This window comes from Enterobacter sp. PL1 (genome assembly GCF_945957325.1).
In the GTDB taxonomy this organism is placed as follows: Bacteria; Pseudomonadota; Gammaproteobacteria; order Enterobacterales; family Enterobacteriaceae; genus Enterobacter; species Enterobacter roggenkampii.
This window is the reverse complement of record NZ_CAMFKT010000026.1, coordinates 1-57,671: the sequence shown is the minus strand read 5'-3', so window position 1 is coordinate 57,671 and position 57,671 is coordinate 1. Positions and strand designations below refer to the sequence as shown.

At 57.2% G+C, this 57,671-nt stretch carries 45 protein-coding genes and 1 riboswitch (1 of these 46 running past the window's edge); of the genes, 15 read left to right on the top strand and 30 right to left on the bottom strand.

Annotated elements, in window-relative coordinates:
* The 21 genes from galF to N6P30_RS19970 all read right to left on the bottom strand — a co-directional run.
* Nucleotides 1-224 carry the 5' portion of a GalU regulator GalF gene (gene galF / locus N6P30_RS20070; protein ID WP_032663231.1) on the bottom strand. It extends 670 nt beyond the left edge of the window, so 224 of the gene's 894 nt are visible here — the first part of the coding sequence; the start codon lies at nt 222-224; its stop codon lies off the left edge, out of view.
* Nucleotides 225-400: 176 nt separating this feature from the next.
* Nucleotides 401-1,792: a colanic acid biosynthesis protein WcaM gene (gene wcaM, locus N6P30_RS20065; protein WP_154827337.1), complete on the bottom strand. Its 1,392-nt coding sequence runs from the start codon at nt 1,790-1,792 to the stop codon at nt 401-403.
* A 12-nt stretch (nt 1,793-1,804) separates the two neighbouring features.
* Complete coding sequence (gene wcaL, locus N6P30_RS20060; RefSeq protein WP_032663229.1) at nt 1,805-3,025, bottom strand: colanic acid biosynthesis glycosyltransferase WcaL; 1,221 nt, start codon at nt 3,023-3,025, stop codon at nt 1,805-1,807.
* Nucleotides 3,022-4,302, bottom strand: coding sequence for a colanic acid biosynthesis pyruvyl transferase WcaK (wcaK, locus tag N6P30_RS20055; protein ID WP_008499431.1), 1,281 nt, complete (start codon nt 4,300-4,302; stop codon nt 3,022-3,024). Before wcaK ends, wcaL begins: the two co-directional genes overlap by 4 nt.
* Before the next feature lie 17 nt (nt 4,303-4,319).
* The gene (gene wzxC / locus N6P30_RS20050) at nt 4,320-5,798 is read right to left on the bottom strand and encodes a colanic acid undecaprenyl disphosphate flippase WzxC (RefSeq protein ID WP_032652667.1); all 1,479 of its coding nucleotides are present in this window, start codon (nt 5,796-5,798) and stop codon (nt 4,320-4,322) included.
* 1 nt (nt 5,799) lies between these two features.
* Nucleotides 5,800-7,194 carry an undecaprenyl-phosphate glucose phosphotransferase gene (gene wcaJ / locus N6P30_RS20045; protein ID WP_008499429.1) on the bottom strand — a complete coding sequence of 465 codons (1,395 nt, stop codon included), beginning with the start codon at nt 7,192-7,194 and terminating at the stop codon, nt 5,800-5,802.
* Nucleotides 7,195-7,240: 46 nt separating this feature from the next.
* Nucleotides 7,241-8,611, bottom strand: coding sequence for a colanic acid biosynthesis phosphomannomutase CpsG (gene cpsG / locus N6P30_RS20040; protein ID WP_032622651.1), 1,371 nt, complete (start codon nt 8,609-8,611; stop codon nt 7,241-7,243).
* Between the two features lie 111 nt (nt 8,612-8,722).
* The gene (gene cpsB, locus N6P30_RS20035) at nt 8,723-10,159 is read right to left on the bottom strand and encodes a mannose-1-phosphate guanyltransferase (RefSeq protein WP_021241455.1); all 1,437 of its coding nucleotides are present in this window, start codon (nt 10,157-10,159) and stop codon (nt 8,723-8,725) included.
* 3 nt (nt 10,160-10,162) lie between these two features.
* The gene (gene wcaI / locus N6P30_RS20030; protein WP_058673329.1) at nt 10,163-11,386 is read right to left on the bottom strand and encodes a colanic acid biosynthesis fucosyltransferase WcaI; all 1,224 of its coding nucleotides are present in this window, start codon (nt 11,384-11,386) and stop codon (nt 10,163-10,165) included.
* Nucleotides 11,383-11,862, bottom strand: coding sequence for a GDP-mannose mannosyl hydrolase (locus tag N6P30_RS20025; protein ID WP_008499425.1), 480 nt, complete (start codon nt 11,860-11,862; stop codon nt 11,383-11,385). Before N6P30_RS20025 ends, wcaI begins: the two co-directional genes overlap by 4 nt.
* Nucleotides 11,863-11,864: 2 nt before the next feature.
* On the bottom strand, nt 11,865-12,830 hold the full coding sequence (locus tag N6P30_RS20020) for a GDP-L-fucose synthase family protein (protein ID WP_013097874.1): 966 nt from the start codon (nt 12,828-12,830) through the stop codon (nt 11,865-11,867).
* A 2-nt stretch (nt 12,831-12,832) separates the two neighbouring features.
* On the bottom strand, nt 12,833-13,954 hold the full coding sequence (gene gmd, locus N6P30_RS20015; protein ID WP_058673328.1) for a GDP-mannose 4,6-dehydratase: 1,122 nt from the start codon (nt 13,952-13,954) through the stop codon (nt 12,833-12,835).
* 24 nt (nt 13,955-13,978) lie between these two features.
* A complete protein-coding gene (gene wcaF / locus N6P30_RS20010; RefSeq protein WP_058673327.1) occupies nt 13,979-14,527 on the bottom strand; it encodes a colanic acid biosynthesis acetyltransferase WcaF in 549 nt (182 codons plus the stop codon).
* 15 nt (nt 14,528-14,542) lie between these two features.
* Nucleotides 14,543-15,289 (bottom strand): colanic acid biosynthesis glycosyltransferase WcaE, encoded by a 747-nt coding sequence (gene wcaE, locus N6P30_RS20005; protein WP_008499420.1) that lies wholly within the window; start codon nt 15,287-15,289, stop codon nt 14,543-14,545.
* Between the two features lie 16 nt (nt 15,290-15,305).
* Entirely contained in the window at nt 15,306-16,526 is a 1,221-nt protein-coding gene (gene wcaD, locus N6P30_RS20000; RefSeq protein ID WP_058673326.1) for a colanic acid polymerase WcaD, read from the bottom strand.
* The gene (wcaC, locus tag N6P30_RS19995) at nt 16,501-17,718 is read right to left on the bottom strand and encodes a colanic acid biosynthesis glycosyltransferase WcaC (protein WP_023293848.1); all 1,218 of its coding nucleotides are present in this window, start codon (nt 17,716-17,718) and stop codon (nt 16,501-16,503) included. Before wcaC ends, wcaD begins: the two co-directional genes overlap by 26 nt.
* Nucleotides 17,715-18,206, bottom strand: coding sequence for a colanic acid biosynthesis acetyltransferase WcaB (gene wcaB / locus N6P30_RS19990; RefSeq protein ID WP_039025009.1), 492 nt, complete (start codon nt 18,204-18,206; stop codon nt 17,715-17,717). The genes wcaC and wcaB overlap by 4 nt, the downstream gene beginning before the upstream one ends.
* Nucleotides 18,206-19,048: a colanic acid biosynthesis glycosyltransferase WcaA gene (wcaA, locus tag N6P30_RS19985; protein ID WP_021241458.1), complete on the bottom strand. Its 843-nt coding sequence runs from the start codon at nt 19,046-19,048 to the stop codon at nt 18,206-18,208. Before wcaA ends, wcaB begins: the two co-directional genes overlap by 1 nt.
* A 65-nt stretch (nt 19,049-19,113) precedes the next feature.
* The gene (wzc, locus tag N6P30_RS19980; protein ID WP_008499415.1) at nt 19,114-21,276 is read right to left on the bottom strand and encodes a tyrosine-protein kinase Wzc; all 2,163 of its coding nucleotides are present in this window, start codon (nt 21,274-21,276) and stop codon (nt 19,114-19,116) included.
* A gap of 2 nt (nt 21,277-21,278) precedes the next feature.
* Nucleotides 21,279-21,722 (bottom strand): low molecular weight protein-tyrosine-phosphatase Wzb, encoded by a 444-nt coding sequence (wzb, locus tag N6P30_RS19975; protein WP_021241460.1) that lies wholly within the window; start codon nt 21,720-21,722, stop codon nt 21,279-21,281.
* Between the two features lie 6 nt (nt 21,723-21,728).
* Complete coding sequence (locus tag N6P30_RS19970; protein ID WP_008499413.1) at nt 21,729-22,868, bottom strand: polysaccharide export protein; 1,140 nt, start codon at nt 22,866-22,868, stop codon at nt 21,729-21,731.
* A gap of 683 nt (nt 22,869-23,551) precedes the next feature.
* Here N6P30_RS19970 and N6P30_RS19965 point away from each other — a divergent pair.
* Nucleotides 23,552-25,135, top strand: coding sequence for a TerC family protein (locus N6P30_RS19965; RefSeq protein ID WP_058673325.1), 1,584 nt, complete (start codon nt 23,552-23,554; stop codon nt 25,133-25,135).
* A 78-nt stretch (nt 25,136-25,213) separates the two neighbouring features.
* On the opposite strand, the gene asmA is transcribed toward N6P30_RS19965, so the two are convergent.
* The 3 genes from asmA to udk all read right to left on the bottom strand — a co-directional run bounded on the left by asmA (nt 25,214) and on the right by udk (nt 28,401).
* On the bottom strand, nt 25,214-27,064 hold the full coding sequence (asmA, locus tag N6P30_RS19960; RefSeq protein ID WP_058673324.1) for an outer membrane assembly protein AsmA: 1,851 nt from the start codon (nt 27,062-27,064) through the stop codon (nt 25,214-25,216).
* A 22-nt stretch (nt 27,065-27,086) separates the two neighbouring features.
* Nucleotides 27,087-27,668 carry a dCTP deaminase gene (dcd, locus tag N6P30_RS19955; protein ID WP_008500854.1) on the bottom strand — a complete coding sequence of 194 codons (582 nt, stop codon included), beginning with the start codon at nt 27,666-27,668 and terminating at the stop codon, nt 27,087-27,089.
* A 91-nt stretch (nt 27,669-27,759) separates the two neighbouring features.
* Nucleotides 27,760-28,401 carry a uridine kinase gene (udk, locus tag N6P30_RS19950; protein WP_008500855.1) on the bottom strand — a complete coding sequence of 214 codons (642 nt, stop codon included), beginning with the start codon at nt 28,399-28,401 and terminating at the stop codon, nt 27,760-27,762.
* A 346-nt stretch (nt 28,402-28,747) separates the two neighbouring features.
* On the opposite strand from udk, the gene N6P30_RS19945 reads away from it, so the two are divergent.
* On the top strand, nt 28,748-32,077 hold the full coding sequence (locus N6P30_RS19945) for a diguanylate cyclase (RefSeq protein ID WP_008500856.1): 3,330 nt from the start codon (nt 28,748-28,750) through the stop codon (nt 32,075-32,077).
* Here the strand turns inward: N6P30_RS19945 and alkA are convergent.
* Nucleotides 32,036-32,914, bottom strand: coding sequence for a DNA-3-methyladenine glycosylase 2 (gene alkA / locus N6P30_RS19940; RefSeq protein ID WP_032675171.1), 879 nt, complete (start codon nt 32,912-32,914; stop codon nt 32,036-32,038). The two genes, N6P30_RS19945 and alkA, sit on opposite strands and share 42 nt — an antisense overlap.
* Before the next feature lie 130 nt (nt 32,915-33,044).
* Between alkA and yegD the strand changes: the two genes are divergently transcribed.
* The 8 genes from yegD (at nt 33,045) to yegQ (ending at nt 47,132) form a co-directional block, all read left to right on the top strand.
* The gene (gene yegD / locus N6P30_RS19935) at nt 33,045-34,397 is read left to right on the top strand and encodes a molecular chaperone (protein WP_058673323.1); all 1,353 of its coding nucleotides are present in this window, start codon (nt 33,045-33,047) and stop codon (nt 34,395-34,397) included.
* Nucleotides 34,398-34,664: 267 nt separating this feature from the next.
* The gene (locus N6P30_RS19930) at nt 34,665-35,867 is read left to right on the top strand and encodes an MdtA/MuxA family multidrug efflux RND transporter periplasmic adaptor subunit (protein WP_260629970.1); all 1,203 of its coding nucleotides are present in this window, start codon (nt 34,665-34,667) and stop codon (nt 35,865-35,867) included.
* Nucleotides 35,867-38,989 (top strand): MdtB/MuxB family multidrug efflux RND transporter permease subunit, encoded by a 3,123-nt coding sequence (locus N6P30_RS19925; protein ID WP_260629969.1) that lies wholly within the window; start codon nt 35,867-35,869, stop codon nt 38,987-38,989. The genes N6P30_RS19930 and N6P30_RS19925 overlap by 1 nt, the downstream gene beginning before the upstream one ends.
* On the top strand, nt 38,990-42,067 hold the full coding sequence (mdtC, locus tag N6P30_RS19920) for a multidrug efflux RND transporter permease subunit MdtC (protein ID WP_058673320.1): 3,078 nt from the start codon (nt 38,990-38,992) through the stop codon (nt 42,065-42,067).
* The gene (locus N6P30_RS19915) at nt 42,068-43,483 is read left to right on the top strand and encodes an MFS transporter (RefSeq protein ID WP_058673319.1); all 1,416 of its coding nucleotides are present in this window, start codon (nt 42,068-42,070) and stop codon (nt 43,481-43,483) included. It abuts the gene before it with no gap.
* Nucleotides 43,480-44,883: a two-component system sensor histidine kinase BaeS gene (gene baeS / locus N6P30_RS19910; RefSeq protein WP_021241469.1), complete on the top strand. Its 1,404-nt coding sequence runs from the start codon at nt 43,480-43,482 to the stop codon at nt 44,881-44,883. The genes N6P30_RS19915 and baeS overlap by 4 nt, the downstream gene beginning before the upstream one ends.
* Nucleotides 44,880-45,602: a two-component system response regulator BaeR gene (gene baeR, locus N6P30_RS19905; RefSeq protein WP_008500865.1), complete on the top strand. Its 723-nt coding sequence runs from the start codon at nt 44,880-44,882 to the stop codon at nt 45,600-45,602. The genes baeS and baeR overlap by 4 nt, the downstream gene beginning before the upstream one ends.
* 168 nt (nt 45,603-45,770) lie before the next feature.
* Complete coding sequence (yegQ, locus tag N6P30_RS19900; RefSeq protein ID WP_008500866.1) at nt 45,771-47,132, top strand: tRNA 5-hydroxyuridine modification protein YegQ; 1,362 nt, start codon at nt 45,771-45,773, stop codon at nt 47,130-47,132.
* 161 nt (nt 47,133-47,293) lie between these two features.
* On the opposite strand, the gene N6P30_RS19895 is transcribed toward yegQ, so the two are convergent.
* A complete protein-coding gene (locus N6P30_RS19895) occupies nt 47,294-47,794 on the bottom strand; it encodes a DUF523 domain-containing protein (RefSeq protein WP_058673318.1) in 501 nt (166 codons plus the stop codon).
* Nucleotides 47,795-47,935: 141 nt separating this feature from the next.
* On the opposite strand from N6P30_RS19895, the gene yegS reads away from it, so the two are divergent.
* Entirely contained in the window at nt 47,936-48,835 is a 900-nt protein-coding gene (yegS, locus tag N6P30_RS19890) for a lipid kinase YegS (protein WP_260629968.1), read from the top strand.
* 53 nt (nt 48,836-48,888) lie between these two features.
* On the opposite strand, the gene fbaB is transcribed toward yegS, so the two are convergent.
* Nucleotides 48,889-49,941, bottom strand: a complete 1,053-nt coding sequence (gene fbaB, locus N6P30_RS19885) for a class I fructose-bisphosphate aldolase (protein ID WP_008500869.1) — start codon at nt 49,939-49,941, stop codon at nt 48,889-48,891.
* Nucleotides 49,942-50,191: 250 nt separating this feature from the next.
* On the opposite strand from fbaB, the gene N6P30_RS19880 reads away from it, so the two are divergent.
* From N6P30_RS19880 to N6P30_RS19870, 3 genes are read left to right on the top strand one after another with little or no spacing between them, the layout of a single operon-like run.
* The gene (locus tag N6P30_RS19880) at nt 50,192-51,469 is read left to right on the top strand and encodes a nucleoside permease (RefSeq protein ID WP_021241472.1); all 1,278 of its coding nucleotides are present in this window, start codon (nt 50,192-50,194) and stop codon (nt 51,467-51,469) included.
* Nucleotides 51,466-52,470, top strand: coding sequence for an ADP-ribosylglycohydrolase family protein (locus tag N6P30_RS19875; RefSeq protein ID WP_058673316.1), 1,005 nt, complete (start codon nt 51,466-51,468; stop codon nt 52,468-52,470). The genes N6P30_RS19880 and N6P30_RS19875 overlap by 4 nt, the downstream gene beginning before the upstream one ends.
* Nucleotides 52,467-53,420 (top strand): PfkB family carbohydrate kinase, encoded by a 954-nt coding sequence (locus N6P30_RS19870; protein WP_058673315.1) that lies wholly within the window; start codon nt 52,467-52,469, stop codon nt 53,418-53,420. The genes N6P30_RS19875 and N6P30_RS19870 overlap by 4 nt, the downstream gene beginning before the upstream one ends.
* On the opposite strand, the gene N6P30_RS19865 is transcribed toward N6P30_RS19870, so the two are convergent.
* The 3 genes from N6P30_RS19865 to thiM are packed head-to-tail and all read right to left on the bottom strand — an operon-like array spanning nt 53,394 to nt 55,750.
* Nucleotides 53,394-54,140 (bottom strand): GntR family transcriptional regulator, encoded by a 747-nt coding sequence (locus tag N6P30_RS19865; RefSeq protein ID WP_023325645.1) that lies wholly within the window; start codon nt 54,138-54,140, stop codon nt 53,394-53,396. The two genes, N6P30_RS19870 and N6P30_RS19865, sit on opposite strands and share 27 nt — an antisense overlap.
* 42 nt (nt 54,141-54,182) lie before the next feature.
* On the bottom strand, nt 54,183-54,983 hold the full coding sequence (gene thiD / locus N6P30_RS19860) for a bifunctional hydroxymethylpyrimidine kinase/phosphomethylpyrimidine kinase (protein ID WP_058673313.1): 801 nt from the start codon (nt 54,981-54,983) through the stop codon (nt 54,183-54,185).
* Nucleotides 54,980-55,750 carry a hydroxyethylthiazole kinase gene (gene thiM / locus N6P30_RS19855; RefSeq protein WP_021241475.1) on the bottom strand — a complete coding sequence of 257 codons (771 nt, stop codon included), beginning with the start codon at nt 55,748-55,750 and terminating at the stop codon, nt 54,980-54,982. The genes thiD and thiM overlap by 4 nt, the downstream gene beginning before the upstream one ends.
* A 35-nt stretch (nt 55,751-55,785) precedes the next feature.
* A riboswitch (TPP riboswitch) is annotated at nt 55,786-55,882 on the bottom strand.
* A 615-nt stretch (nt 55,883-56,497) separates the two neighbouring features.
* On the opposite strand from thiM, the gene N6P30_RS19850 reads away from it, so the two are divergent.
* Nucleotides 56,498-57,571 carry a YadA C-terminal domain-containing protein gene (locus tag N6P30_RS19850; RefSeq protein ID WP_058673312.1) on the top strand — a complete coding sequence of 358 codons (1,074 nt, stop codon included), beginning with the start codon at nt 56,498-56,500 and terminating at the stop codon, nt 57,569-57,571.
* Nucleotides 57,572-57,671 lie beyond the last annotated feature (100 nt).

Sequence of the window (57,671 nt, the reverse complement as noted above, 5' to 3'; positions counted from 1 at the left end):
GCTTCGAGTTCGTAAGAGGTGTCGAAGTGGTTTTCTACCGCATTCTTGGACGAGTGCGTAACCAGGACGATTTCTTTGATCCCTGCAGCAACAATCTCGTCGACAATGTACTGAATCATTGGCTTATCGACGATCGGCAGCATCTCTTTAGGAATGGCTTTTGTGGCTGGCAGCATATGCATGCCCAGGCCTGCTACCGGAATGACTGCTTTCAAATTAATCATTATTTCTTCCACCTTAAAATGGTTGACGAATTATAGCTCTTAAACCTGTTTTCGCCAGCATGATTTGCCGTAACCCTTAAGCAATGTTACGCCTTAGCATCACATATTTCTGTAGTTGTAATCTGATTCGATCGCGCTTTTATGCCAGGAATAGTCTCAAAACAGATTATTGTCGATTATCTGTGCGGAAGCGCAAAGTTCAGCCTTTCCACATTCACCACCTGCTGGTCGACACGGTCAATATCCACCGAGCTTTGCCCCTTCTCATTAACGGCTTTTATGTTCGCCAGCGACAGCAGCGTCTCGTCTTTCGCCATGAATTTTCCTCGCACATCCTTGCGCAGATCGAAGTTTATCTTCAGGGCAGGCCCCACGGCAGCTTCCTGCATGACATTGATATTGCGTAAAAAAAGATGCTGCGGCTTGTTGTGCAGTTCCAGCGTAGCACGCTGCATTTCCACGTTGGTAATCGCCACAAACGAGGTCGCGTTACCGGATGAAATCTGTATTCCGCGCAATTTATACGCAAGCTGGCGGTTATCGAGGTGAATATTATTGAGCTTAAAGTTCTGCGGGATGGACAAATAATCGCCTTTTATGACCCCATAGCCGATTAACATTCCCGCACTGTTGACCATGTCGACATTATCAATAATGAAATTATCACAGCCATAAATCGCCACCGTGGCGTTGTCTATTCCCGCCTTTTTACTGAAGTCTGGGGTGATATTTTTGGCCTTAATATTGCGGATAATAAAGTGTTTTCCGTTTTCCACGTGCACCAGCTGACGACAGTTGCTGCCGGTGATGTTGGCCACCACGAAGTTCTTAACGGTTTGCTTTTCCGGGTAGTCGTTGTCGTAGGTGCTCCCGGCAAGGCCAATGCCGATGCCCCAGTTGATCTTGCCGTTGGTGCAGTTGATGTTGTCGATGACATGGTCGGAAATCAGGATATTGCGATCGTTGATGGCGACGTTCCATTCGATCGCATCGCCCTGCAGATGGCTAAATTTGCTGTTGGTGATGCGGGCGCCGTCCACCTGGTTGTGGAATCCCTGGCGCAGGATGGCGTAATTGGCCTGACTTACGCTGATGTTATCAATCACCAGATTGCGCATCACGCTCGGTTTCTTACCGCCGATGTAGATTTGCGTCACAGGACCAAAACCGCTCATGGCCAGCCCTTTAATTACGCAGTCGGAGCCACGTACATCGAGAGTGATATTCTCTGTCCGTCCCTCGCCTTCCCCTATCACTTTGCTGCCTTCCTGCAGAACAAAGCGGCCGCGGCCATTGCCTGTTAACGCCCCGCGGATCAGCAGCGTTTTACCGTCGGGAATGAAAATACCCGTGTTGATGTTTTCACAGGTCAGCCCGGCAGGGACAATGACCGTGTCCCCGTCATTAAACGCCTGCTTAAAGGCCGCGATCCAGTCGTTGTTATTGTACTGATTAACAGAGACCGTTCTTCCGCTCGCCGCCCGCGCAATGCGGGACGACAGCAGCGGCGTAGCTGCCAGAACGGACAGAGACGAGACAAAGGTGCGTCGGGTAATCTTTTTCAGCATACATCCTCGGCGTTACAACGTTTGCAGCAGGCTGGCTAACTGACGGTTAATCACCTGCTGGTTAAAATCGGCTTCAACTTTTTGTCGGGCATTATGGAGCACAGGCTCCAGCGCCTGCTGGTCGATATCGCTGAAGGCAGCTAAGCGATCGGCGAGCGCCATGGCGTTATTCTCCGGCACCAGCCAGCCGGAATGGTCAGACTTAATCAGCTCCGGGATCCCGCTGTGAATGGTCGAGACCACCGGTATCCCGACGGCCATCGCCTCCATCAGCGCCACCGGAATGCCCTCCATATCGCCATCGGCTCCCGTTACGGAAGGCAGCAGGAACACATCTGCCTCATCGAGCATCGCCTTGACCTCGTGGCTCGGCTTGAAGCCCGGCATCTCTACAACATCGTCCAGCTGATACTGTTCGATAAGCGTGCGCAGACGACGCTCCCACGGCCCAATCCCGAGAATGCGGTAGTGGAAATCCACCCCGCGCGCTTTAAGCTGGCGGCAGGCTTCAATCGCCACATGCAGGCCTTTCTTCTCGGTCAGACGCGCGACGGAGATGATCTGCAGCGGTTTACCCGGCACTTTCACCGGACGGCGGGTAAAGCGCGTTAAATCCACGCCCATGCGCGAAACGGCAATTTTCTCTCCCGGGCAGCCCATGCTTTTCAGGCGTCCGGCCCACAGTTCACTGATGGGCAGCATCATGTCGCCGCGGCGGAAAAGCTGCTGGTACTCCGGCGTATAATGGTTCAGCACTTCACGGCTGGAGATGTCGATACCGTGGAAAATGGTCGCAATTTTACCGTCAATCACGCCCAGTTCGCGTAGCTTCGCGGCGGTCACGCCTGCCGGGCCAAAGTGGGCGATAAACACGTCAGCACGATACGGCTGCGCCGTTTGCCCGCAGATGGCCGAGAGAATTAAATTGCGTGATTCCGACCCATAGCGGGAAACATTCAGCGCCCGCCACGTCGACGCGCGATGGATCCCACGTAAGGTCTGGCTGGCGCGGTGGCGCAGCTTACTCAGCTTCCCGGACGGCTCGTCCTGCAGCCAGCGTGTTTTGGCCTCCAGCCCATACTGGGTATACGCCGCATGGGTGTTTTGGGTATCGCCCTTTTGCAGGGCGATAATCTCCACGTCATATCCCATATCGATAAACGCGGTGATTTGATTCAGAACAAAGGTCTCAGACGACAGCGGAAATTTCAGTAAGAAGAAACCAACCTTCATTTCCCCTCCCGCACGCGGTCAAGTACCGATTTCACCATCCCAATGCCCTTCTCGCGCTCGGCTTTCACCGCCACCGCCAGACGTTCATTGATCGCAGGCAGCTGGCCGAGCGTGTCGCCCACCATCGCACCCAGCGACCCGTCCAGCAGATGACGAATATCAACGGCCATTTCCGGCATACCGAGCTGCTGCATAATGCCCGCGGACTTGTGCTCGTAGTTAATAGCGATGGCTGGCGTGCCAAAGTTCATGGAGATAATGGCCGAGTGCAGTCGGGTGCCCACGGTCAGGTCGCAGGCGGAGAGCAGCTTGCCCATCTCCAGGTCGTTCAGCTCGTCCATCACCACGTGATAGCGGGACGGATCGTTCACCAGGTTGCGCAGGTTGAGCGCCACCATGCGGTCATCTTTGTTGTAGCTGTCGATACCGGTACAGGTGGATAGCGCCAGCACCTGGTACCCGCTGTCCAGCACGCGGTTCACCACGTCGGCGAACGCTTGCTCATACGCCGCCTGCGTCGTGCCTAAACGTTTATCGAATGGCGCCAGCTCGCGCAGGGTGATCGCGACGGTTTTCTGTTTCGCCGTAACGCCGAGCCAGTGCTGCACCGCGTAGCTCGGCTGGAAGCTGTCGTCCTGGTGATCCACCAGCCAGGCGGTGTCCACGCCGTGCTCAACTTTTGACGTATCAATCTCGCTGCGCTTCATCATGTCAAGGCTGACCGACTCGCGTAGGATCAAGGCATCGCAGTGGCCAAACACATAGTTCGCCAGCTGGTTAAACTGCGGATCCTGGAAAGGCCCCACGCTGTGGCCAATCATAAACAGCGGCTTTTTCGCCATGAACGTACAAAGCGCATGCTCAAACTGCGGCACGCCGTAGAGATCGACGAAGAACGAACCGCCGACCTGAATAATGGCGTCATAGCCGGAGAGCAGACGGACAAAATCCGTAAAGCCCTGGGCAATGGCGATATTGCGCAGCTTGCCGGTATCGGTCACCCGGGAAAGCAGCACCTGATGCTGGTAGCGACGACGCAGTACTTTCTTCACGCGGCCCATCACGCCCGCGGCGTTGTTATGCTGTTTCATCTGGCTGTAGAGCGGATCGCCCATTACCGGGCGGTTCAGTAACCAGGATGAGCTGACAGGATAACGGCTCATCACGTCCACTTCGGTCTCAGGCTTAAGGGTGTTAATTGCATCCAGTAAACCGCGCAGGATGGCGCTGTCGCCACGGTTGCCGCAGGTATGGTTGCCAAGAATTAATAATTTCATAATGGCCTCTTAAATAACTAGCCTGCGCGAAGCAGCGTTTTCATTTTTTCGTTACGGCAAAACTGGCGCTTCATCTCAACCACGAGCGCATTGCGCGACAGCACAATCATCACGACGAAGGCCAGCGCACCCGCGGCAACCTGCACCGCCAGCAGCGCGGCCAGCGGCAGATGCCCGCTGAGGATAATGCCCAGGCCGTAGCTCACCGCCAGGGTCGGCAATGAGAGATAGAACGGCAGCCACAGGCTCAGGATGTACTGACGGTAGCTGGAGCCCAGCACCGGTTTAATCATGATGAAGTAGCTCAGGACGGTATTGACGATCTGCACCAGCAGGAAGCCCAGCGTCACGCCAATAGCGCCCGCCATGTGCCCGCCGACGATAATTGCCGGAATAAACAGGAAGGTTTTGAATACGTTGAACTTAAAGCTGATGTCCACGCGCGCTTTTGCCATCAGCAGGGACCCAATCGGGTTCCCCACGGAGCGCAGCAGCCCCACCACGCACAGCAGCTGCAGGATCGGGATGATGCCGTTCCATTTCTCACCAAACACCAGCGGTACGAAGTTGCTGGACACCACCATCAACCCCAGCAGCACCGGGAAGTTGATGATCCCCACTACCGAAAGCAGCTTGTAAAAGTTAATGCGCAGCTTTTCGGTGTCGTCCTGAATCTTGGCAAACGCCGGGAACAGCACGCGGGTGATTATTGGGTTCAGCTTCATCGGCGGCACCACCGCGACGTTGTAGGCCAGGTTGTAGCCCCCCGCCACGCTCGCGCCGAGAATACGTGCCAGCACCAGCGTCGAAAGGTTGGTGTTCACGTAGTTGATAATGCTGTCCGCCGTCAGCCACGCGCCAAAGCGCAGGTTGGACGAGACGGACGCAAGAGAGAAATGCAGTCCCGGGCGGTAAATTTTACGCCCAAAGTAGCCGAACAGCAGCGTGCGCACGGCAGAGTTCACCAGGTAACCGAGGATGGCGGTCATCGCCAGCGGCCAGAAATGGGCGCTCACGACGGTAAAGGTAAAGCCCGCCAGCACGGCGCTGGTCTCGATCATGCCGATCTTATTGAACTCCAGCTCTTTCTGCATCAGCGCGCGGAACTGTTGCCCGTGGGGGATTACCACGAACGCAAACGACAGCGTACGCATCAGCGGGGCGAGATCCGGGTTGTGCAGCACGCTGGCGATGGTATCGCTCAGCAGGAACACCAGCACAAACACGAAAATCCCCAGCCCCACGTTCAGCCAGTAGAGCGTGGTCAGCTCAAGATGGCTGATCTCTTTGCGCTGGATAATCGAGTTGGCGATACCAAAGTCAGACAGCGTATCGGCCAGCGCAATGATCACCAGCGAGACGGTCAGCAGGCCGAACTGGTGATTATCGATAATGCGCGCCAGCACCGTCATCTGCACCAGGCCGAGGCCAATGATGACGATGGTCGCCATCGCTGACCACTTGGCGCCGCTGATGGTTTTTTCACGTAAGCTCATCTTAGTACGCCGCTTTGTTCACGAAACCTTTGAAAATGGTCAGAAAAACAATCTTGATATCGAACCAGAGGCTCCACTCGCGGATGTACTCCAGATCGAACTCGATGCGTTTTTCCATTTTTTCCAGCGTGTCGGTTTCGCCGCGCCAGCCGTTGATTTGCGCCCAGCCGGTGATGCCCGGCTTCACCTTATGGCGCAGCATGTAGCCTTCAATCAGCGAGCGGTACTGCTCGTTGTGCGCCACCGCGTGCGGACGCGGGCCAACAATCGACATCCCGCCGGTAAAGACGTTGATAAACTGCGGCAGCTCGTCCAGCGAGGTGCGGCGCAGGAAGTTCCCCACGCGGGTGACGCGCGGATCGTTCTGCGTGGCCTGGGTCACCACCTTGTCGTTCTCCATCACCTTCATGGAGCGGAATTTCCACACCATAATCGGCTTACCGTCCATGCCGTAGCGGGTCTGACGGAAGATAACCGGTCCTGGCGAGCTCAGCTTCACCGCGAGGGCAATGCAGCACAGCACCGGGGAGATGAGCAGCAAAATCAGCGAAGAGAGCACGATATCTTCCAGACGCTTCAGCACGCGGTTAATACCGGACAGCGGCGTGTCGTACAGCGGTACGACCGGCACCCCGTTCACCTCTTCAATACGGGAGTGAAGAATGTTGAAGGTAAACACGTCCGGGATCAGGATCACTGAACAGGTGGTATCCGCCAGCTCGCGCATCAGCTGCTTAATGCGGGATTCGTCTTTCATCTGCATGGCGATGTAGACGTTGTGAATTTTGCCGGCTTTGGCATCGTCAATCAGCTGATCGTAGTTGCCCGCCCAGTCGGCAGGCACGCCGCCAGGCTTTGCGTCGTGATAAATCCCGACCACTTCAAAGCCTAACCATGGCTCTTTGCGGAAGCTGTCGAGCAGCACTTTCCCAACCGGCAGATCGCCTGCCACCGCCACGAAGCGACGGTTATAGCCCCGGTTGCGCAGCCAACCCGCGCCAAAGCGGATCAGGGAACGGCACACCACCATGCCGACGCTGGTCAACAGATACCAGCTCAGATAGGTCACGAGGCGATTATCAAAATCATGGCTAAATGCCACCAGGCCTGCGCTGAAGATCAGGCTCAGGGTCCAGTTCTGCAGCAGCAGCATCAGTTCAGTGGTCATTTTGACGCCGCGCCACGAGCGGTAGAAATCGGTCATACCGCCGATCATTTGAAACACGACCAGCGCAATCAGGGCCATCAGCAGATGCATATATAAGAACGGCAGCCCGCTGATCCGACACACCGCCCACAATCCACCGACCATGATGGTGATATCAGAAAAACGCTGCACCATAGAGATTAACGATGCATTCGTTCTCGCTCGTTCGCGTTTTTTTAGATTCGTCATCGTTGTTCCTGTATTCGGTTCCCCCTCCCACCGGGAGGGGCAGTTATTACTGATTCAACAGCGCCAGAATGTCCTTCGTTCGGGCTTCCATGAGCGCGGTGTCAGCGCGGGACTCCACGTTCAGGCGCACCACCGGCTCGGTATTGGACGAGCGCAGGTTAAAGCGCCACTGCGGGAACGCCATGCTGATGCCGTCGGTACGGTCAATTTCCAGCGCGTGGATGGCAAAGTGCTGCTCCACGCGGGCAATCGCCTCGGCAGGCTGTGCCAGCTTGCTGTTGATCTCTCCGCTCGCCGGGAACGCCGCCATACGGTCGCGCACCAGCTCGCCCAGGGTTTTCCCCTTCAGGCACAGCAGTTCAGTCACCAGCAGCCACGGGATCATCCCGCTGTCGCAGTAGGCAAAGTCACGGAAGTAGTGGTGGGCGCTCATCTCGCCGCCGTAGATGGCGTCTTCTTCGCGCATGCGCTCTTTAATGAAGGCGTGACCGGTTTTGGACATCACCGGCGTGCCGCCTGCGGCAGACACCACGTCGACGGTGTTCCAGGAGAGGCGCGGGTCATGAATGATCTTCGCGCCAGGGTTTTTCTCGAGGAACGCTTCCGCCAGCAGGCCGACAATGTAGTAGCCCTCGATGAACTGCCCTTTCTCGTCGAACAGGAAGCAGCGGTCAAAATCGCCGTCAAAGGCGATACCCATGTCCGCGCCGTGTTCAATCACCGCGTTGCGGGTGTCGTCGCGGCACTCCGGCAGCAGCGGGTTAGGAATGCCGTTCGGGAAGTTGCCGTCCGGGGTGTTGTGCACTTTGACGAAGGTCACCGGCACGTTCAGTGCTTTAAAGCGCGCTTCAAGGGCATCGACAACCGGGCCAGCCGCGCCGTTGCCGGAGTTAATCACCAGCTTCAACGGCTTCAGGTTTGCCACGTTGATGTAGCCCAGCAGGTGGTCGATGTACTCTTTCTGCAGGTTGATTTTTTTGTAGCTACCGCGCTTCGCCTCGTTCACCGGCGGGAAATCGTTGGCTTCCGCCAGACGCTGCACGTCGCGCAGGCCGGTGTCGCCGCTGATAGGACGGGCGCCCTTGCGCACCAGCTTCATGCCGTTGTAATCCATCGGATTGTGGCTGGCCGTCACTTCAATACCGCCGTCCACGCCCAGGTGGAAGGTGGCAAAGTAAATCTCTTCGGTTCCGGACAGGCCGATGTCCAGCACGTCTACGCCCGCGTCCTGCAGCCCTTTCGCCAGCGCCAGCTTGAGGGATTCACTGGTCAGACGCACGTCGCCGCCCAGCACGATGGTCTGCGGTTTTAAGTATTCGCCGTACGCGCGGCCAATGCGCCACGCAATGTCTTCATTCAGCTCTTCGCCCAGCTTGCCGCGAATATCGTAGGCTTTAAAACAGGTTAATTTATCCATGATGACCCCTTTTTCAGGCAACAGTCGGTCCTGACCACTAAATGGCCAAATTAATTTTTTTGTCATTCGTAGGCCCGGTAAGCGCAGCGCCACCGGGCATGATGCAGAGAGCTACACTCGCCCGTAGCGGTCCTGGAAGCGCACGATATCGTCCTCTTCCAGATACGAGCCGGAGCGCACCTCAATTAAGTCGAGAGGAATTTTCCCCGGGTTCTCCAGACAGTGCGTCGCCCCCAGCGGAATATAGATGGACTCGTTTTCGCCCAGCAGTTTCACTTCACCGTCAATGGTGACTTTGGCGGTTCCCGCGACCACCACCCAGTGCTCGGCGCGGTGATGGTGCATCTGCACCGACAGCCCCTCGCCCGGCTTCACGGTGATGCGTTTCACCTGATAGCGGTCACCGGCGTCAATGGAGTCATATTTGCCCCACGGACGGTAGACTTCGCGATGAATGTGGTGCTCGTGACGGCCATCCGCCTTGATCTTCTCCACCACTTTTTTAACGTCCTGCACGGCGTTACGGTCGGCAATCAGCACGGCATCTTTGGTCTGGACCACAACAAGATCTTTTACCCCAACCGTGGTGACCAGGCCGGACTCGGCGTAGACGTAGCTGTTTTCCGTTTTGTGGCTAATGACATCGCCGTGATGGACGTTACCCTCCGGGGTATGGGCGCTGATCTCCCACAGGGAGGACCAGGATCCAACATCGCTCCAGCCCGCATCCATCGGTACCACGACGGCGTCAGCCGTGCGTTCCATCACCGCATAGTCAATGGACTCTTCCGGACAGGCGAGGAAGGCCTCTTCATCCACGCGGATGAAGTCGAGATCCGGATCCACCACCGCCATCGCTTTCTCGCAGGCGCTCAGAATATCCGGGCGATATTTGCGCAGCTCTTCCAGATAGCGTCCGGCGCGGAACAGGAACATCCCGCTGTTCCAGTAATATTCCCCGCTGGCGACATACGCCTGCGCGGTTTCCAGATTCGGTTTTTCAACGAACTGCGCCACGTCAAACGCCACGCTGTCGCCTTCACCCGGCGTCACGTTGCCGCGACGGATGTAGCCGTAGCCGGTTTCCGGCAGATCCGGCACGATGCCGAAGGTCACCAGCTTACCGCTCTCAGCGTAAGGAATGGCCGCACGCACCGCGTCGCGGAAGGCCTCTTCCTGCTGGATCACGTGGTCTGCCGCCAGCACCAGCATCAGCGGGTCACAGTCCGGGCTGCTGCGTTTTGCCGCCAGCGCCGCCAGGGCGATAGCCGGTGCGGTATTGCGTCCGGCAGGCTCCAGGATGATATTTTCTGTGAGTTTGTTCAGCTGGCGCAGCTGCTCGGCAACAATAAAGCGGTGCTGTTCGTTACAGATCACCACCGGGCTTTCACACTCCACGCCGTGGAGACGGTTTACCGTCGTCTGCAGCATGGTGAGATCCCCTTTCAGGCAGAGGAACTGTTTTGGATAGAGCACGCGGGACAGCGGCCACAACCGGCTACCAGAGCCACCAGCCATCACAACCGGATACAAAGTGGTTTGACTCATGATTTATCCCCGTATATCTGCAATAAATTGGCTCAGCACGTTCTCTTTCTCGAGCGTGCGTTCGGCATATTCACGTGCCACCGTGTTCACTTTTGGCATGGCAAGTGCCTGTTCAATGCCGGTGACCAGCGCCGGAACCGATTCCGGCTCTACGCACACCGCAATCCCCGGATAGCTGTCACACAGCTGGCCTAATTCAGTTTCGTCTTCGGCCGTAATCACCGCGTTACCGCCCACGGCCAGAATGTTGGTCAGCTTGGACGGCAGCACCGCATCCGCCGCGCCGCGCTTTTGCACCACCAGATGGCAGTCGCCCATCTTCAGCAGCGCAGGCAATGCCTCGTAAGACTGAAGCGGGAAGAATTTCACGTTGGTCAGGCCGCGAACGCTTACCATTTTTTCCAGCCGCGCTTTTCCCCCCCCCTGCCCGACAATCACAAACATCCATGGATGTTCATTCAGCAGTTGAGCCGCCTCGATCACGCTCTCCAGCCCCTGCTTTTCGCCGATATTGCCTGAGTAAAGAATGATTTTTTGATCTTCAGGCAAACCGAGCTGCGCGCGCAGCGCCTGAGCGTCTTGCTCAGTCACGTCGCGAAAACGCGCCACTTCGGACCAGTTCGGGAAGAAGATCACCTTCTCCGCCGGGACGCCTTTCTCCTGCGCTTTGTTCATCATGGAGCGCGAGATCGTTGAGACGTAGTCCACGTTGTGTAAGCCACTGCGCTCAAACGCGCTGGCGAGCTTCGCCACCTTGCCGCCTTTGCTTTTGCCTGCCATCCCCAGGCCCAGCATGGCGTCCACTTCATAATCCTGAATGTGCAGCAGGGTGCGCGCGCCGGAGAGTTTGCCCAGCAGGCGCATGCCCGGCGTGCAAAACAGCGTCGGCACCACGCCGATAATGCGATCCGGCTTCCAGCGACGCTGCGCCATCAGCGGGAAGAAGCTGCTCAGGGCAAAGCTGCCGAGATGAATCAAGCGCTTCAGCGTCGAGGGCTGCTTAGGCACATACAGCGGGCAGCGCCAGACGGTCGCTGCACCCTCTTCGCGACGGTAGCGCCAGCTTGAGTAGCGCTCCCCCACTTTCCACTCCGGGTAGTACGGCGGCGCGGTAATGACCCGCACGTCATGTCCCTGGCTCGCCATCCACTCGACCATCTCGCCGGTGTATTTCCCGATACCGGTTAATTCCGGCGAGTAGTTGATTCCGTATACGAGGATCTTCATAAGCCCGGCACCCCGGACTGACGTTCAGCGAGGAAATAGGCACGGCTGTTGTCATGCACATTGTCGCTCGCCAGCAGCGCCTCTGGCGTCTGCCAGCGGTAGTCGTCATGCTGAGAATCAGGCAGACGCAGGTCTGCCTCACTCACCTTCAGGCGGAACCCCAGCACGATGTAGTGCGTGGAGAACCCGGTGCCCGAAAAGTTATCGTCATAGAAGTGCTGCCAGACCCCGTAAAACTGGCCCGCTGCCATCGGCAACTGCAGGCCCAGTTCCGCCAGAGTGAGACGCTCAAACGCATCGGTCAGCGTCTCATCCTTTTGCACGCGCCCGCCGGGCACGAACCAGAAGCCCTGTGCAGGACGGTTGGTTCGTTTCCCCAGCAAGAACTCGCCGCGTTCGTTCTCCACGATCAAATCAATTGAGATGAGCGGAGTGGAACGCACTACCGTGGCAAAATCTTCCTGACTTAAAAACATCGTTACCCCCGGAAGCGATGCTGGTTTTCCAGGAACCACTGATAGGTGCTGGCCAGCCCCTGCTCCAGTGACACCTCGTGATACCAGCCCAGCTGATGCAGACGGGTTACGTCCAGCAGTTTGCGCGGCGTGCCGTCCGGTTTCGTGGCGTCAAACACCACGCGGCCTTTGTAGCCCACCACCTGCGCGATGGTCTGCGCCAGCTCGCGAATGGTGCAGTCCACGCCGGTGCCCACGTTGATGTGCGACAGCATCGGCTCGGTGTTCTCCTGCCACACCTCGCGATCCAGCTCCATCACGTGAATGCTGGCCGCAGCCATGTCGTCCACGTGCAGGAATTCGCGCATCGGCGTACCGCTGCCCCACACCACCACATCCGGCGCGTTCTCGGCGGTCGCCTCGTGGAAGCGGCGCAGCAGCGCCGGGATCACGTGCGAATTGCTCGGGTGGAAGTTGTCGTGCGGTCCGTACAGGTTGGTCGGCATTACCGAGCGATAGTCGCGGTTGTACTGACGGTTGTAGGACTCGCACAGCTTGATCCCGGCAATTTTGGCAATCGCGTACGGCTCGTTGGTGGCTTCCAGGGTACCCTGCAGCAGCTCGCTTTCAGCGATCGGCTGTTTTGCCATTTTCGGGTAAATACAGGATGAGCCGAGGAACAGCAGCTTGTTCACGTTGTGCAGATGCGCCGCGTGAATGATGTTGCTCTCAATCATCATGTTTTCGTAGATGAAATCCGCCGGGTATGTGTTGTTGGCAACAATGCCGCCCACCTTCGCCGCCGCCAGATACACCTGGTCAATACGTTCGTTTGCAAAGAAGTCCTGTACCGCACGGCTGTCGAGCAGGTTCAACTCGTCGCGCGTGCGGACAACCACTTCGACGTCACCGCGCTGTTCGAGCTGGCGAACAATCGCGGAACCCACCATTCCGCGATGACCGGCGACAAAAATACGTTGTTTTGTCATTCTCAGGACTCCAGCGCGATGGCAACCTCGTAGCCATGAGACTTGAGCAGGGAGTGTTTTTTCGCTGCTTCAAGATCTTTGGCTACCATCTCGGAAACCATCTCCTGCAGAGTGGTTTCTGGTTTCCAGCCCAGCTTCTCGTGCGCTTTGGTTGGGTCACCCAGCAGGGTTTCCACTTCAGCAGGACGGAAGTAGCGTGGGTCAACCTGCACAATCACGTCGCCTGGCTTCACGCCCGGTGCGTCATGGCCGGTCACGGAAACCACGATGCCCTTCTCTTCCACGCCGGTGCCTTCGAAGCGCAGCTTGATGCCCAATTGAGCGGCAGCCATTTCAACGAACTGACGAACGGAGTACTGCACGCCGGTGGCGATCACGAAGTCATCTGGCTGTTCCTGCTGCAGCATCATCCACTGCATTTTCACGTAGTCTTTGGCATGGCCCCAGTCACGCAGGGAATCCATGTTGCCAAGGTGCAGGCACGATTCCAGACCCTGCGCAATGTTGGCGATAGCGCGGGTGATTTTGCGGGTCACGAAGGTTTCGCCGCGACGTGGAGATTCGTGGTTGAACAGAATGCCGTTACAGGCGTACATGCCGTAGGATTCACGGTAGTTCACGGTGATCCAGTAGGCGTACAGTTTCGCTACCGCATACGGAGAACGTGGGTAGAACGGCGTGGTCTCTTTCTGTGGGATTTCCTGCACCAGGCCGTACAGCTCAGAGGTGGATGCCTGGTAGAAACGGGTTTTCTTCTCAAGACCCAGGAAGCGGATCGCCTCCAGCAGACGCAGGGTACCCATGGCGTCCACGTCAGCGGTGTATTCCGGAGACTCGAAGGAGACCGCAACGTGGCTCATCGCCCCCAGGTTGTACACTTCATCCGGCTGCACTTCCTGCAGGATACGGGTCAGGTTGGAGGTATCGGTCAGGTCGCCGTAGTGCAGGTGGAATTTCGGGTTCGCCGCGTGAGGATCCTGATAAATATGATCGACACGTTCGGTGTTAAATGAAGACGCACGACGTTTAATACCGTGTACTTCATAACCTTTTTCCAGCAGTAACTCTGCCAGGTAAGAACCATCCTGCCCGGTAACGCCGGTGATGAGAGCGACTTTAGACATGTTTATATTCCTCTACTTATGAATTTAATCAGTTTCAACGCGTTCGCGTATCACCACTGCGGGGTTGCCACGACAAATTTTATTTGCCGGTAGCGATTTAAAAACGCTGCTGCGGGCACCGACTACCGTGCCATCGCCAACAGAAACACCCGGTGCAACAAAAACATCCGTTGCCAGCCAGCATTTTTCACCGATCACAATAGGCGAAGCGGTAATATCAAAATGCGGGCTCATAAAGTCGTGGCTGCCGGTGCACAAATAACATTTCTGTGAAACCACCGAATTCGCGCCAATCGTAATCTCGCCCAGGGTATATAACACCGCGTCATCCCCTACCCAGGCGTAATCCCCAAGCGTTAATTTCCAGGGATAGGTAATTTTCACCGAAGGACGAATGACTACGTTTTTTCCTATTTTCGCGCCAAACAGACGCAATAAAAATGCTCGCCAGCGGTACAGTATTTGCGGTGACCAGGCAAATAGGGTGGCCTGAACCGCCCACCATAGCTGCACTTTAATACCGCCCGCCCCCCGAAAACCTTTCGGTACGGAGAAACCGTTCAGATCCTGCATTACGTTTCCTTATATTCAGGCTTTGTTATATAAGGCTTTCGTTTTACTCGTGGTACGCACGCGTAAAAAATAAGATAATTCCGCCCAGAATCCCGGCACGCGTAATATTTTACGCTGCACGTTTTTGGCATCCTGGCACAACTCCAGATTATTCGAGGTTGACACACCCCCCATTGAAAACTCAGATACCAGCCCTTTAATTCGGCGGAACGGGTAACCTGACTTATACAGACTGGCGGCCAGTGCATAATCGGATGACACTTTATACTGCAAATCGTAAGGCTGTTTTTTCAGACCTTTTACCGGGAAGAAAATGGCCTGATGGCTGGCCGGTAAGCTGTGGTAGATATACCAGCCCGGCTTCGCGCTGCGGCACACTTTATGTCCGTCGCCAAAATCAAGCAGCGCATCGCCAATATACATGGCGTCCTCTTTCTGGCGCGCCAGCTGGCGGGCAAACAGCGCCACGTCGTCATGGAAGATATCACCCGAATTCAGGAAGATGGCATAACGGCCTTGCGCCATGTTAATGCCTTTGTTCATAGCATCGTAGATGCCTTTATCTTTCTCGCTGATGTAGCGTAAGTTGAACTCACCGTTGAGTTTTTCCAGAAACTCTGCCGTGCCATCGTTCGAGCCGCCGTCGACCACAATCCACTCAAAGGTGAGGCTTGGATCGCGCGCCAGGTTGCGCAGCGAGCGCCAGGTTTTTACCACCCCTTCGTAATTACGAAAAGCGACAGTAATGACGCTAAGAAACATAAATCACCTCATTTCGTCATACGTGCGTAATATTAAGCGCCTTGCGCAGAATAAACGGACAGACAATCAAGAAAGCATATTCCGGGCTAAATATTGACCCGGTAAAAAACAGCGACACGGGCGTAAACAGATAAAGTTGCACGCGAAAGTTCTGGTTATCACCAAACGCGTTAATCATCATTTTGAAAACTTTAAACAGATACCACAGCGTCAACAGTACGGCGAACCACGAAAAATAAATAATTAACAGATACAGACCATTGTCTATGGTTTTACCGACATCCGCACCGTTAAAGATTCCGAATGATGCAACATATTCGTAAAGTGAGCCGAATCTTACTACACCATCAATATGGGTTAAGGAATAACCCACCATCACCAGTGGTCCAATGATGCGATAATAGGACGAGGATCCTTCCGTTCCCAAATCACCCAGACGTTCTGAGATGTAGGGGAAGGCAAATATCACGCCCACCATAAATACCGTCAGAGAGATAATCGCCAGCGGCAGTTTTTTCTTAATCGCATCTTTGTTCAGGTACTGAAACGCCCATTCCAGCAGGTAAAACAGGATAAATGTCATTACCCCTGAGAACGATCCAGACAGAACGATTCCTGCAAGAATCATAGCATCGGTCTTAGGCGTTTTGATACCAAACTGTTTGATGCTGAGCCAAATTGAGATTAACGCCAAAGCGAAAAACGCCGGTTCAAAATAGAGGGCCGTGGTACGCTTCCCGCCGAACTTGATGAAGTTCAATACATAGTTGTTGCTGTAAATGAGATATTTCGAAATTATCTCCATCAGGCTGCTGCCGCCGGTGAGAATAATTTGCGCCATCTCCATAGCAGCAAGCATAACAATTAACGCAACGGCAATATAAAAGAACCTGAGGATTTTCCGATAATTGTGCGGAGAAATCGTTTTAAAGCGAATACTCCAGACCATGCCGATAATAATGACAATATAAACAAACAGCATGGTCGAGGTGACGTATTTACTGGCATCCAGCGACTGGCCGAAGATATAGTTAAAAAGCGTCAGACCCGTCCCCAACCCTAAGGCGATCATCAGCTTCTTCAGGTTGATTTTATCGACATACAGCAGAAGCAGAACGGGCAAGAAGGTGACGATGGTTATCGGGAAGCTTTCGCCGAGCTGGGCAATCTTAACGTTGACCAGCAGGTAAATCAGCGGCAGCAGCAGATAACTACAGATTCTGATAGAACGAGACATACTCCTCCAGCATCTGTTGTCCACTGTAGGCCTTGCGGCTGCGGTTGCGGAACGATTCCAGGTCGGTGCCAAAAACGGCCTGAGCGATCTGCGCCTTCGGCAATTGCACCAGCGGCAGAACCTCCTGCTCCGCAAAAGTTTTCCCGCCGGATTTTTCCAGCACCTCACGTGCCGCATCGCTGTGGGTGGCAATCACCGGCACGCCGATGGAGAGCGCTTCACAGAGGATTAGCGGGTAGTTATCCACGCGGGAGCTGAACACCAGCGCATCCATTTCATTCAGCGCGCTCATCAGCTTGCGCTTATCGGTTTCAAACCCGTGGTTCACCACGTTAGCCCCTTCGAACGGTGAAAATTTGCCGAAGGTGTGAAGCTCAATTTTGTCACCCAGCGCCATCATGTCGCGCACCAGCTGCTGGTTGGTTTTCCCGTCGTAACGCAGGTCATGCGCAACGATAGCGATTTTCGGTTTGCCCGTGGTTTGCGCCACCGGCGTCAGGTCGGCGAGAATGGCTTCCGTCGCCACGTCGATGCCGTTGTTAATAATCTGGCAGCGCCCTGCCCCGTACAGACTGTTGAAGGCATCGGCCACATGCTGGCTCGGGGAGATAAACGTACAGCCGAGCGAGAGCATGTCGCGGAAAAGCTGGCGCTTTCCGGCCACCAGCTTGTGCGCGCGATCCACCTTCACCGGCGGATAGTTGCTCAGCGTCGGGCATTTCTGGCAGTTGTTTTTCCAGCCTTCGCAGCCGTCGGTAAACGCGCAACGGCCGGTTACGCTCCAGTGATCGTGCAGCGTCCAGACGAAGCGGGTGTCGGGCTTGTGGGCCTGCACCTTCTGACAAAACGCCACCACCTCTTCCAGATTCAGCCAGTAGCTGTGCAGCACGTGAAAATGCAGCACAACCGGGCCGGTGGTGCGGGTCACCGTGCGATAAAGCGTATTCAGGTTGCCAAACAGATCGCGGTTAAACAGACGGAACAACGCAATGTTGGCAATCGAGGTCAGGCGCGGCGTGTGCTTATGCACCTGCGGGAAGTTATCGTGACTGACGCTTTTCTTGCCGCCCTTGCCATAGCCATAAATAAATCGAGACTGAAGTCCTTTTTGCAGCGCGCGCTGGTGCAGATCCAGCGCCACCCCTGCCGCTCCGCCTTCTGCGAGGCGTACGTTAAATTGCAGAATATTCATTTAATCACCTTCACGCGGGCTTTCTCTCCCACCACCAGCGCGTTATCCGGAATGGTGTCCAGCACCACGCTGCCCGCACCAATCGTGACGTTGTTACCAATCGTAATGTCGCCAATGATCACCACGTTCGCGCCCAGCTCGACGTTATTGCCAATGACCGGGCAGGCCAGGCTGTCTGGCCCACGGTTGCCAATGGTCACCCCATGGCGGATGGTGAAATCATCCCCGGCGACCACGAACTTGTTGATCACCACCGCATAGCCGTGATGGATGGTAAAGCGACGGCCAATGGTTGCAGCGGCCTGAATTTCATAGCCAAAAAAGCATTCGGTAATGATGCGGTACAGCACCAGCACGGGGGCCGCCCAGATGTTGTTCAGGACATTTTTCTTACGCCACACCGAGCAAAAATGCGCGATGCGGTACGCCAGAACCATGCAGCAAGGACGCAGGCTCCAGCTGTTAGCGCGGCAATCTTCCAGAAACATTATTTCCCCCGAAGTCCATCAGCCAGGCGCTTGCCGTTACGTATGGACAACAGCGTCAGCAGCGTGCGCCAGTTCATGCGCTTATTGCGGATCTGATAGAGGGTAAAGAGCTGATATTTACGGCTGGCACGGTCAAACTTGTCCTTGTGCTTGCGGTAAAAATGGAAGTAGCCCGAGAACTTCTTCGGCGACGAGGTGATCTGCATCTCCCCGTGGTTGATGTGCAGGATCTGCGTGGCCTCTTCCACTTTCCACGGCTCGCCATACTCCACCACCATCCGCAGGAAGATGTCGTAATCCTGCGCGGCCTTCAGTTCGGTATCGAACAGGCACTCCTTGAAGCGCCACGCCCAGGTGAAGACCTGGTTACCAATGATGTTGCGCTTGTAAAACAGGCGTCGAGAGTACGGTGATTTCGGATAGAGCGGCAGGCTGGCAGGCTGCGAGTACACCTCGCCCTGACAGACATAGTCGTTGGCATACAGGAACGCGTGCGTGACCAGCTGCTCTTTATGCGACAGGAAAATAGACAGGCGGTTCGGCGTCCATTCGTCATCGTCGTCGATGCCGGTCAGATACTGCCCTTTGGCCTGCATAATCGCCTGATTACGTACAGCACAGGCGCCAGAGTTAATCTCGTTGTGGGTATAGACCACCCGCGGGTCGTTGAGGTCAGTCACGAATTTTTGCAGCTGTTCATACGAGGAAGAGCAGTCATCAACGATGATCAGCTCCCAGTTATCGTAATCCTGACGTAACACCGACTTGATTGCGCGGATCGCCAGCTGCTGACGATTCCATGTCGGCATATAGATTGAAACTAAAGGGCGTTGTGTGGTCATGATCTTCCCCTGATCCCTCACCCCGCCCCTCTCCCCTCGGGAGAGGGTTAGGGTGAGGGGGATTGTTATTTGCTGTCAGACTTATATTCGTACTCGTAATACCCGTAATCCTGGTACCCGGTCGCGCGGCGGAAGATGGAGTTCAGGATCACCCCTTTCACCTCAATCCCGTTCTGCTCGAAGCGGCTCAGGCTGGTTTCCACCTCTTTCAGGGTGTTCACCGCGTAACGCGCCACCATCAGCGTCGTACCCGCATGGCGACCCACAACGGCAGCATCGGTCACGGCCAGAATCGGCGGCGTATCGATCAGCACCAGGTCGTAGTTTTTGCTCGCCCACTCAACCAGCTCGGTAAAGCGTTCGCTCATCAGCAGCTCGGACGGGTTAGGCGGTACCTGCCCACGTGGGATCAGGTCAAATTTCGGCACGGTAGTCGGTTTCGCGCTCTGGCTGATGTCACCTTTGCCAAGCAGGATCTCCGACAGACCGTTGACGTTGTTGGTGCCCAGCAGCTCGTGGGTGTAGCCCTTGCGCATATCGCAGTCGATAAGCAGCACGCGCTTGTTGGTCTGGCTAACGACCGCCGCCAGGTTGGCGCAGACGAAGGTTTTACCGATTGACGGGCTGACACCGGTCAGCATCAGGACGTTGTTTTTAGCCTGCATCATGGCGAAGTGCAGACTGGTACGCAGGCTGCGTATCGCTTCAATCGCCAGGTCGGTTGGGTTACCCACCGCCAGCAGCTGGCTCTGTTTGTAACGCTTAACGCCTTTGATGGTTTTGACGCTGTCACGGGATTTTTGCCACTCAGACAGCGGAATGCTGGCATAGACGTTGATACCGTTCTCTTCCAGCACCTGCGGGCTTTCGATACCGCGGTTGAACAGCGAACGCAGCAGCACGCCAACGATGGAGAGCATCAGGCCGAGAATAATGCTGCCGAGAATGATCAGCGCTTTCTTCGGCTTCAGCACGCCAGGCTGGGTAATCGCCGGGTCGACGATGCGCACGTCACCCACGGTGCTTGCCTCGGTGATTTTCAGCTCCTGCTGCTTGTTCAGCAGCTGCATGTAAACCTGCTGTCCTGACTCCACGTCGCGGGTCAGACGCACGATCTCCTGCTGCGTTTTCGGCATCGCGGTCACACGGTCATTGAGCTTCGCCTTCTCCTCTTCCAGCGTGCGGCGTTTCTCCAGCAGCGTGCGGTAAGCCGGGTGACGTTTGGTGTAAAGCTTGGAGATCTCCGCCTCTTTGAAGGTCAGCTCGTTGAGCTGCGCGTCAATGTTGACCATCGAATCGAGGACCGATTTCGCCTCCAGCGGCAGGTCGACAGAGTCTTTATCCTGGCGGTAGGCGTTCAGCTTGTTCTCGGCATCATCCAGGCGGGCGCGCACTTCCGGGAGCTGTTTCGACAGGAACGCCAGGCTTTTCGCCGCTTCAGCCGACTTACGCTCAACGTTCTGCTCAAGGTAGTTGCGGGTAATGCTGTTCAGGATGTCGCGGATCTGATCCTTATCTTCCCCGGTAAAGGTCATGCTCAGCACGCCGGTGTCCTTACCGTTTTCGGTGACGGTCAGGTTGTTTTGCAGGTTGTTGATCATCCCCAGCGTGGAGAATTTGGTGACGGTAAACTCCCCGCCCTCCTGGGCGTTGATCGCACTGACCATCATGCTGACGCCGTCTTTGCTCAGCATCTGTCCGACTTCACCGCGCGCGCTAAAGCCCGCGTCGCTGGTCAACTGATACTGTTTCGGGCCAAGCACCGTCAGGGTAAAGGTCTGATCGGCTGCCCCTTTTGGCAGCACGAAGTCAGTGACCTTCACCGTGTCGTTGCTTCTGCCCATCAGCCGATCCCAGCCCGCACCAAAGATTGGGAAGGTATTTTTGGTGACGGAGATATCGAGCCCAAGGTCGTGAACCGTTTTACCCAGCACCAGACGTGACTGGATGAGCTGGATTTCAGCGTCAGAGGCCGGCGGCTTGTTCGCCAGCGCAGAGCCAATGTCCTGCACCAGCGAGTTACCGGTATTCTGCTCGATCTGCACCAGCGCATCGGCGCTGTAGATAGGGGTGGCGAACAGCGTATAGACGACGGCCGCCGCGGCAAACACGGCGGTAATGCCCAGCACCCACCACTTTGCCTCGATAACCGTGCCAACCAGGCGCCCAATATCAATTTCATCACTGCCCGAAGTCGGGGCGGCAGAAGGTTTTGTTTTTTCTGTCATTGTTATCCCTGCTGAGCTTTCAGTGCCTGCGCCCACTGTTGGGCAGACTGGTCAAGTAAGGTGTAAACCGCCTCGAAAGCCTCATGGCTTTTGCGATATGGATCGGGGATTTCACGTTCATTGTCCCAGTGTCCAAACAGCATCACCTTACCGCGCATCTCCGGAGCGATATCGCACAGCGCTTGAATATGGCGTTTTTCCATCGCCAGAATCAGGTCATACTCACGGCACATGCGGCCAGTGACCTGGCGGGCAACATGCCCGTCGAGAGAGAGGTGATGGTCCCGCGCCACGCTCATTGCGCGCTCATCGGCACCTTTACCGACCAGTGCACCCAGCCCTGCCGAATCAACGGTCAGTTCGGGCTGGTAGTGTTTCAACAACCGTTCAGCCGTAGGGGAACGGCAAATGTTCCCCACGCATACCACCAGAATTTTGTTAAACATCGCGGATTACCAGGTATGAATGTCGCGCGCCGTATCCGTCATGTAGCGAACGCCACTGATGGTTGGCAGCAACTGGTTGATCAGACGGTTCCAGCGGGCAACCGGTGCGGTAGTGACATACACCACGTCGTATGGCTGGAGACGGAACTCCGTCGCCATCACCAGAGAGGTCGCATCGGACATATCCAGCTGGTAGATGTTGGCAATCTTGCCTTTCGCGCTGCCCTCACCTTTCAGCGGACGGATCACGAAGATACCGGTCGCGTTAGAGGTCGTCAGATCGATACCCTCAGCATTGCCCAGCGCTTCGGTCAGCGTCATACCGCTGAAGTCCATCTTGAGGGTGCTCTGTTTCTTCACTTCACCCATCACGAAGACTTTAAGATCGTCATTGCGTGGTACATAGAGGATGTCGCCCGGATAAAGCAGGCGGTTCTGGGTCAGATCGCCGTTTTGCATCAGCGCCTGCAGCGAAATGCGCTGCTCTTTCCCGTTGTGGGTCAGTACCACGTTGCGCCAGTCGGCGCCATCGGTTAACCCGCCTGCGGCGTTAATGGCGTCCAGCACGGTCAGAGGAACGTTGGTGATGGCCTGCTGACCAGATTTGTTCACCTGGCCGGAGATATAGGCTTTTTGCGAGCGGAATGCGGCGATATTAACGTCCACCTGCGGATCGGCGATGTACTGCGCTAAGCGGCCGGTAATATCACTGCGGATCTCGGCAAGCGTTTTCCCTGCTACATGGACTTTACCAATGTAGGGATAGAACATGGTGCCATCTGACTGCACCCAGTTACCGGTGTCGCTTGAGCTACGGTACTGGCCCGCTGGCGTGGTCAGTTCGGGGTGATCCCAGACGGTCACGTTAATGACGTCTCCAGGCCCTACGCGATACTGGTAGGAAGCAATTTCCTGGTCCAGTGACATATTTGGCTGGGCAACGTTTGGACGTGGGCGTAATTGTTCGACCAGACGAGGCGTAAGTGGATAAACATTCACCATTTTGTCGAGATCAAAATCGGCATCCTGTTGCTTGATCACATCCTTGCCCATTGTAGACATATTGCTTCCGGGAAAGACCGTGCAACCGCTCATCAAGGTCACAGACACCAATAATGGCATCAATTTCATTTTGGAGTTCATCATTGATTATTTATCACTTTGGCAGAGTAATTATCCTGTGCAATTTAAATACGTGTGAATCTAAAATGCATTAAGAATGTAGCTAATTAAATAAAAATATAAGTGGCATCATTCCTAAAAAAACGCTATTTGGCCAGTCACTGTTGACAACGTAATCATGGCCCACCCACACACATTCAGGCACGCTACCGCCCTTGGCTTCCAGCTACCAATACGCTATAACTCAATGAATTACAGGCAAAAAACCGCAAGAATTTTTTGCTGGTGAAATAAATGAAGCATTCAAAATACGCAGGCACTATTTCGTTAATCGCCCAAAAAAAACATCAATCCTTAACGAGAGATATCCTTTTTTAGGCTAATAATCTTGTAACAGTTAATCCCAAAACAGGCAAGAAAACGGGTTCCGAACGTCAACTTTTAAGAATTTATTTAGAAATGCACTTTATTTTTAAGAATTTCTTTATGTTGACAGCGTTATGATTGAACATCTTTTAATGCGATATTTCTTAATTTTGTTATTTCGGATAAATACAGATTTTCTGGATAAATTAAAACTATTATACCCGCCAGTTTTAATTTAATGATTATTGAGAGAAATCTCATACTGACATTGCATTTTCCCACAGCTTTATCCATGATCGAATTGTGTCATTAGTCATGTTACAGAAGGTATTGCTACTACTATGGAATGGATTGCCGATCCCTCAATCTGGGCCGGGCTGGTTACGCTGGTTGTCATCGAGCTGGTGCTCGGGATTGATAATCTGGTTTTTATCGCCATCCTCGCTGAAAAACTGCCCCCTTCCCAGCGCGATCGCGCGCGCGTAACGGGGCTGCTGCTGGCGATGGTGATGCGCTTACTGCTGCTGGCCTCTATTTCCTGGCTGGTCACGCTCACTCAGCCTCTGTTCTCCATTCACGGTCTGAGCTTTAGCGCCCGCGATCTGATCATGCTCTTCGGCGGGCTATTCCTGCTGTTCAAAGCCACCGTGGAGCTCAACGAGCGGCTGGAAGGCAAAGACAGCGAGAACCCGACCCAGCGCCGCGGAGCAAAATTCTGGCCGGTGGTCGCGCAAATCGTGGTGCTGGATGCGGTCTTCTCCCTGGACTCGGTGATCACCGCCGTCGGGATGGTGGACCACCTTGCGGTGATGATGGCCGCGGTCATTATTGCCATCACGCTGATGGTCATGGCCAGCAAGGCACTGACCCGCTTCGTGAACAGTCACCCGACCATCGTTATCCTTTGCCTGAGCTTCCTGCTGATGATTGGCTTCAGCCTGGTGGCCGACGGTTTTGGCTTCCATATTCCGAAAGGCTACCTGTATGCCGCCATCGGGTTCTCCGTCATGATTGAAGCGCTTAACCAGCTGGCGATATTCAACCGCCGTCGCTTCCTTTCCGCCAATCAGACTCTGCGTCAGCGCACAGCCGACACGGTCATGCGTCTGTTAAGCGGCAAGAAAGAGGATGCGGAGCTGGACGCCGAATCCTCCGCCATGCTGGCCGACCACAGCGACGGGCAGATCTTTGACCCGCAGGAACGACGGATGATTGAGCGAGTGCTCAATCTGAACCAGCGTACGGTCAGCAGCATTATGACGTCGCGGCATGACATTGAGCATATTGACCTGACGGCCCCGGAAGCGCACGTTCGCGCCCTGCTGGATAAAAACCAGCACACCCGCGTGGTGGTGACCGGCGGGGAAGCGGAAGAGGAGCTGCTGGGCGTGGTACACGTCATTGATCTGCTCCAGCAGCAGCTCCACGGTGAGCCGCTCAATCTCCGCGCCCTGGTTCGCCAGCCGCTGGTCTTCCCGGAGGGGCTGCCGTTGCTTTCCGCCCTTGAGCAATTCCGTAACGCGCGCACCCACTTTGCCTTTGTGGTGGATGAGTTTGGTTCGGTGGAAGGGCTGGTCACGCTCAGCGACGTGATGGAAACCATTGCCGGTAATCTGCCAAACGAGGTGGATGAGATTGACGCCCGCCACGACATTCAGAAAAACGCCGACGGCTCGTGGACGGCTAACGGCCATATGCCGCTGGAAGACCTGGTGCAGTATGTGCCGCTGCCGCTGGATGATAAACGGGAATACCACACCATTGCCGGTCTGCTGATGGAGTATTTGCAGCGTATCCCACAGCAGGGGGAAGAGGTTCAGGTCGGCGACTATCGGCTTAAAACGCTCCAGATTGAAAACCATCGCGTGCAGAAGGTTCAGCTGATACCGCTGCGGGAAGAGGAAGAACTGGATTTTGAGGTGTAAAAAAGCCGGGTGGCGCAACGGCGTCAGGCTTTTGTAGGCCGGGTAAGGCGAAGCCGCCCCCCCCCGGCGCAACAGGCATCAAAGCTTATCCAGCAGCTTCTTCACATCCTTGCCGTCCTGTGAATCTTTATTACGATCCGCCCAGCCGCTGAGTCGACGTTTCGCTTCATCCTGCAGATGCTTACGCAGGATCTGATCCACCTGCAGACTGTAATTCAGGGCCTGCCATTTGCCGTATACGGTCAGCGGGACCGGCGTCTGTTTCAGGAAGTCGATGAGCTTGCTTTCCCCCTGCCAGCCGGAAAGTACCCGCACGTTAAAGCGCGTGTCCGCCGTCTCTTTGACCAGATCCAGCTTACCCTCGCCCGTTACTGATAAGAGTGAAGAGGTACCCTGCATTCCGTCGAGAGAGAGTTGTCCGTTGTTCAGCGTCAGGTCCGTGGTGAAGCTGTCGAGGCGCGTGGCACTGTCGTAGTTCTCCTGGGCCTTCACATCGCTGCTGCGCTCTACCGCCTGCTGCACCAGCTGCTGGAAGTTAAGCCCTTCCATACGGGAGTTTTTCAGATCAAGATGCGCCTGCCCTTGCCACTCGCGGCGGAAAGCATCGGCATCAATTTTCGTGCCGGAGAAATCCCCCGCCAGCGTCAACTGCCCCGTCAGAGAGATCGGGTAGTTAAACGCGGTCAGGATGGTCCCTATCTCAACGTTATCGAGACGCGGCTGGAATTCGGCGCTGGCAACGTCTTTACGGACATCCAGCGTGCCGGGCAGTGAGAGGTGTCCTGCACCCATCTTGCCGCTCAGTTCGGAGATCACCAGCAAACCGTTATGGTTAAACATCTGGCTGCTCACGTCGGTAAAGTCCATGCCGCGCCAGCGCAGGCTGGTGGCTTTCAGCAGAATATCCGCCGTGAATCCGCGCAGAGCGTTATAGTCAGGTTGATCGAGATTCGACGAAATAACCGGACGTGATACCGGTGCCTGGCTTTGCCCCGTCTGCGTCGCCTCGCTGTCCGTGGCGCTGGCTGGCAGAGGTGGCAACAGGTTTTCCAGGTTGAGTTTGTCAAATTGCAGATTCAGCACCCACTTCGGCTTCTCTTCAAAGGTGACGCTCGCCTGCCCCTTCAGGCTACTGTCGTTTGCCTGCAGGTTGAGATTATCCAGCTCCAGCTGTTTTTGTTCCTCACGCCACACGGCCTGCAGCGTCCCCTGACCGGCGATCCCCTGGGTGGGCAGATTGGCCCCCGTCAGCTGCCAGTTGAGCTGCTGGATGTTCGCCGTGAGCTGATGCGGATAGTCTGACGCATTCACTTTAGCATTCAACGACAGCGTCAAATCCCGCTGATCGCGGTTCACGCGCCCGCTGAATTCCACCGATGCAAGATGGTGCTCATCCTGTTCCATCTGCAGATTAATGTTGCGAACGGTGACCAGCTCTTCGTGCTCATGCTGGAAAACCAGCACGCTATCGGCCACTTTCAGTTTGCCAATATCAAAGGACCAGCCAGTATCAGACGGTTCATCAGGCAGGGTATTTTCACGCGGTGCCACCGGCGCGTTGGCATCACGGACAGCTTCAGTTTGCGGGGTGAGCTGAATCACCGCGCCTTTCAGCATCACCTGATTCACCTGCAGCTGATGGGAAATGAGCGGGATCAGCGCCACATCAAGGCGCATGTTGTCTGCGGACACCAGCGGCTGGGACGCCCCCGGCGCCGTGAGCGACATGCGGCCAGAGAGAATGCTGAGCTGCGGCCAGACGTGCCAGCGCAGCGGCCCGTCCAGCTTCAGTTGATAACCACTGCGTGCCTCAACCTGCCGCACCATATACGCGCGGAAGTCATTAGGGTTAACCAGCAGAACCAACGCCGAAAGGCCAGCCACCAGCACCACCAGCAAAATCATCAGCGTTGTCAGAACTCTTCTCATGGCATCCTCAATGGACTAACGATCAGTCTTTATCAATACGGCTGGCAACCGCACCCTGCTGGTCGCGATATTTTGCGTCCTGACGGCGGTTATACGGCCTGTCTGCCGGGCCTGACAGCGGTTCAAAACTTAACGCGCCGATCATCATCCCCGGACGAAGCGCCAGCGGCAATTTACCGGCATTGAAGAATTCCAGCACAATACGGCCCGACCAGCCTGGATCGATACGGTGCGCGGTCACGTGTACCATCAGTCCCAGTCGCGCCAGCGAAGAACGGCCGTCAAGCCAGCCGACGAGGTCCGCAGGCAGGGTGACGGATTCAAACGTTACCGCCAGCGCCAGTTCACCCGGATGCAGATAAAAGGCTTCGCCATCTTCGATTACGATTTCGTCACTCATCACGCGATCGAGCGCGGCGCTGACTTCGTCCTTCGGTCCGCTGAGGTCAATGAACGGTGCGGTATGGCCGCTAAAGGTGCGGAATTTATTCCCCAACCGGACATCGACGGTCACCCCATTGATACGCTCAACAGGTGGACGTGGGGTAATAGACAAACGGCCTTCATCCAGCCAGGCTTCAATATCGCGATCACAAAGACGCATGCCTTTTTCTCCTTTCATGCATCGTACCCTGAGCCGGTAAGCGCTCAGGGTAAAACCAGGTTATCTCTGAACGGTACACAATTCACGCGGCTTATTCAAAAAACTGGCTGATTTTCGCTTTTAAGATATCGATCGCGATGCGGTTTTTACCCCCGCGCGGCACGATGATATCGGCGTATTGTTTGGAGGGCTCAATAAACTGCAGGAACATCGGGCGGACCGTTTTCTGGTATTGCGCCATCACGGAGTCCATTGAGCGGCCACGTTCATTAACGTCACGCTTGATGCGGCGCATCAGGCAAATATCCAGCGGGGTATCGACGAAAATCGAGAAGTTCATGGATTCACGCAGGCGGGCGTCGGTCAGCAGCAGGATGCCTTCAAGGATAATGACCTTTTTCGGCTCGATGCGGATCGTTTCCTGGGTGCGGGTATGTTCTACGTAACTGTAAACGGGCAGTTCGATCGCCTGGCCGCTCTTAAGCGCTTCTAAATGCTGGAACAGCAGGCTGTGATCCATCGCATTTGGGTGGTCATAGTTCGTTTTAACGCGCTCTTCCATCGACAGATGGGATTGATCTTTGTAATAGCTGTCTTCGGGAATGACGCCGATATGCTCATCACCTACTTGTTCACGCAGTTCGCGATAAAGCGTACTGGCAATTAGACTTTTACCTGAAGCCGATGCGCCGGCGATGCCTATAATGACGCACTGATGAGACTTATCAGTCATAAATTTAGCGACCTGATTAACCTGGATGTAAAGGAAGGACGACGCCGGAGCGTCAAACGCGGCAATTATAGGGATTTCGCGGGCGTGATACCAGTCGAATACTCAGGTTCTGCGAGACTGACCGAAAAGTGACGAGTTATTCCCTGAATGAAATTTAAATGCGCATTTTTTCGCCGCTTACCCGATTTTTTTCACGGAGTAAGTATTTAATAAGTCTGTGTTGTCAAATTCTGAGCGGTCACCATATGAATTGTAAATTGTTTGTACTAGCATAAACCAAATTATCAAATTCACGCGTTCGGACATCTTCTTCCCTGACGGCATGGCGTCTCTGGATAAAGCGGTAATGAATAAACAATACCAGCGGGTTTTGGTGACCACCCCACATCCTTTATTACGACTTGTCTGTCTGGGCCTGGTCACCTTTATCTTTACCTTATTTTCGCTGGAGCTCACCCGCTTCGGCACCCTGCTGGCCCCGCTCTGGTTTCCCACCGCCATTATGATGGTGGCGTTTTACCGCCATGCCGGAAAAATGTGGCCGGGCATTGCCCTGGCCTGTTCGTTCGGCAATATTCTGGCCTCATGGATGCTGTTCTCCTGGGGGTCGGTCAGCCTCATCTACCCTGCCGTCAACGTCATTGAGGCCGTTATCGGCGCGCTGTTCCTGCGTAAATGGCTCCCGTGGTACAACCCGCTGCAGAATCTGAACGACTGGATCCGCGTGGCCATCGGCAGCGCGCTGGTGCCGCCACTGATGGGCGGCATTCTGGTGTCTCTGCTGGCACCCGGCTCTGAGCCCCTGCGTAATTTCTTCGTCTGGGTGTTGTCAGAAGCCATTGGCGCACTGGCACTGGTGCCACTGGGGCTGTTATTTAAGCCGCATTATCTGCTGCGCCACCGTGACCCGCGATTGCTGCTGGAAACGCTGACCACGCTGGCCGTGACGTTAGCCCTCAGTTGGGCAGCCATCACCTGGCTGCCGTGGCCCTTCACCTGCGTGATCGTTCTGCTGATGTGGAGCGCCGTGCGCCTGCCGCGGATGGAAGCGTTCATGGTGTTTCTGGTCACCGTGATGGTGGTGTCGCTGATGATTGCCCGCAATCCTCTGGCGCTGACCACCCAGCACGCCGGGCCGATGCTGAACGCCCCCTGGCTGCCGTTCCTGATGCTGCTCCTGCCCGCTAACGTGATGACCATGGTGATGTACGCCTTCCGCGCCGAACGCAAACATATCACCGAAAGCGAAGAGCGCTTTCGTAACGCGATGGAATATTCCGCCATCGGCATGGCGCTGGTCAGCATTGAAGGCAAATGGCTTCAGGCTAACAAGGCGCTGTGCAATTTCCTCGGCTACAGCCAGACGGAGCTTCAGTCGCTGACCTTCCAGCAGCTCACCTGGCCAGAAGATCTGAATACCGACCTCGAGCAGCTCGAACAGCTGGTCAACGGCGAGATCAATACCTACTCCCTCGAAAAGCGCTATTACACCCGCGACGGGGAAGTGGTCTGGGCGCTTCTTGCCGTCTCCGTGGTGCGCCATGCCGACGGCTCGCCGCTCTATTTTATTGCCCAGATTGAAGACATTAACGACCTGAAGCAGACCGAGTGGGTCAATAAGCGCCTGATGGAGCGCATTACGCTGGCTAACGAAGCCGGGGGCATCGGCATCTGGGAGTGGGATCTTGAACCCGACATTATCAGCTGGGATAAGCGGATGTTTGAGCTTTATGAAATACCGCCGCACATCAAGCCCACCTGGCAGCTCTGGCACGACACGATGCTGCCGGAGGATCGCGTCCACGCCGAGCAGGTGCTGCGGGACTCCCTGATTTCCCGCCTGCCGTTTAAGCTCGAATTCCGCATCCGCGTGAAGGAAGGCGTGCGTCATATTCGCTCCCTGGCGAACCGGGTGCTCAATAAGCAGGGGGAAGTTGAACGGCTGCTCGGCATCAACATGGACATGACCGAGGTTAAGCAGCTTAACGAGGCCCTCTTCCAGGAAAAAGAGCGTCTGCACATTACCCTCGACTCCATCGGTGAAGCGGTGCTGTGCACCGATATCAACATGAACGTCACCTTTATGAACCCGGTCGCGGAGAAAATGAGCGGCTGGCTGCAGACCGAGGCTATCGGCCAGCCGATCCTGAAGGTGTTACACATTACCTTCGGTGAAAAAGGGCCGCTGATGGAGAATATTCACAGCGGCGATATGTCCCGTTCCGATATCGATCAGGATGTGGTGCTGAACTGCCGTACCGGCGGCAATTATGATATCCACTACAGCATTACGCCGCTCAGCACGCTGGATGGACAGAATATTGGCTCGGTGATCGTCATTCAGGACGTCACCGAGTCGCGCAAAATGCTGCGCCAGCTAAGCTACAGCGCCTCCCACGATGCCCTGACCCATCTGGCAAACCGGGTCAGCTTCGAAAACCATCTCAAACGGCTCTTGCAGACCGTTCGCGAAACGCGCCAGCGCCATGCCCTGGTGTTTATCGACCTCGATCGCTTCAAAGCCGTCAACGACACGGCTGGCCACGCCGCGGGTGATGCCCTGCTGCGGGAACTGGCTTCCCTGATGTTGACCATGCTCCGCTCCAGCGACGTGCTGGCGCGTCTGGGCGGGGACGAGTTCGGGTTACTGTTACCGGACTGCAACCTGGAAAGCGCGCGCTATATCGCCGGTCGCCTGATTCATGCCATCAACGACTATCACTTTATGTGGGAAGGCCGCCTGCACCGGATCGGCGCCAGCGCCGGCATCACGCTGATTGATGAAAATAACCATCAGGCGTCGGAAATCATGTCGCAGGCGGACATTGCCTGTTACGCCTCAAAAAACAGCGGGCGTGGCATGGTGACGGTGTATGAACCCCAGCAGGAGCGGGATCACCACACGCGCAGCATGATGTCGCTTGATGAACAGTGGCACATGATTAAAGACAATCATCTGATGATGATTGCCCGCAGCGTCGCCTCCCCGCGCATCCCGGAGAGCAGTAATTTCTGGCTGCTGTCGTTACGCCTGTGGACCAGCCAGGGCGAAGTTCAGGAAGAGCATGCCTTCCGCTCGGGTCTGGCCGAGCCTGAGCTTCTGCACGCCCTCGACAGACGGATCTTTAGCGAGTTTTTCCGCACCTATGCCACCCAGATCGCCAGTAAAGGCATGGGCGTGGCGCTGCCGCTCTCGGAGGCCGGTTTAGCCAGCGTGACGCTGGTCGATGAACTGCTCGATCTGCTGGATAAAAGCCCGATGCCGGGCCGTCTGCTGCATCTGGTTATCTCTGCCGATGTGGTGTGCAACCCGGATAAGAACCTGCACAGGGGTCTGCAAAAGCTTCGCCAGGCGGGCTGCCGCGTGATCTTCAGCCAGGTGGGACGCGACATGAACGTCTTTACCCACCTGACCGCGAATATGGCCGACTATCTGATGCTGGATGCAGAGGTGGTAACCAACGTGTATGGCAATCTGATGGATGAGATGATGGTGACCATTGTTCAGGGCCACGCCCAGCGTGTGGGAATGAAAACTATCGCGGGCCCCTGTAACCAGCCCATCATGATGGATACGCTCTCCGGCATCGGCATCGATTTTATCTTTGGTGACACCATCGCCGAGCCGCAGCCATTAGATCTTCTGCTCAACACCAGCTATTTCGCCATCAACTGACGGTGCCCAGCCGTCGGTATACCAGATGTGCAGCAGCGCGTAGGAGCGCCACGGCTTCCAGCGTTCGGCATAACGACGAATTTGCGCGGGCGTCATTCCGGCGAAGCGCTGTTTAATCAGGTAATCATCCGGCAGAAACACATCTTTCGCCTGCCAGCCGCGCAGGGCCAGATAATTTGCCGTCCAGCGCCCTATCCCCGGCCGCTGCTGTAACGCCTTCATCCCCTCTTCTGTATTCGCGGGCGGGGAAAGCGGAAACGTTCCGTCGATAACCGACTGCGCCAGATGAATCAGCGACTCCGCGCGCTTTAGCGGCATGCCCAACGCCTTCAGCGCCAGCGGGTCCGCTGCCGCCAGCGCCTGCGGCGTGGGGAAGCAGAGATAGCCCGGACAGTCCGCCACCGGTTCGCCACAGAGCGCCACCACGCGTGACGCCAGCTTCGCCGCCATCGCCACGCTCACCAGCTGCCCGAGGATCGCCCGGACGCCCTGCTCGTACGCATCCATCGCCCCCGGTAAACGCAAGCCTGGCCTTGCAGCACCGAGTTCACCCAGCGTTTCTGCTATTTGCTGCGGGTTACAGCGGAGATCGAACAGGCGTTCGATGCGTTCAAGACACGCCTGCGCAACCGGAATTAACCCCGGGCTGAGGGTCACGGTCAGCGTATGTGTTGCGAGATCCGGCGTCACGCGGAAAATCCCCTGATGCCCCTCGCAGGCAAAACTGCGCTCATAGTAATCGTTGGTGACGGTTTCAATGCCCGTTACCGCGCGCGCGCCAAGAAAACCAAACATCCACTGCCAGTCATAAGGGGGAAGCCAGGTGAGGGTATACATCGTTGCTCCTTTTTTAGTGTTATCAGCATAAACGTAAAGACCCTGTTTTGCCTTGCTTTCATATTCCTGTTGTCGCCATGCAGACATTTCGTTAAAGTCTCGCCCCTTCTCACCGGCATGGGGATTCATCGTGTTTATTGGATTTGACTACGGTACGGCAAACTGCTCGGTTGCGATTATGCAAGACGGGCAGCCACGGCTCCTGAAGATGGAAAAAGAGAGCACGCTGCTGCCGTCTATGCTCTGCGCACCGACGCGTGAAGCGGTGAGCGAGTGGCTGTTCCGCCACCATCAGGTTCCGGCCACGGCGGCGGAGACCCAGGCGCTGCTGCGCCGGGCGGTCAGCTTTAACCGCGAGGAGGACATCGACGTTACGCCCTCCAGCGTGCAGTTCGGCCTCGCCTCGCTCGGGCACTACATTGAAGACCCCGAAGAGGTCTACTTCGTTAAGTCGCCAAAATCCTTCCTCGGCGCCAGCGGCCTGAAGCCGCAGCAGGTCGCGCTGTTCGAAGACCTGGTGTGCGCGATGATGCTGCACATCCGCAACCAGGCGCAGACGCAGGTCTCCGATGCGATTACCCAGGCGGTGATTGGCCGCCCGATCAACTTCCAGGGGCTGGGCGGCGACGAGGCCAACCAGCAGGCGCAGGGGATCCTGGAGCGCGCGGCGCACCGCGCAGGCTTCCGCGACGTGGTATTCCAGTATGAGCCGGTTGCCGCAGGGCTGGACTTCGAAGCCACGCTGACGGAAGAGAAGCGCGTACTGGTCGTGGATATCGGCGGGGGCACGACGGACTGCTCGCTGCTGCTGATGGGGCCGCAGTGGCATCGCCGTCGCGATCGTGAAAACAGCCTGCTCGGGCACAGCGGCTGCCGCGTGGGCGGTAACGATCTGGATATCGCCCTGGCCTTCAAGAGCCTGATGCCGCTGCTCGGCATGGGGGGGCAAACCGAAAAAGGCATCGCCCTGCCGATCCTGCCGTGGTGGAACGCGATTGCCATCAACGACGTGCCTGCGCAGAGTGATTTTTACAGCACCGCCAACGGCCGCTTCCTTAACGATCTGGTGCGCGATGCCCAGGACGGCGAAAAGGTCGCCCTGCTCTATAAAGTGTGGCGTCAGCGTCTGAGCTACCGCGTGGTGCGTACGGCGGAAGAGAGCAAAATCGCCCTGTCCGACCGCGCTGAACATGCGGTCTCCCTGCCGTTTATCAGTGACGAACTGGCCACTGCCATTTCGCAGGACGGGCTGGAGACGGCGCTTGCCCAGCCGCTGCAGCGCATTCTGGAACAGGTGCAGCTCGCGCTGGAGAACGGCAAAGAGAAGCCGGACGTCATCTACCTGACCGGCGGTAGCGCTCGTTCACCGCTGATCAAGAAAGCGCTGGCCGAACAGCTGCCGGGCATTCCAGTTGCGGGTGGCGATGACTTTGGCTCCGTTACCGCAGGGCTGGCGCGCTGGGCGCAGGTGATGTTTAGCTAGTGCGGTTGTGCCGGGTGGCGGCTTCGCCTTACCCGGCCTACAAAACGTGTGTTGTTGTGGTGCGGTCTGGTGCCCTCTCCCACAAAACACCAAAACGGCAACATCCGTTGCCGTCCGCATTTACCTTGTAGGCCGGGTAAGCGAAGCGTCACCCGGCAACACTCAGACAATTCCCGACAGTCTTCCATATTTCCTCCATTTTTCCGCTGTGTTGCCTGACTAAACTAGTATCATTCCCCGAAGTATTCAGGATGAGAACGTATAACGATGAAAGGCAGTAACAAATCCCGCTGGGCAATAGCCGCTGGCATCATTGTGGTGGCCCTTGCCGCCGCCTGGTACTGGCACAGTCAATCCGCGAACACCGCCGCACCGGCCGGCGCCACCAGCCAGACCCAGCGCCCAACGGGTGGAAGTCGTCACGGCATGCGCGGCGGCGCGCTGGCGCCGGTTCAGGCGGCGACGGCGGTGAATAAAGCCGTTCCTCGCTATCTCACCGGTCTCGGGACCATTACCGCTGCCAACACCGCCACGGTGCGCAGCCGCGTCGACGGCCAGCTCATCGCGATCCACTTCCAGGAAGGTCAGCAGGTCAAGGCTGGCGACCTGCTGGCGGAAATCGACCCGAGCCAGTTTAAGGTCGCCCTTGCCCAGGCGCAGGGACAGCTCGCGAAAGACAACGCGACCCTCGCCAACGCCCGGCGCGATTTAGTCCGCTACCAGCAGCTGGTGAAAACAAACCTGGTGTCCCGTCAGGAGCTGGATACCCAGCAGTCGCTGGTCAGTGAAACGCAGGGCACGATCAAAGCGGACGAAGCCGCGGTGGCCAGCGCCCAGCTGCAGCTGGACTGGAGCCGCATCACCGCGCCGATTGACGGACGCGTCGGCCTGAAGCAGGTCGATATCGGCAACCAAATCTCCAGCGGCGATACCACGGGCATCGTGGTGATCACCCAGACCCACCCGATTGATTTAGTCTTTACCCTGCCGGAAAGCGATATCGCGACCGTCATGCAGGCGCAAAAAGCCGGTAAAGGCCTGGTGGTGGAAGCCTGGGACCGCACCAACACGCAGAAGCTGAGTGAAGGGTCCCTGCTCAGTCTGGATAACCAGATCGACACCACCACCGGCACCATCAAGCTGAAGGCGCGCTTTAATAACCAGGACGATGCCCTCTTCCCGAACCAGTTCGTCAATGCACGTATGCTGGTCGCGACCGAAGAGAACGCGGTGGTGATCCCCACCGCTGCGCTGCAGATGGGTAATGAAGGCAACTTTGTCTGGGTGCTTAACAGCGACAATAAGGTCAGCAAGCACCTCGTAAAAACCGGAATTCAGGACAGCCAGACGGTGGTCATCAGCGCCGGGCTTTCCGCAGGCGACCGCGTGGTCACCGACGGCATTGACCGTCTGACCGAAGGGGCCAAAGTGGAAGTGGTTGAGCCGGCGAAACAGGGAGCGACCTCCTGATGCAGGTGCTGCCGCCGGGCTCCACAGGTGGGCCGTCACGCCTGTTTATCCTCCGTCCTGTCGCCACCACGCTGCTGATGGTGGCGATCCTGCTCGCCGGGATTATCGGCTATCGCTTCCTGCCGGTCTCGGCGCTGCCCGAGGTGGACTATCCCACCATTCAGGTGGTGACGCTCTATCCCGGCGCCAGCCCGGATGTCGTGACGTCCGCCATCACCGCCCCGCTGGAGCGCCAGTTCGGCCAGATGTCGGGGCTAAAACAGATGTCCTCCCAGAGTTCCGGCGGGGCATCCGTGGTGACGCTGCAGTTCCAGCTGACGCTGTCGCTGGACGTCGCCGAGCAGGAGGTGCAGGCCGCCATCAACGCCGCCACCAACCTGCTGCCGTCAGACCTGCCTAACCCGCCGGTCTACAGCAAGGTGAACCCGGCGGATCCGCCGATCATGACGCTGGCCGTCACGTCCTCCGCCATGCCAATGACCCAGGTCGAAGACATGGTCGAAACGCGCGTGGCGCAGAAAATTTCTCAGGTCTCCGGCGTCGGCCTCGTCACCCTGGCGGGCGGACAGCGCCCGGCGGTGCGCGTCAAGCTTAACGCGCAGGCCATCGCCGCGCTGGGCCTCACCAGCGAAACCATCCGCAGCGCCATCAGCAATGCCAACGTCAACTCGGCGAAGGGCTCGCTGGACGGCCCAACCCGCGCCGTCACGCTCTCGGCCAACGACCAGATGCAGTCCGCCGACGAATATCGTCAGCTGATTATCGCCTACCAGAACGGCGCGCCGGTGCGTCTGGGCGACGTGGCAACCGTAGAACAAGGCGCGGAGAACAGCTGGCTGGGAGCCTGGGCCAACAAGCAGCAGGCGATCGTGATGAACGTGCAGCGCCAGCCGGGCGCTAACATCATCGAAACCGCCGACAGCATCCGCACCATGCTGCCGCAGCTGATCGAAAGCCTGCCGAAGTCGGTCAGCGTGAAGGTGCTTTCCGACCGTACCACCAACATTCGCGCGTCGGTCACCGACACCCAGTTTGAGCTGATGCTGGCGATTGCGCTGGTGGTGATGATCATTTATCTGTTCCTGCGCAACGTTCCGGCGACCATTATTCCCGCCGTCGCCGTACCGCTCTCGCTGGTCGGCACCTTTGCGGTGATGGTGTTCCTCGATTTTTCGATCAACAACCTGACGTTGATGGCGCTCACCATCGCCACCGGGTTCGTGGTGGACGATGCCATCGTCGTCATCGAGAACATCTCGCGCTATATCGAGAAAGGCGAAAAACCGCTGGCCGCCGCGCTGAAGGGCGCAGGTGAAATCGGCTTTACCATTATCTCGCTGACCTTCTCGCTGATTGCGGTGCTGATCCCGCTGCTGTTTATGGGCGATATCGTTGGGCGTCTGTTCCGCGAGTTTGCCGTGACGCTGGCGGTCGCCATTCTGATCTCCGCCGTGGTGTCGCTGACCCTGACGCCGATGATGTGCGCCCGGATGCTGAGCCATGAGTCCCTGCGCAAGCAAAACCGCTTCTCGCGCGCCTCCGAGCGCATGTTCGAGCGCATTATTGCCGCCTACGGTCGCGTGCTGGCGAAAGTCCTCAACCACCCTTGGGCCACGCTCGGCGTGGCGCTCGGCACGCTAGCGCTCAGCGTGATGCTGTGGATTTTCATTCCGAAAGGCTTCTTCCCGATCCAGGACAACGGCATTATTCAGGGCACGCTTCAGGCCCCACAGTCGGTCTCTTTTGCCAATATGGCGCAGCGCCAGCAGCAGGTATCTGACATCATCATGAAGGATCCGGCGGTAGAGAGCCTGACAGCTTACGTCGGCGTGGATGGCACCAATCCGTCGCTCAACAGCGCGCGTCTGCAGATCAACCTCAAGCCGCTGGATGAGCGTGACGATCGCGTCAACGCCGTCATTGAGCGGCTGCAAAACGCCGTGGCCCGCGTGCCGGGCGTTGAGCTGTACCTGCAGCCGATTCAGGATTTGACCATCGATACCCAGGTCAGCCGCACGCAGTACCAGTTCACGCTGCAGGCCACCACGCTGGATGCCCTCAGCACCTGGGTACCGCAGCTGGTGAACAAGCTTAACACCCTGCCGCAGCTCGCCGACGTCAGCAGCGACTGGCAGGACAAAGGGCTGGCAGCGTACGTGAACGTCAACCGCGACGCCGCCAGCCGCCTCGGCATTACCATGGCGGACGTGGATAACGCCCTGTACAACGCCTTCGGTCAGCGCCTGATCTCCACCATCTACACCCAGGCGAACCAGTACCGCGTGGTGCTGGAGCACAACACCGACAACACGCCCGGCCTGGCGGGGCTGGACTCGGTGCGCCTGACCAGCAAAGACGGCGGCATTGTGCCGCTGAGCGCTATCGCCACGGTGGAAGAACGCTATACCCCGCTGTCGATTAACCATCTGGATCAGTTCCCGTCCACCACCATCTCCTTTAACGTGCCGGACAACTATTCTCTGGGCGAAGCGGTGGAGGCCATTCAGGCGGCGGAAAAAGCGGTAAGCTTCCCGGCTGATATTCAGACCCAGTTCCAGGGCAGCACCCTGGCGTTCCAGGCCGCGCTGGGTAACACCATCTGGCTGATCGTGGCGGCGGTCGTGGCGATGTACATCGTGCTCGGCGTGCTGTACGAGAGCTTTATCCACCCGATCACCATCCTCTCTACCCTGCCGACGGCGGGCGTGGGGGCACTGCTGGCATTAATGCTGGCGGGCAGCGAGCTGGACGTGATTGCCATCATCGGTATCATCCTGCTCATCGGGATCGTGAACAAAAACGCCATCATGATGATCGACTTCGCCCTGGCCGCCGAGCGCGAGCAGGGCATGTCGCCGCGCGATGCGATTTTCCAGGCCTGCCTGCTGCGTTTTCGCCCCATCCTGATGACCACGCTGGCCGCCCTGCTGGGCGCGCTGCCGCTGATGCTCAGCACGGGCGTCGGCGCGGAGCTGCGCCGTCCGCTGGGTATCGGCATGGTCGGCGGTCTGCTGGTGAGCCAGGTGCTGACCCTGTTCACCACGCCGGTGATCTACCTGCTGTTTGACCGCCTGGCGCTGTGGACCAAAAGCCGCTTCCCGAAACGTGAAGAGGAGGCATAAGTGAAGTTTTTCGCCCTCTTCATTTATCGCCCGGTGGCGACGATTTTAATCTCGCTCGCCATTACCCTCTGCGGCGTGCTGGGCTTCCGGCTGCTGCCGGTGGCCCCCCTGCCGCAGGTGGACTTCCCGGTGATCATGGTCAGCGCCTCGCTGCCGGGCGCCTCGCCGGAAACCATGGCCTCGTCTGTTGCCACGCCGCTGGAGCGTTCGCTCGGGCGGATTGCGGGGGTCAACGAGATGACCTCCAGCAGCTCGCTGGGCAGCACGCGCATTATTCTGGAATTCAGCTTCGACCGGGATATCAACGGCGCGGCGCGCGACGTGCAGGCGGCCATCAACGCCGCACAGAGCCTGCTGCCGAGCGGGATGCCGAGCCGTCCGACCTACCGCAAGGCCAATCCGTCCGACGCGCCGATCATGATCCTGACGCTGACCTCGGATACGTACTCGCAGGGGCAGCTGTACGATTTTGCGTCTACCCAGCTGGCGCAGACCATCTCTCAAATTAACGGCGTCGGGGACGTGAGCGTCGGCGGGAGTTCCCTGCCCGCGGTGCGCGTGGGGTTAAACCCGCAGGCGCTGTTCAACCAGGGCGTGTCGCTGGACGACGTGCGCTCCGCCATCAGCAACGCCAACGTGCGCAAACCGCAGGGGGCGATAGAGGACAACAGCCACCGCTGGCAGATCCACACCAACGACGAGCTGAAAACCGCGGCGGAATATCAGCCGCTCATTATTCACTACAACAACGGCGCGGCGGTGCGCTTAAGCGACGTGGCCAGCGTCACCGACTCGGTGCAGGACGTACGCAACGCCGGGATGACCAACGCCAAGCCGGCGATTCTGCTGATGATCCGCAAGCTGCCGGAAGCGAACATTATCGAGACGGTGAACAGCATTCGCGCCCGTCTCCCGGAGCTGCAGGAGACCATCCCGGCAGCAATCGATCTGCAAATTGCTCAGGATCGCTCCCCGACCATTCGCGCCTCGCTGGAAGAGGTGGAGCAAACGCTGGTGATCTCCGTCGCGCTGGTGATCCTGGTGGTCTTCCTGTTCCTGCGATCCGGCCGCGCGACGCTGATCCCGGCGGTGGCCGTGCCGGTCTCGCTGATCGGCACCTTTGCCGCCATGTATCTGTGCGGGTTTAGCCTCAACAACCTGTCGCTGATGGCCCTGACGATTGCCACCGGCTTCGTGGTGGATGACGCCATCGTGGTGCTGGAAAACATTTCCCGCCATCTGGAAGCGGGCGTGAAACCGCTGCAGGCCGCGCTGCAGGGCACGCGCGAGGTGGGCTTTACGGTGCTCTCCATGAGCCTGTCGCTGGTGGCGGTCTTTCTGCCGCTGCTGCTGATGGGCGGGCTGCCGGGCAGGCTGCTGCGCGAGTTTGCCGTCACGCTGTCGGTTGCCATTGGCATTTCGCTGGTCATCTCCTTAACGCTGACGCCGATGATGTGCGGCTGGATGCTCAAGCGCAGCAAGCCGCACTCGCAGCCGCGCCGCAAAGGCTTTGGCCGCGTGCTGATGGCGATGCAGGAGGGCTACGGCAAATCGCTGAAGTGGGTGCTGAACCACACAAGGCTGGTCGGTCTGGTGCTGATCGGCACCATCGTGCTCAACGTGTGGCTGTATATTTCCATCCCGAAAACCTTTTTCCCGGAGCAGGATACCGGCGTGCTGATGGGCGGCATTCAGGCGGACCAGAGCATTTCCTTCCAGGCGATGCGCGGCAAGCTGCAGGACTTTATGAAGATCATTCGTGAAGACAAAGCCGTGGATAACGTCACTGGCTTTACCGGCGGGTCGCGCGTCAATAGCGGGATGATGTTTATTACCCTCAAACCGCGCGGCGAGCGCAACGAAACCGCCCAGCAGGTGATTGACCGCCTGCGGGTGAAGCTCGCCAAAGAGCCGGGGGCAAACCTGTTTTTGATGGCCGTTCAGGATATCCGCGTCGGTGGGCGACAGGCGAACGCCAGCTATCAGTACACATTACTCTCGGACGATTTGGCCGCCCTGCGCGAGTGGGAGCCGAAGATCTGCAAGGCGCTGGCCGCCCTTCCCCAACTGGCGGACGTAAACTCCGATCAGCAGGACAACGGCGCCGAGATGGCCCTGACCTACAACCGTGAAACCATGTCACGGCTGGGCATCAACGTAGAAGCCGCCAACAGCCTGCTGAATAACGCCTTCGGCCAGCGCGAGATCTCCACCATCTACCAGCCGATGAACCAGTATAAGGTGGTGATGGAGGTTGACCCGCGCTACACCCAGGACATCAGCGCCCTGGACAAAATGTTTGTGATTAACAACGACGGCAAGGCGATTCCGCTCTCGTACTTTGCCAGCTGGCAGCCCGCCAACGCGCCGCTGTCGGTGAACCACCAGGGGCTGTCGGCGGCGTCGACCATCTCCTTTAACCTGCCCGCCGGTTCGTCACTTTCCGAGGCCAGCGACGCGATCAACCGCGCGATGACCCAGCTTGGCGTACCGTCCACCGTGCGCGGCAGCTTTGCCGGGACCGCGCAGGTATTCCAGGAGACGATGAACTCGCAGGTGATTTTAATTCTGGCCGCCATCGCTACGGTCTATATTGTGCTGGGCGTGCTGTATGAAAGCTACGTGCACCCGCTGACCATCCTTTCGACGCTGCCGTCGGCGGGCGTGGGGGCGCTGCTGGCGCTGGAGCTGTTCGGGGCGCCGTTCAGCCTTATCGCGCTCATCGGGATCATGCTGCTGATCGGCATCGTGAAGAAAAACGCCATCATGATGGTGGACTTCGCGCTGGACGCCCAGCGCAACGGCAACCTCTCGCCGGAAGAGGCCATCTTCCAGGCCTGCCTGCTGCGCTTCCGTCCGATCATGATGACCACTCTGGCGGCGCTGTTTGGCGCGCTGCCGCTGGTGATCTCGGGCGGCGACGGTTCCGAACTGCGCCAGCCGCTGGGGATCACCATTGTCGGCGGCCTGGTGATGAGCCAGCTGCTGACGCTGTACACCACGCCGGTGGTCTATCTGTTCTTCGACCGCCTGCGGCTGCACTTTTCGCGTAAAAACAGAGAAACGGTAAACGGGTAAATGACAGAGCTTCCCAGCAACGTTCGCTGGCAATTATGGATAGTCGCCTTCGGCTTCTTTATGCAGTCGCTGGATACGACCATCGTCAACACCGCCCTCCCCTCCATGGCGAAAAGCCTCGGGGAGAGCCCGCTGCATATGCACATGGTGATTGTCTCCTACGTGCTGACGGTTGCCGTGATGCTGCCCGCCAGCGGCTGGCTGGCCGATAAGGTCGGCGTGCGGAATATCTTCTTTACCGCCATCGTGCTGTTTACCACCGGCTCGCTGTTTTGCGCGCAGGCCAACACCCTCGACCAGCTGGTCATGGCGCGCGTGCTGCAGGGCATCGGCGGGGCGATGATGGTGCCCGTTGGGCGACTAACGGTGATGAAGATTGTACCGCGCGAGCAGTACATGGCGGCGATGACCTTTGTCACCCTGCCCGGCCAGGTGGGGCCGCTGCTTGGGCCTGCGCTGGGCGGTATGCTGGTGGAGTACGCCTCCTGGCACTGGATCTTCTTAATCAATCTCCCGGTAGGCATCATCGGCGCGATGGCCACCCTGACGCTGATGCCGAACTACAAAATGCAGACCCGGCGCTTTGATTTCTTCGGCTTTATTCTGCTGGCGGCGGGCATGGCCACGCTTACCCTGGCACTCGACGGGCAAAAGGGGCTGGGGATTTCCACCCTGATGCTCGGGTTGCTGGTGGTTATTGGCATTTCCACCATTGCAGGGTATTTGTGGCATGCTCGCGGCAATGACCAGGCGCTGTTCAGCCTGAACTTGTTTAAAAACCCTACCTACCGTCTCGGGCTGTTCGGCAGCTTTGCCGGACGCGTCGGCAGCGGCATGCTGCCGTTTATGACGCCCGTTTTTCTGCAAATTGGCATGGGCTTTTCGCCATTCCACGCGGGTCTGATGATGATCCCAATGGTGCTCGGCAGCATGGGGATGAAGCGCATGGTGGTGCAGGTGGTGAACCGCTTTGGCTACCGTCACGTGCTGGTGGCCGCCACGCTGGGGCTGGCGCTGGTCAGCCTGCTGTTTATGGCCGTGGCGCTGATGGGCTGGTACTACGTCCTGCCGCTGGTGCTGTTTTGCCAGGGGATCGTCAACTCCATGCGCTTCTCGTCGATGAATACCCTGACGCTAAAAGACCTGCCGGACGATCTGGCGAGCAGCGGCAACAGCCTGCTGTCGATGGTGATGCAGCTCTCCATGAGCGTGGGCGTGACGATCGCGGGGTTGCTGCTCGGCATGTACGGCCAGCACCATCTCAGCGTCGACACGCCGGTGGCGCATCAGGTCTTTATGTATACCTACCTCAGCATGGCGGTCATCATCGCCCTGCCCGCGTTCATCTTCGCCCGCGTGCCGGATGATACCAGCAAGGACGTCGTGATTAGGCGCGGCAAAAGGAGTGGCTCATGAAATTCTGGCGTCCGGGTATTACCGGCAAGCTCTTTCTGGCGATTTTTGCCACCTGTATTGTTTTGCTGATCACCATGCACTGGGCGGTGCGGGTCAGCTTTGAGCGCGGCTTTATTGATTACATCAAGCATGGCAATGAGCAGCGTTTGCAGGGCTTAAGCGATGCGCTGAGTGAACAGTACGCCCAGCACGGCAACTGGCGTTTTCTGCGCAATAACGACCGCTTTATTTTCCAGATCCTGCGCTCGCTGGAGCACGATACCGGTGACGACCGTCCGGGCCCGGGCATGCCGCCGCACGGCTGGCGCACCCAGTTCTGGGTGATCGACCAGGACATGCGCCCCCTGGTTGGCCCGCGCGCGCCGATACCGCCGGACGGCACCCGTCGGGCGATTAAAGTGAATAACGCGACCGTCGGCTGGGTTATCGCCTCGCCGGTGGAGCGCCTGACGCGCAACACCGACATCAACTTTGACCGCCAGCAGCGCCGGACCAGCTGGCTGATTGTCGCCCTCTCCACGCTGCTCGCCGCGCTCGCCACCTTCCCGCTGGCGCGCGGTCTGCTCGCCCCGGTGAAACGGCTGGTGGAGGGCACGCACAAGCTGGCCGCCGGGGATTTCACCACCCGCGTCGATACCCGCAGCCAGGACGAACTGGGCAAGCTGGCGCAGGACTTTAACCAGCTCGCCAGCACGCTTGAAAAAAACCAGCAGATGCGCCGCGATTTTATGGCCGATATTTCACACGAGCTGCGCACCCCGCTGGCGGTGCTGCGCGGCGAACTGGAGGCCATTCAGGACGGCGTGCGCCAGTTTACGCCGGAATCGGTGGCCTCTCTGCAGGCGGAGGTGGGCACGCTCACCAAGCTGGTGGACGATCTCCACCAGCTCTCCATGTCCGACGAAGGCGCGCTGGCCTACCAGAAGGCGCCCGTAGACGTCATTAACGTGCTGGAAGTAGCGAGCGGCGCCTTCCGCGAACGCTTTGCCAGCCGCAACCTGAAAATCGACCTCTCCCTGCCGGACAGCGCGGTGGTGTTTGGCGACAAAGATCGGCTGATGCAGCTGTTCAACAACCTGCTGGAAAACAGCCTGCGCTACACCGACAGCGGTGGCGGGCTGCATATCTCCGGCAGGCAGGACAACGGGCGCTTCGCCCTCACCTTCGCCGATTCCGCCCCCGGCGTGCAGGACGCGCAGCTGGAAAAATTGTTCGAGCGCTTTTACCGCACCGAAGGCTCCCGCAACCGCGCCAGCGGCGGCTCCGGCCTGGGGCTGGCGATTTGCGTTAACATCGTCGAGGCGCATAATGGCACCATTCGCGCCGCCCATTCGCCTTTTGGCGGGGTTAGCATTACAGTAGAGTTACCTCTGGAACGGGATTTATCGAGAGAAGTATGACCGAGTTACCGATTGACGAAAACACGCCGCGCATTTTGATCGTCGAAGACGAACCCAAGCTGGGACAGCTGCTGATCGACTATTTACGCGCGGCCAGCTATGCCCCGTCACTGATCGGCCACGGCGACCAGGTGCTGCCCTACGTGCGCCAGACCCCGCCGGACCTGATCCTGCTGGATTTAATGCTGCCTGGGGTTGATGGATTGACCCTGTGCCGGGAAATTCGCCGCTTCTCCGACGTACCGATCGTCATGGTCACCGCCAAAATTGAAGAGATTGACCGCCTGCTGGGGCTCGAAATAGGCGCGGACGATTATATCTGCAAACCCTACAGCCCGCGTGAAGTGGTCGCCCGCGTGAAAACCATTCTGCGCCGCTGCAGGCCGCAGCGCGAGCTTCAGGTGCTGGACGCCGAAAGTCCGCTGATTGTGGATGAAAGCCGCTTCCAGGCGAGCTGGCGCGGCAAGCTGCTGGACCTGACGCCTGCTGAGTTCCGCCTGCTGAAAACCCTCTCCCACGAGCCGGGAAAAGTCTTCTCCCGCGAACAGCTGCTGAACCACCTGTACGACGATTACCGCGTCGTGACCGACCGCACCATCGACAGCCACATCAAAAACCTGCGCCGCAAGCTGGAGGCGCTGGACGCCGAGCAGTCGTTTATCCGCGCGGTGTATGGCGTGGGGTATCGCTGGGAAGCGGATGCGTGCAGGATTGCCTAGCCAGCAGAGGGTCAATCCAGGCCGGGTAAGGCGAAACCGCCACCCGGCACAATAACTTTACCTCCCTGCCCCGCAGCGCTACAATGCCCGCCCTTAATGTGGGGGATCTCCCCTTACCGCTGCACTTGGTGCATGCGGATCTGACCTGTCATCAGAACGAGAACAAACATGTTTAAACCGGAACTCCTTTCCCCGGCGGGAACGCTGCAAAATATGCGTTACGCTTTCGCCTATGGCGCCGACGCCGTGTATGCGGGCCAGCCGCGCTACTCGCTGCGCGTGCGTAACAACGAATTCAACCACGAGAACCTGCAGCTCGGCATCAACGAGGCGCATGCTCTGGGTAAAAAATTCTACGTGGTGGTCAACATCGCGCCGCACAACGCCAAGCTGAAAACGTTCATCCGTGACCTGAAGCCGGTGGTGGATATGGGGCCGGACGCGCTGATCATGTCGGACCCGGGTTTAATCATGCTGGTTCGGGAGAACTTCCCGGAGATGGATATCCACCTCTCCGTACAGGCTAACGCCGTCAACTGGGCGACGGTGAAGTTCTGGAAGCAGATGGGGCTGACCCGCGTCATCCTGTCCCGCGAGCTTTCGCTGGAAGAGATCGAAGAGATCCGCACCCAGGTGCCGGATATGGAAATCGAAATCTTCGTTCACGGCGCGCTGTGCATGGCCTACTCCGGCCGCTGCCTGCTCTCAGGCTATATCAACAAGCGCGACCCGAACCAGGGCACCTGCACCAACGCCTGCCGCTGGGAATATAACGTCCAGGAAGGCAAAGAGGACGACATCGGCAACATCGTCCACAAGCACGAGCCTATTCCGGTGACCAACGTTGAGCCTACGCTGGGCATCGGCGCGCCAACCGACAGCGTGTTTATGATTGAAGAAGCCAAACGTCCGGGCGAGTACATGACCGCCTTTGAAGACGAGCACGGCACCTACATCATGAACTCGAAAGATCTGCGCGCCATCGCCCACGTTGAGCGCCTGACCCAGATGGGCGTGCACTCCCTGAAGATTGAAGGCCGCACCAAATCCTATTACTACTGCGCGCGTACCGCACAGGTGTACCGTAAAGCCATCGACGATGCGGCCGCCGGTAAACCGTTCGATACCAGCCTGCTGGAAACGCTGGAAGGCCTGGCGCACCGCGGCTATACCGAAGGCTTCCTGCGCCGTCACACCCACGACGACTACCAGAACTACGAGCACGGCTACTCCGTATCCGAGCGCCAGCAGTTTGTCGGAGACTTCACCGGCGAGCGCAAAGGCGCGCTGGCGGCCGTTGCGGTGAAAAACAAATTCACCAAAGGCGACAGCCTGGAGCTGATGACCCCGCAGGGCAACATGAACTTCACGCTGGAGCATCTGGAAAACGGCAAAGGCGAAGCGATTGAGGTCGCGCCAGGCGACGGGCACACCGTCTGGCTGCCGGTTCCGGAAGAGGTGGAGCTGAAGTTCGCGCTGCTGATGCGTAACTTCAACGGTGAAAGCACCCGAAACCCACACGGCAAATAGTCAATCAGGGAAATTTTTTCTCGCTGGGATAATTCTTAGAATCGGATCACATACCGCTTCGTTCAATACGGGTATTATCCCCCCGCTGAAAAACATAACCCATAAATGCTAGCTGTACCAGGAACCACCTCCTTAGCCTGCGTAATCTCCCTTACGCGGGCTTATTTTTTGCCTTCTCTCTCCTCAACCCAGGCAATGAGTTCGTCGATTTGCTTCTCTGAGAACACGGCGATCCCATTCTCAGCGAGCAACGACGCAGCAACCCCCCTCCCCGCTTTCTGTATACCGCGAAACGATCCGTCATAAATAAACTCACTGCCGCACGTTGGGCTACCATCGGTTAACAATGCAGCGCTACACCCCGACGCCTGAGCAGCGCGTAGCGCGAGCCAGGCTGCAAGCTGATAATGTGCGGTCACGTCCTGCCCGGTATTTTCCATAATTCTGGCTTGCCCGTGCATCACGTCTTTGCCATCAGCGAATTTAATCTCTGCCGGAGGACGAGGCACAGGCAACCCGGCTGCAAGCTCTGGGCAGTGGATAACCAGACGTTGTTCCTGTTGCCAGCGAGCGAGTTGCTCATTCATTCGCGCTTTTTCACTTCCGTTATAACGGACCCTGAATCCCATCAGGCAAGCGCTTACCAAAATTTTATTCATCATCACTTTCCTGTGATTACGTTAATCTCATCGCTGGAGTGTAACGCGCTTTAGTGCCTGTTTTGTTCCTTTCATCCTGTTCTTACCCGCTTTTTCCCTCTCTGCTATACACTCTTACTAACGCTAAAAAAGGGAGCAGCGCGGATGGCAACCTATCCAGACAGTTTATTGATTCTCAACGGCAAAAGTGCGGGCAACGATCTGCTGCGTCAGGCCATTCAGGGTTTGCGTGACGACGGCGCGCGCATCCACGTAAGAGTAACATGGGAAAAAGGCGACGCGGCACGCTATATCAATGAAGCCCTCGGGCTTGGCGTTGAGACCATCATTTCCGGCGGCGGCGATGGCACCATCAATGAGATCGCGTCAGCGCTGATCGACCTGCTCCCGGCAGACCGCCCGGTGATGGGTATTTTACCGCTCGGCACCGCCAATGATTTTGCCACCAGCGCCGGGATCCCCGAGGCGTTAGAGAAAGCGCTTCAGCTGGCGATCCTCGGTAAAGCGACCGCGGTAGATATTGCGCAGGTGAATGACAAAACCTGCTTTATCAATATGGCCACCGGCGGGTTCGGCACGCGCATCACCAGCGAAACGCCGGAAAAACTGAAGGCGGCGTTGGGCGGCGTGTCGTATCTGATCCACGGTCTGATGCGCATGGATACCCTCAAGCTTGACCGCTGCGAAATTCGCGGCGAAGATTTCCAGTGGCAGGGCGACGCGCTGGTGATTGGCATCGGTAATGGTCGCCAGGCCGGCGGCGGGCAGCAGCTGTGCCCGGAGGCGCTGATCAATGATGGTCAGCTACAGCTGCGGATTTTCACGGGCGACGGCCTGCTGCCCGCGCTGTTTACCACGCTGACGCAGCCGGAAGAGAGTCCGAATATCATTGACGGGAAATCCGCATGGTTTGAGGTAAATGCCCCGCACGGGATGACCTTTAACCTCGACGGGGAACCGCTCAGCGGGACGCAGTTCCGAATTGAAGTGTTGCCCGGCGCGCTGCAGTGTCGGTTGCCGCCAGACTGTGTGCTTTTGCGCTAATGGTATTGCCGGGTGGCGGCTACGCCTTACCCGGCCTACGCTTCGCCCTCAGGTCAGGCAATCGTGACTTTGCTGTCCAGATAGACGTCCTGCACCGCATTGATCAGCTTCACGCCGTCAGCCATCGATTTCTTAAACGCCTTACGGCCCAGGATCAGCCCCATGCCGCCCGCGCGCTTGTTGATAACCGCCGTACGCACCGCGTCTGACAGGTCGGTATCGCCGCCCGCCGCGCCGCCGGAGTTAATCAGCCCTGCGCGGCCCATGTAGCAGTTCGCCAACTGGTAGCGCACCAGGTCGATCGGGTTATCGCTGGTCAGCTTGCTGTAAACGCGGTCATCGGTGTAACCAAAGTTCACTGCTTTATATCCGCCATTATTCTCGGCCATTTTCTGCTTCACGATATCCGCGCCAATGGTCGCCGCCAGATGGTTCGCCTGGCCGGTCAGGTCAGCCGACACGTGGTAATCCACGCCGTCTTTTTTGAACGCCGAGTTGCGCAGGTACGCCCACAGCACGGTCACCATACCCAGCTCGTGCGCGCGCTCAAACGCCGCAGAGATCTCTTCAATCTGACGACGAGACTGTTCTGAGCCGAAATAGATGGTCGCCCCAACGGCAACCGCCCCCATATTGAACGCCTGCTCGACGCTGGCGTAGAGCGTCTGGTCATATTCGGTGGGGTAGCTCAGGGTTTCATTGTGGTTCAGCTTCACGAGGAACGGAATGCGGTGGGCATAGCGACGCGAGACGGAGGCCAGCACGCCGTAGGTGGAGGCCACGCAGTTACAGCCCGCTTCAATCGCCAGCTCAACAATGTTCTTCGGATCGAAATAGAGCGGATTCGCCGCGAAAGAGGCGCCCGCCGAGTGCTCAACGCCCTGGTCTACCGGCAGAATGGAGAGATATCCGGTGCCGCCGAGCCGCCCGGTGTTATAGAGCGTCTGCATATTTCTTAGCACGGCAGGCGGACGGTTGTTATCGACCATCACGCGGTCAACGTAGTCATGACCAGGCAGATAAAGCTGGTCGGCTGGAATGGTCATACAACGATGCTGTAAAAGGCTGTCGGCGTCTTTGCCAAGCAACTGCGCAATATCAGTCATGTGATACTCCCGTAAGTTCGACGTCATGTCGGTGTGCGTTTATCCAGTCCCATCTTTTATGGGCAGACTAAGCCTGGTACCGACTTAACAGATTTTCCACCTTTTGCATTTTTTTTCAGCACAATCTGCTGGCTCGATTCGTGTACAACAAAACTGTTACATTGATCAAACAATCGCCACAAAGGTATTTAAAAGGTATTACAGAATGGTATGTTAAAGGCGTACCCTCTCTGACATGCAGGATTAAAAAATGAAAACGAAAGTCCAACTGTCATTCATGATGTTTGTTGAATGGTTTATCTGGGGCGCGTGGTTTGTGCCGCTGTGGCTGTGGCTGAGCAAAAGCGGTTTTACCGCCGGGGAAATCGGCTGGTCTTATGCCTGTACCGCCATTGCCGCTATCCTCTCCCCAATTCTGGTCGGATCGCTGACGGACCGCTTCTTCGCCGCGCAGAAAGTGCTGGCGGTGCTGATGTTTGCCGGCGCGATTCTGATGTACTTCGCCGCACAGCAAACCCAGTTCAGCACCTTCTTCCCGCTGCTGCTGGTTTACTCCCTGACCTATATGCCCACCATCGCGCTGACCAACAGCATTGCCTTCGCCAACGTGGACGACGTCGAGGCCGATTTTCCGCGCATCCGCGTGATGGGTACGATCGGCTGGATCGCCTCCGGGCTGGCGTGCGGCTTCCTGCCGCAGATGCTGGGCTATAGCGATATTTCCGATACCAATATTCCCCTGCTGATGACCGCCGCCAGCTCCGCCCTGCTCGGCGTCTTTGCCCTCTTCCTGCCGAACACACCGCCGAAGAGCACCGGCAAGCTGGACTTCAAAGTGATGCTGGGGCTGGACGCGCTGATCCTGCTGCGCGACAGAAACTTCCTCGTGTTCTTCTTCTGCTCGTTCCTGTTCGCCATGCCGCTGGCCTTCTACTACATTTTCGCCAACGGCTATCTCACTGAAGTGGGGATGAAAAACGCCACCGGCTGGATGACGCTCGGCCAGTTCTCTGAAATCTTCTTTATGCTGGCGCTGCCGTTCTTTACCAAACGCTTTGGTATTAAGAAGGTCTTGCTGCTGGGTCTGATTACCGCCGCCATCCGCTACGGGTTCTTCGTTTACGGCGGTGCGGAACAGTACTTCACCTACGCCCTGCTGTTCCTCGGCATTCTGCTGCACGGCGTGAGCTACGACTTCTACTACGTCACCGCATATATCTACGTGGATAAAAAAGCGCCGGTGCATATGCGCACCGCCGCGCAGGGCCTGATTACGCTCTGCTGTCAGGGCTTTGGTAGCCTGCTGGGTTACCGCCTGGGCGGCGTGATGATGGAAAAAATGTTCGCCTACAAAGAGCCGGTGAATGGGCTGACCTTCAACTGGGCCGGAATGTGGACATTTGGCGCAATCATGATTGCCGTGATTGCCGTGCTGTTTATGCTGTTTTTCCGCGAATCGGACAAAGAGATCGCTGCAATTGCGGTGGTTGATGGCGATGCCGCGCTGACACAAGGGGAAGTTAAATGAAACAAGAACGTATTCTCGGTGCCCTTTACGGGCAGGCGTTAGGGGATGCGATGGGCATGCCGTCGGAACTGTGGCCGAGAAAGCGCGTCAAGGCGCACTTTGGCTGGATCGACCGCTTTTTACCCGGCCCGGCAGAAAATAACGCGGCCTGCTATTTCGGGCAGGCAGAGTACACCGACGATACCTCAATGGCGCTGTGCCTGGCCGATGCGATTATCGAGTGCGACGGGGAAATTAATGCGGACGTTATCGGCAAGCATATCCTGAACTGGGCGCTCGATTTCGACGCGTTCAACAAGAACGTGCTCGGCCCGACCTCCAAAATCGCGCTTAATGCGATTCGTGACGGGAAACCGGTCAGCGCGCTGGAGAACAACGGCGTGACGAACGGGGCGGCGATGCGCGCCTCCCCGCTGGGCTGCCTGCTCCCGGCGACGCGGCTGGAACACTTTGTTGAACAGGTGGCGCAGGCCTCCAGCCCGACCCATAAATCGGACCTCGCGATTGCCGGCGCGGTGGTGATGGCCTGGGCGGTTTCCCGCGCCATCGACGGCGAAAGCTGGCAGAACATCGTTGATGCCCTGCCGGGGATCGCCCGCTATGCGCAGGAGATGAAAACCACCACCTTCAGCGCGTCGCTGGCGGCGCGTATTGAGCTGGCGCTTAAGACCGTACGGGAAGCCAACGGTATTGAGTCCGCCAGCGAGCAGGTTTATCAGCTGATTGGCGCGGGAACCAGCACCATTGAGTCCGTTCCGGCGGCCATTGCGATGGTGGAACTGGCAGGAACCGACCCGAACCGCTGCGCCATCTTATGCGCCAATCTGGGCGGTGATACGGACACTATTGGCGCCATGGCGACGGCCATCTGCGGCGCGCTCCACGGCGTGCAGGCGATTAATCCGGCGCTCAAAGCCGAACTCGACGCCGTCAACCAGCTCAACTTCGGCCATTATTGCGAGAAACTGCTGCACTTCAGGGAGCAAAGGGAGGGCGTATGAAGGCATTTGCCCAACGTCTCGAAAATCTGCACGCCACGCGCCCGGTGACGGTGCTGGGCGCCGCGGTGATTGACGTCATCGCCGACGCCTACGCCCTGCCCTGGCGCGGGTGCGATATCGAACTTAAGCAGCAGGGCGTGAATATTGGCGGCTGCGCGCTGAACATTGCCATCGCCCTGAAACGCCTCGGGATCGCCGCGCAAAATGCCCTTCCCGTCGGCCATGGCGTGTGGGCGGATATTATCCGCAACGCCATGGCGAAGCAGGATCTGCACAGCGCCGTAGAGGCTGAAACCGGCGACAACGGCTGGTGTCTGGCGCTGGTAGAGCCTGACGGCGAGCGCACCTTTATGTCCTTTAGCGGCGTGGAAAACCAGTGGCAGCAGCGCTGGCTGGATGCGCTTCACGTTCCGCAAAACAGCCTGGTTTATCTCTCCGGCTACCAGCTGGCCTCGCCGTGCGGCGAACTGCTGACAGGCTGGCTGGAAGGGTTACGTGACGTGACGGCCTTTATCGATTTCGGCCCACGCATCGCGGATGTTCCTGATGCGCTGATGGAGAGAATCATGGCCTGCAGGCCAATCGTGTCGCTCAATCGTCAGGAAGCGGGGCTCGCGGCTGAAAGACTGGGCGTAGAGGCTGAAAACCTCGGTGCGGAGTGGCAGCAGCGCTTCGGCGCTGCGCTGATTGTGCGCCATGATAAAGACGGTGCTACGTGGTATGACGGTGACGCCTCGGGCGTTGTTCCGGCGTTTCCGGCGACGGTTGTGGATACCATTGGTGCAGGCGACAGCCACGCGGGCGGCACGCTGGCCGGGCTGGCTGCGGGATGGTCACTGGCAGATGCCGTTCTGCTGGGGAATGCCGTGGCGTCATGGGTGGTCAGCCACCGCGGCGGCGATTGCGCCCCGACGCGCGAGGCACTACTCCTCGCACACAAAGACGTATAGATCGCTGCGACAGTAGCTGATGCTGTACTCAATCGGCCGGTGCTGCTGGTCAAGCGCGACCTGCTTGATCACCAGCACCGGTATTTTTTCATCCATCTTAATGTGCGTCTGAAACTCGCTGTCGGGCATGCGGGCGCTCACCCTTGAGCGGGTGCGCTGCGGGTAGATATTCTGACTGCGGAAGTAGTCATAGAGCGAAATGCCAATCGCATCCGGGTCGGGAATTAACCCGACGGGGACCCAGGACTCTTCAATCGACACCGCATCGTCATCGACATAGCGAATGCGCTTGAGCAAAAAGACCTCGCTGTCCGGGGAGATCGACAGGTGGTTGGCCACCTCTTCCGGACACTTCACCACCCGCTTGTTGACCCAGAGCGTATTCGGCTTCTTGCCGCGCAGCACCACCTGCTGGGAAAAACCGCGCGCCTCTTTCAGCGAATATTCGAAGATATTGTTGATTTGCGTGCCATAGCCACGGGCGCGCGTCACCACGCCCTCTTCCTCCAGCGCCTGCATCGCTTTACGCACGGTGATGCGCGACACCCCGGTCAACTGGCTCAGATCGCGCTCGCCGGGCAAAATATTCCCGTGCTCCAGCACCCCGCTGCGCACCGCATTTTTTACCGTTTCGGCAAACTTCAGGTACAGCGGCGTGTTATCGGGCGCGGCGATCCGTTCATTCAGTTGAGCGATTAACCGGGTATGCGCTTGTTCCATCTCTGTTTTCTCAGGCGTGATGTATTCTGCCAGTATACTGGCTTACCACCATGCATGAAAATGGTGTACCGGCCCAATACCGTGACCGACTTCCAGAGTATCGGCTTTTGCCAGCGCCGCCGAGAGCCAGGCTTTTGCTTCGCTAACCGTATCGGCCCAGCTTTCATGACGTGGGCGCAGCGCCGCCAGTGCGGCCGAGAGCGTACAACCCGTGCCGTGGGTATTTTTGGTCTGCACGCGCGGCGCGGTAAAGCGTAGTTCGCCGTCGCGGGTGAAGAGCCAGTCCGGACTTTCCGGATCATCAAGATGCCCGCCCTTCATCAGCACCGCCCCGCAGCCCATCGCCAGCAGCGCATTGCCCTGCTCTTTCATTTCCCGTTCAGTTTGCGCGTGCGGCGCGCCCAGCAGCGCGGCGGCTTCCGGAAGATTGGGCGTGATGAGCGCCACCTGCGGCAGCAGCTTATTGCGCAGCGTCTCGACGGCGGAGGCGGAGAGCAGCGGATCGCCGCTTTTTGCCAGCATGACGGTATCCAGCACCACGTTTTGCACCTGATAGCGCTTAAGCCGTTCGGCCACCGCTTCCACAATGTCCGTTTCGGCCAGCATGCCGATCTTGGTGGTATCAATACGCACGTCGCTGAACACCGAATCCAGCTGCGCGGCAACAAAATCTGGCTCGATGCGGTAGACCGACTGCACGCCGCACGTGTTTTGCGCCACCAGCGCGGTGATGACCGAGCAGCCGTACGCGCCCAGCGCCGAGAAGGTTTTCAGGTCTGCCTGGATACCCGCGCCGCCGCTGGGATCGGTGCCGGCAATGGTCAGGGCGTTAATCCGCTTCATGCCTGCTCCTCCAGCGTGTAGAGCGCGTCGAGGAACGCGCTGGCAAAACTGCCCGGGCCGCGCGAGTGCGCAACGGCCACCGTTCCGGCCCGCTTCATCCATCCGCAGGCGGCGGCGATGTTATCCAGCCGGTCACCCGGCAGCGAGCAGCTCGCCGCCACAACGGCAGAGAGCGCGCACCCGGTGCCCACCACGCGCGTCATCAGCGGGTCACCGCCGGTAACCGTTCGGGTGCGTTGCCCGTCCGTGATGTAGTCCACCTCGCCGGTGACCACCACAATCGTATTGATCTGCCGGGCCAGCGCCTGGGCAGCAGGCACCGCGCTGGCGGCGGTATCGGTCGTATCGACGCCGCGCCCGCCCGCGCTCATCCCGGCGAGGGCAAGGATTTCGGAAGCATTGCCGCGAATGGCGGCCGGTTTCAGGGCAAGGATTTGATGGCAAAACCGGGTGCGGAACGCCAGGGCGCCCACGGCAACCGGGTCCAGCGTCCAGGGTTTGCCTGCCGCTACCGCACTTTCAATCGCACGACGCATCGACTGGGCGCGCAGCGCGGTCAGCGTGCCAACGTTAACCAGCAGCGCATCGGCTATCGCGGCAAACTGCTCGGCCTCTTCGGCCTCGATCACCATCGCCGGGGATGCGCCAAGCGCCAGCAAAACGTTGGCCGTAAAGGTCTGTACGACGTCATTGGTCATGCAGTGGGTCAGCGGAGAACGGGTTCGGAAGTGGTGTAAAACGTGTAAATCGAGCAGGTCAGGCTGCATGGGTTCGCTCCTGCCTTGCGTGAAGAAGCGATGACCGGGAAGGCATCTGACTTCCCTACGCTGGCATTATCCAGATCAGGTAATACGGGTATTTCTCAGCCTTCACAAAGAAGGGCACGCCGAGTCAAAATACTTTTAAAACAATGATTTATTAAAATCAATGTTCTCAATCAGTGTAACCGTGGCCACAGGCCAGGCGCAAGGAGTTTTGATTTATCACGGCAGCGTTCGCGTTATGAATCTCCCTAAACACTTTTTCGCTAGCATCTTCAACATAAATATTTTTTCCTGGTATATCCCGGAACAAAAATGAGCTGAGTTCATTTTCATTCGAAACTGACGAAAGGTTCGATAATAAATAATCGGCAAAAACCCATAAATTTACATAAACTGTTATGTGTATTATTAACCCATTTTAATCAAAACACTTAAATACAATTAATGTATTGGTGTTTTATATCTAATTTCACTCTCATCCATTATGAAAGGCTATCTTATTGTATTATAAGGTTATTACGCCGGGCCTTTCTGGATCGACTCGTTTAGCTATTCCTGCTATTTATGATTTAGATCAATAATCAAAATTACACATTCATAGATAGTTACTGCACGTTACGAAATAAGTTATCAAACCAAAATTTCCACCGTTAATCGTGAATTAATTCAGATATAACAAGACGTTGTATCTTCCCGCCAGGATAGCGCCCTTACTTTATTTTTTCTTGTAGTGATGATGAGAGCTTTAAAATGAACTATTTAAATACAACAGCTATCGCTGTTTTTGGTTTTGTGTTCGCTGGTTCAATGAATACTGCAAATGCAGCGGAAGTAAACGTAAACCTTGACGATAACGTCAATAATCCAGGTGCTCACATTCAAATTCAGGGTACCGATAAAACCGCCTACAACCTTGATAACATCGAGGGGAGTAACATTAAGCAAGACGGGCAAATCTATAACCTTCAGGGCGATATTGACAGAGCAAATACAGCTATTAATAAAGCACAAGATACAGCTAACACCGCTCAAGATGGCGTAAACGCTAACACTCAAGCTAACGCTATCCTTAATCAGAAAGTCGACGATAACAAAGCAGATCAGACAATCACTGATAACAAACAGAATATATTGATTGATAACACTAATAATAAAGCAGATGCGGCTTTACAAGGCGTTATTACTAACGGTCAAGCAATCATTGATACAAACACAAGAGTAAATAAAGCTGAACTCACCGCTACCAATGCGAACAACAAAGCAGATGCTAACACTCAAGCGCTGGCAGGTAAGGTAGATAAAAGCATTTTCGACGCCGATCAGGATAGACAAGATCACGCCCTTCAGGGTGCCTCTGACAAAGCGACTCAGGCATTTAATACGGGCACTTATGCGCAATCTTTAGCGGTTGATGCACAAACGGTAGCCGCTGCTAACAAAGCTGCTGTTGCTAACGTTCAGTCACGCCAGCAAGCACAAGAAACGACAATTCAGAATCACAGCGCACAATTAGCGAATCATGAATCACGTATTACTGCGTTAGAGAGTCAAAATAACGCTAAGTTCTCTTCTCTGGAGAATCAGCAGAATGAGGATCGCAAGGAATATCGTGCTGGTATCGCTGGCGCTGCTTCTCTTGCTGGTTTGCATTACGTTGATACCGATAACGCGGTTGCCGTCGGTGCTGCCAACTTCAAAGATGCGCAAGGTTACGCAGTCGGTTACCGTCATAAGTTCGCTGAGAATATAGCCGCTACCCTCTCTACATCAGGTACATCCAACGGTGATGAAATTGTTGCGGCGTCCGCATCTTACGGATGGTGATTTAACAATATTAAATTAAAATGCCAGCAAACCGCCAATCAGCTAAAAAACTCACCATTGAGTTTAATTAGCTGGCTATAACTCAATACATTGCTGCTAG

Coding starts and splice junctions, on each gene's coding strand:
- wcaM (WP_154827337.1), bottom strand. CDS start 1,792: ATGCTGAAAAAGATTACCCGACGCACCTTTGTCTCGTCTCTGTCCGTT.
- wcaL (WP_032663229.1), bottom strand. CDS start 3,025: ATGAAGGTTGGTTTCTTCTTACTGAAATTTCCGCTGTCGTCTGAGACC.
- wcaK (WP_008499431.1), bottom strand. CDS start 4,302: ATGAAATTATTAATTCTTGGCAACCATACCTGCGGCAACCGTGGCGAC.
- wzxC (WP_032652667.1), bottom strand. CDS start 5,798: ATGAGCTTACGTGAAAAAACCATCAGCGGCGCCAAGTGGTCAGCGATG.
- wcaJ (WP_008499429.1), bottom strand. CDS start 7,194: ATGACGAATCTAAAAAAACGCGAACGAGCGAGAACGAATGCATCGTTA.
- cpsG (WP_032622651.1), bottom strand. CDS start 8,611: ATGGATAAATTAACCTGTTTTAAAGCCTACGATATTCGCGGCAAGCTG.
- cpsB (WP_021241455.1), bottom strand. CDS start 10,159: ATGAGTCAAACCACTTTGTATCCGGTTGTGATGGCTGGTGGCTCTGGT.
- wcaI (WP_058673329.1), bottom strand. CDS start 11,386: ATGAAGATCCTCGTATACGGAATCAACTACTCGCCGGAATTAACCGGT.
- N6P30_RS20025 (WP_008499425.1), bottom strand. CDS start 11,862: ATGTTTTTAAGTCAGGAAGATTTTGCCACGGTAGTGCGTTCCACTCCG.
- N6P30_RS20020 (WP_013097874.1), bottom strand. CDS start 12,830: ATGACAAAACAACGTATTTTTGTCGCCGGTCATCGCGGAATGGTGGGT.
- gmd (WP_058673328.1), bottom strand. CDS start 13,954: ATGTCTAAAGTCGCTCTCATCACCGGCGTTACCGGGCAGGATGGTTCT.
- wcaF (WP_058673327.1), bottom strand. CDS start 14,527: ATGCAGGATCTGAACGGTTTCTCCGTACCGAAAGGTTTTCGGGGGGCG.
- wcaE (WP_008499420.1), bottom strand. CDS start 15,289: ATGTTTCTTAGCGTCATTACTGTCGCTTTTCGTAATTACGAAGGGGTG.
- wcaD (WP_058673326.1), bottom strand. CDS start 16,526: ATGTCTCGTTCTATCAGAATCTGTAGTTATCTGCTGCTGCCGCTGATT.
- wcaC (WP_023293848.1), bottom strand. CDS start 17,718: ATGAATATTCTGCAATTTAACGTACGCCTCGCAGAAGGCGGAGCGGCA.
- wcaB (WP_039025009.1), bottom strand. CDS start 18,206: ATGTTTCTGGAAGATTGCCGCGCTAACAGCTGGAGCCTGCGTCCTTGC.
- wcaA (WP_021241458.1), bottom strand. CDS start 19,048: ATGACCACACAACGCCCTTTAGTTTCAATCTATATGCCGACATGGAAT.
- wzc (WP_008499415.1), bottom strand. CDS start 21,276: ATGACAGAAAAAACAAAACCTTCTGCCGCCCCGACTTCGGGCAGTGAT.
- wzb (WP_021241460.1), bottom strand. CDS start 21,722: ATGTTTAACAAAATTCTGGTGGTATGCGTGGGGAACATTTGCCGTTCC.
- N6P30_RS19970 (WP_008499413.1), bottom strand. CDS start 22,868: ATGATGAACTCCAAAATGAAATTGATGCCATTATTGGTGTCTGTGACC.
- N6P30_RS19965 (WP_058673325.1), top strand. CDS start 23,552: ATGGAATGGATTGCCGATCCCTCAATCTGGGCCGGGCTGGTTACGCTG.
- asmA (WP_058673324.1), bottom strand. CDS start 27,064: ATGAGAAGAGTTCTGACAACGCTGATGATTTTGCTGGTGGTGCTGGTG.
- dcd (WP_008500854.1), bottom strand. CDS start 27,668: ATGCGTCTTTGTGATCGCGATATTGAAGCCTGGCTGGATGAAGGCCGT.
- udk (WP_008500855.1), bottom strand. CDS start 28,401: ATGACTGATAAGTCTCATCAGTGCGTCATTATAGGCATCGCCGGCGCA.
- N6P30_RS19945 (WP_008500856.1), top strand. CDS start 28,748: ATGAATAAACAATACCAGCGGGTTTTGGTGACCACCCCACATCCTTTA.
- alkA (WP_032675171.1), bottom strand. CDS start 32,914: ATGTATACCCTCACCTGGCTTCCCCCTTATGACTGGCAGTGGATGTTT.
- N6P30_RS19930 (WP_260629970.1), top strand. CDS start 34,665: ATGAAAGGCAGTAACAAATCCCGCTGGGCAATAGCCGCTGGCATCATT.
- N6P30_RS19925 (WP_260629969.1), top strand. CDS start 35,867: ATGCAGGTGCTGCCGCCGGGCTCCACAGGTGGGCCGTCACGCCTGTTT.
- N6P30_RS19915 (WP_058673319.1), top strand. CDS start 42,068: ATGACAGAGCTTCCCAGCAACGTTCGCTGGCAATTATGGATAGTCGCC.
- baeS (WP_021241469.1), top strand. CDS start 43,480: ATGAAATTCTGGCGTCCGGGTATTACCGGCAAGCTCTTTCTGGCGATT.
- baeR (WP_008500865.1), top strand. CDS start 44,880: ATGACCGAGTTACCGATTGACGAAAACACGCCGCGCATTTTGATCGTC.
- yegQ (WP_008500866.1), top strand. CDS start 45,771: ATGTTTAAACCGGAACTCCTTTCCCCGGCGGGAACGCTGCAAAATATG.
- N6P30_RS19895 (WP_058673318.1), bottom strand. CDS start 47,794: ATGATGAATAAAATTTTGGTAAGCGCTTGCCTGATGGGATTCAGGGTC.
- yegS (WP_260629968.1), top strand. CDS start 47,936: ATGGCAACCTATCCAGACAGTTTATTGATTCTCAACGGCAAAAGTGCG.
- fbaB (WP_008500869.1), bottom strand. CDS start 49,941: ATGACTGATATTGCGCAGTTGCTTGGCAAAGACGCCGACAGCCTTTTA.
- N6P30_RS19880 (WP_021241472.1), top strand. CDS start 50,192: ATGAAAACGAAAGTCCAACTGTCATTCATGATGTTTGTTGAATGGTTT.
- N6P30_RS19875 (WP_058673316.1), top strand. CDS start 51,466: ATGAAACAAGAACGTATTCTCGGTGCCCTTTACGGGCAGGCGTTAGGG.
- N6P30_RS19870 (WP_058673315.1), top strand. CDS start 52,467: ATGAAGGCATTTGCCCAACGTCTCGAAAATCTGCACGCCACGCGCCCG.
- N6P30_RS19865 (WP_023325645.1), bottom strand. CDS start 54,140: ATGGAACAAGCGCATACCCGGTTAATCGCTCAACTGAATGAACGGATC.
- thiD (WP_058673313.1), bottom strand. CDS start 54,983: ATGAAGCGGATTAACGCCCTGACCATTGCCGGCACCGATCCCAGCGGC.
- thiM (WP_021241475.1), bottom strand. CDS start 55,750: ATGCAGCCTGACCTGCTCGATTTACACGTTTTACACCACTTCCGAACC.
- N6P30_RS19850 (WP_058673312.1), top strand. CDS start 56,498: ATGAACTATTTAAATACAACAGCTATCGCTGTTTTTGGTTTTGTGTTC.